Here is a 55,222-nt window from a genome sequence, read left to right on the forward strand (position 1 = left end):
GAGATACGGAGCGCGGCGGAAACGCCTCACCAAGTCCCGCTGGCTGCCGTAATCCCTCCGCAGTCCCGCCTCACGAATCCCCGCAGCGTCCAGACTCCGTTTCCACGCGCTCATGAGCTGATCGTAGGCGTGCCGGTGCGCAGCGCATGAAATTGACTGGGCACACGAGGAACCGGTGGACGTAGCATGAACGGCATGGCACGAGGTATCTGGTCGCAGAAGGTTCGATCCGCCCGCTGACGGCGGCGCCTTCTCCCTGCTGAATCCGCGCTCGCCGTCCCGGTTCCCGCCGGGCGGCCTCTTCTTGCTGCCCGGCTCCACTGCGAGCTGCGGAGCATCCGTTGAACCTCACTCCGACTCCCGGAGCCATGTCCCTGCCCGTCGAGGCGGGCGGTAGTGCACACGTCCGTGCCGAGGGCCTCACTGTCACCCGAGGGTCCCGGCGTGTCCTGAACGACGTCTCGGTCACCGTTTCCGCCCGGTCGCGGGTCGGCGTCGTCGGCGAGAACGGCCGCGGCAAGACGACGCTGCTGCACGTCCTCGCCGGACTGATCACGCCAGACGACGGCACCGTCCACCGGGCAGGCACGATCGGCCTGGCCCGCCAGGAACTGTCCGCGCGGGACGGTGAGACCGTCGGCACCCTGACGTCCGAGGCGCTGGCCGCGTCCCTCGCGTCCCTCGCCGCGCTGGACGAGGCCACCCTCGCCATGACCGAGGGCGACCCCGCCGCCGACGACCGCTACGCCACCGCGCTCGACTCCGCCACCCGACTCGACGCGTGGGACGCCGAACGCCGCGTCGACGTCGCCCTCGAAGCCCTCGGCGCCTGCACCGACCGCGACCGTCCGTTGTCGACGCTGTCGGTCGGGCAGCGCTACCGGGTTCGGTTGGCCTGCCTGCTCGGCGCGCGGCACGACGTCCTGCTGCTCGACGAGCCGACCAACCACCTCGACGCCGACGGACTGGACTTCCTGACCCGCAGGCTGCGCGAGCACGACGGCGGCCTCGCCGTCGTCAGCCACGACCGGGCACTGCTGAGCGACGTCGCCGACCGATTCCTCGACCTCGACCCGACCCGCGACGACAAGCCCCGCCTGTACGCCGGTGGCTACGACGCCTGGCAGGACGCCCGGCGGCGTGAGCGTGAGCGCTGGGAACAGGACCACGAGGAGCAGCAGGCCGAGCACCGGCGGCTGCAGGACGCGGTGTCGAAGGCCCGCGACCGGCTCTCCACCGGCTGGCGGCCGGACAAGGGGACCGGCAAGCACCAGCGCCAGTCCCGCGCACCGGGCGTCGTACAGGCCCTGAAGCGGCAGCAGGACGCTCTGGAGGCGCACCGGATCGACGTACCGGAGCCGCCGCCCGCGTTGCGATGGCCGGACCTGGGTGTCCGGCCGGGTGCGCCGCAGCTGCGGGTACACGGCGTCGCCGTCGACGGGAGGCTGGCGGGCCCGGTCGACCTCACCCTCGACGGCGGCGACCGGCTGCTCGTCACCGGACCGAACGGTGCCGGGAAGTCCACGCTGCTCGCGGTGCTGGCGGGCGCGCTCGAGCCCACGGAGGGGTACGTCCGGACGGTGCGGGGAGCGCGGATCGTCCGGGTCACCCAGGAGACCGCCGAACAGGACCCCGGACTCACCGCCCGCGAGGCGCACGCCCGCCACGTGGGACGGCTGGTGGCCCGTGGCGCACTCCGCGACGCCGACGCCGTCCCCCTCGGGGCGCTCGGTCTGCTGGACTCCGACGCGATGCGCACGCCGGTCGGGCGGATGTCGCAGGGGCAGCAACGGCGCCTCGATCTGGCCCTCGCACTGTCCGCGCGGCCCGCGCTGATCCTGCTCGACGAGCCGACCAACCATCTGTCATCGACCCTTGCCGACGAACTGACCGACGCGATCCGCCACACGAGCGCCACGATCGTCGTCGCGACGCACGACCGACAACTGCTGCGAGACCTCATGGACTGGTCGCGCCTGGAGCTGGGCGAACCCCCGGCACCGGATGCCCCGTCCGGCCCGCCCCGTAAGTAGCCGACCCAGTCAGTCGGTCCTTTCGACGTACGACGCCAGGTTGGCCAGTGAGGAGGCGATGCCGGCCTCGTGTGCCGCTTGGTCGATGCCGGGGGGCACGTCCGTGGCGGTGACGGTCACCTCCGTCCCGTCACGGGCGGCGGCGAGGTGCCAGGTCATGGTCATGGTGCCCGCGTACGAGGGATCGTCGGCCTCGAACACCGCCCGCTGCACCACGCGCTCCGTCGGCACCAGGTCGGCGAACCCGACCTCGACAACGTCCGTCGCATCGGACGTCTTACCGGGGCCGCCGGTGGCGTCGAGATAGGTGAGGACCATCCGGAACCCGCCACCGGGCCGGGGATCCCACCGCTCGATCCACCCTCGCATGCCGTCCGGCGGCAACCAGGCCTCGAGGGACTCCCGGTCGAGGAGGGCACCGTAGACAGCCGCCGGTGGCGCGGCGATCACCCGGCTGACGCGATCGGTCCTGTCCATGGCCCGACCCTAAGGCTTATTCGCGGCTGATTCGACGGCAACCTGACGGTGCGCGGCGGCAACCACTTACCGCACCGGCTTCGCGTACTGCGTACTCGCAGGCGTTCGCAAGCACTGGCAAGGAGAGCCGCACACTTCGCACCCGCAGGGAGAGCCGTATGAGCCGTACGAAGCACACTCACCGCAGGGCATCGGACAGGAAGCCCGCCGGCCTCGGCCGCAAGGCCGTCATGACACTGTCGGCGGCCGCTCTGCTGGCGCTGGTCCCGTCCACAGCGTCGGCCTACCCCAACCCCGGCACGGTCACCGGCGCCACGGTGGTCCACGACCCCACGATGATCCGCACATCGGCGGGCAAGTACCTGCTGTACGCCACCGGCGGCGGCCTGGCCGAACGGTCCTCCACCAACCGGATCGCGTTCACCGCCGGCCGCGACGCGTTCACCACCAAGCCGAGCTGGTGGTCGTCGTACGCGACGGAGGCGTGGGCGCCCGACATCTCGTACCACGGTGGCAAGTACCTGATGTACTACGCGGTTTCGACGTTCGGCTCCAACAAGTCCGCTATCGGCCTGGCCGGTTCGACGACGGGCGAGCCGGGCTCCTGGTCCGACTACGGCATCGTGTACACCTCCACCACCTCCAGCGACTACAACGCCATCGACCCGAACCTCTTCGTGGACGACGACGGCACATGGTGGCTGTCCTTCGGCAGTTGGTGGACCGGGATCAAGGTGATCCAGATCAACCCGTCGACAGGCAAACAGCTGTCCACCAACACCACGCGGTACTCGCTCGCCGCCCGGCCCACCGGCACCAAGGCCGTCGAAGCGCCGTACATCGTGAAACGAGGCGGCTTCTACTACCTCTTCGCCTCGTACGACACCTGCTGCGCCGGCACCAGTTCCACCTACAAGGTCAAGGTCGGCCGGGCGACCAGTGTCACCGGTCCGTACTACGACAAGAGCGGCGTCGCCATGACCAACAACGGCGGCACGCCCGTGCTGGAGTCGCACGGCAGCGTCATCGGACCCGGAGGACAGTCCATCATGAACGACTCGGACGGGGACCTGATCGTCTACCACTACTACGACGGCAACGCGGGCGGCACCCCCAAACTGGGCATCAACCTCCTGAATTGGAGCACCGGATGGCCTGTTGCCTACTGACCTGCGCCCGCCGCGGATGTTCTCGGTGATGCCTCGTCAGGGTTCGGCCGTATGACCGACCGCGTTCTGGAGCTGCTGCGCGTCCGCCCCGATCTGGCCGCACTGGCCGCGTTTGGGTTCGGCTTCGATGTGAGCCGGGGCGTACCACGGGGAGGACGTGCATCTGGCGTCCGGTGCGTCTGTGGAGCCGATCGCCGGGGACGACACCGGCGGTACGCACTTCCTGTGCGGGGGAACGGCCGTGCTCCACGCGTCCTCCGAGGGCGACGCGGTGCTGATCGCGGACAGCGTGGGCGAGGCGCTCCAGATACTCGTCCGGCGGCCGGAGCGGTGCGGACAGGGCTACGCCGAACTGGACGCGCGGCGGGCGGCGTTGCTCAGCGGTCTGGGGCTGCCGGAAGACCGGCCGCCGGCCGAACTGGTCGCCCTGTCGGAGTCGGCCGCCCGTCGCACGGAGCCGGACCACCTCCTGCTCAACTCCCGCGACCTGCGCGCGTACCGGCTGGACGAGTCCTTCCGGCGGCCCTTGCGCGACGTCGTCCTCGGCCCGGGACGCGAGGCGCTGGAGCGGATGCGCTCCGGCGATCGCGGCGCGTGGGGGGAAACGGCTGCCGACCCGGTCCTGCGGGCGGGCGTGTTGCGGGCGGCGCAGTACGACCGCCGGGACGAGGACCTGCCACTGCTGCGTTTCCTGCTGGAGCACGAGAACACCGTGCGGCCCGAGTGGTTCGAGGAACGGCGGCCGACCGCGGTGCTGGTGGCGTCGTACGGCCGGCAGGCGGACGTTCCGCTGCTGCGGTCGGCCACCACCGGGCAGGTCACCGACCGCGCCGGAGCCGTGGAGTGGGCCCGCGCCGAGGAGGCGAAGCGATACGGGCGGGACGTGGCCGCGGAGAGCGAGTTCACCTGGATCGAGCTGGCGCACCGGCAGGGTCGTGTCGAGCATGCCCCGGTCGCGCTCATCCGCCTGCTGGACGACACGGGCCCGGACGCCGACCGGCTCCGGGAGCTGAGCCGCGCGCTGGAGCGCATCGGCGACCACGCACAGGCGGCCCGCGCCCAGTCCGCCCTCCTCTCCCTTCAGGACACGGCATGGGACCGGGCCGCGGAGTCGTACGTCCTCGCCCGCCTGGAACGCCGAAAAGGCGACCTTGCGGCAGCCGGGCGCGCGCTGGAGCGGGCCCGGGCAGCGGTCGGCGCCGACGGCACCACCAGGCCGGACGCCGGCCCGGACGACGTGGTTCGCGAGTGGCACCGCCGAGGGCTCGGCCGCCTGATCACGGAGCAGCACCTGGAGTTGACCCTCGCAGCGGTCGAGGCGGGCGATACCGAACTCGCGCGTACGACGATGGCGTACAGCAAGCGCCTGCTGGGCGTGATCGGCAAGGAGTCGGCGAAGGCACTCAGCGGGCTGTGCACCCGGGCGAAATGGGCGGTGGCCGGCCTCCGCCGGAGGGACGCCTCCTGACGCCTCGGGACCGGTCCCGTGAGTCGGATCGCATGCTTCGGCCATGGCCCCCTCTCCTCGCCATGTCGCCCTGACCATCGGCGCACTTGCCGCGCTCGTGGGATGCTCCACGTCCTCGGGTTCGGAAGATCCGTCCGTCCCACCGTCCCGGACCGGCGAGTCGACGGCGGTGTCCCCGCCGAGTCCACGACCTCCCACGGTTTCGCCCACACCATCGCCGCCCTCCTCTCCCGTCTCTCCGACCCCTTCTGCCTCCCCGGCCGACGGAACACGGCTGTCGGCATGCGCCGACGGGCAGTGCGAGGTCAGTGTGCGGGCGGGCGACGAGGTCCCGGTTCCGGAGGACCCTTTCGGCGCTCCCGTCATGAACGTGACGAAGATCGAGAACGGCGAGGTGACCCTTGAATGGCGGCGTGACGACGGGTCGCGCACCAGCATCACGCTGCTGTCGCCGGACGGCGGGCTGCAACTCGATGGGTACGACCTGACCGTCACCGCGCAGGGGAAGCGGGCGGTGCTCCGGATCACCAAGTCGGACACAGCCGCACGGTGACTCACGCCAGTTTCGAAGCCGAACACCCTTACAACAACGCACCCTTACAACAGCACACCCTTACAGGGAGGAAACCCATGCCAGGCACTCGTACCTGCGTGCTGGCGGGCATCACCGCGGCCGTTTCGACGGCCGCGCTGACGCTGCCCGCCCAAGCCGCCACCTCGGCCCCGCACGAGCGGGCGGCCGCCCGGTGCGCGTACCCGTCCGAGGTCCTGGACCTGTCCAACTGGAAGCTGACCCTGCCCACGGGCGAGGACGAGGACCCCACCGAGATCCGACAGCCGAAGCTGGCGACCTTCTCCGCCGATCCCTGGTTCAAGGTCAACGCCGCCTGTGACGCGGTCCGGTTCCGGGCCGCAGTCAACGGCGTGACGACGGGAGGTTCCAGCTACCCGCGGGCCGAGCTGCGGGAGATGACCGAGGACGGCAGTGACGAAGCCGCCTGGTCCACGACGGACGGCAAGCACACCCTCGTCGTCACCGAGGCGTTCACGGCACTGCCCAAGAAGAAGCCGCAGGTGGTCGGCGCGCAGGTGCACGGCGGGGACGACGACGTCACGGTCTTCCGCCTCGACGGCAGCAAGCTCTACATCACCGACGGCGACGACAGCCGCCACCACCTCGTCACCGACGACTACGAACTGGGCACCGAGTTCGAGGCCAGGTTCGTCGCGGAGGACGGCGAGATCGACGTGTACTACAACGGGGATCTGCAGACCACGATCTCCCACGACGGCGACACCAACTACTTCAAGGCGGGGGCCTACACACAGGCCAACTGCGACAACTCCGATCCGTGCAGCGCCAAGAACTACGGCGAGGTCCGCATCTCCGGTATCAAGGTCACCCACTCCTGACGACAAGGCCGTGCTCCCCACCGAGAGCGGTGGGGAGCACGGCCCGCATTACGGCACTTCTCGGCGGCTACCGGGGCGCGGCCGCCTCCTCCTTGGTGCCGTTACGGCGGATCCGCTCCCGGACCAACGAGATCGCGATCACCACCGCGGCGACGAGCACCGAGAGCAGCACCTGACTCCGGCCGCCGCCCTCCTTGCCGTCGGTGAGCATGTAGACGAGCACGAAGGAGATCATCGCGATCGTCGCCCATGTCAGATACGGGAACAGCCACATGCGTACGACGAGCTTCTCGGGGCTCTCGCGCAGGATGATCCCCCGCATCTTCAGCTGCGAGAAGCAGATGACCAGCCACACGAAGAGCGCGACCGCGCCCGAGGAGTTCAGCAGGAACTGGAAGACCGTGTCCGGCCACAGGTAGTTGAAGGCGACCGCGACGAAGCCGAAGACCACGGAGGCCAGGATCGCGGTCTGTGGGACACCCCGGCTGTTCGTCCGGACGAAGGACTGCGGGGCGTCGCCGCGCTGGCCGAGCGAGAAGGCCATGCGGGAGGCGGTGTAGAGGCCGGAGTTGAGACAGGACAGTACGGCGGTCAGCACGATGAAGTTCATGATCTGGCCGGCGTGCGGGATGCCGATCGAGTCGAGGGCGGCGACGTAGGAGCCTTTCTCCTCGACCGAGGGGTCGTTCCACGGCAGCAGGGCGACCACGACGAGGATCGAGCCGACGTAGAAGACACCGACCCGCCAGATCACGCTCCGGGTGGCCTTGGCGACCGCGCGCTGCGCGTCCGGGGACTCACCGGCGGCGAGGGTGACGATCTCGCTGCCCATGAAGGAGAAGACGACCAGCAGGATGCCGGTGAGGATCGCGCCGGGCCCGTTCGGCAGGAAACCGCCGTGTTCGGTGAGATTGGTGAAGCCCGTCGCGGCGTTGTCGGAGCCGGGCAGTACACCGAAGATGGCCAGGCCGCCGACGAGGATGAAGCCACTGATGGCGACGACCTTGATGCCGGCGAACCAGAACTCGAACTCGCCGAAGGAGCCGACCGAGGCCAGGTTGGTGGCGGTGAGGACCACCATCACGATCAGCGCCCAGGCCCACTGCGGTACGGCCGGCACCCAGCTCTCCAGGATGACGGCACCCGCGGTCGCCTCCACGGCCAGCACGACGACCCAGAAGAACCAGTACAGCCAGCCGATCGAGAAGCCGGCCCAGCGACCGAGCGCCCGGTCGGCGTAGGCGGAGAAGGAGCCGGAACTCGGATTCGCCGCCGCCATCTCGCCCAGCATGCGCATGACGAAGACGACCAGGGCGCCGACCAGCACGTACGACACCAGGATGCCGGGGCCGGCGGCGGCGATACCGGAGGCGGAGCCCACGAAGAGACCGGCGCCGATCACCCCGCCGATGGCGATCATCGACAGATGGCGGTTCTTGAGACCGGCCCGCAGACCTGCCTGCTGCTCCGGAGGCCGACCACCCGTGGGAGGAGCGGTGTCGGGGGCCAGAGAATCAGGGGGACGTGTAGTCATGTCGACATCCATTGCGTGGTTGGGAGGGCCATGCTTCGGTGGGGGACGAGCCAGCCGGGTGTGAGCGGGGCAGGGGAGGGCACGGTCCTGACGATTCCCGAAATCGATCACGGTCTCGATCACGGCCTGGAGCGGTGTCCGGATGCCGTGACGTGGTCGTCACCGCATGTCCGCGCTTCGCTCGTCTCCTTGTGGGAGGTGGACCGCATCCCGGGCTGCATCACCTGCGGAAATGGATTTGCGCAAGCGTATGGGGCGTCAGGGGGCAGGGTGTTTGTTCCCGAGGACAAAGTCGCGCCCGATGGCTGTCCGATCGGCCAATGCGGTGCCGGGTTCGGACGGGGCTCAGACGGTCGGCGGCAGCCGCAGCTGGAGCATGGCCAGCAGACGCTGGTCGGGGCGGCTCAGATCGAGACCGGTCAGCTCCTCGGCCCGGCGGATGCGGTAGCGCAGGGTGTTGGGATGCACGTGCAGCTGGGCGGCGGCCGCCCGGACGTCACCGAAGGAATTCAGGTACGCCAGCAGGGACTCGGCGAGTCGGCCCTGGTGCCGGTCATCGTGCGCGACAAGGGCGGTCAGCCGGTGATCCCGTATCTCGGGATGGGCGGAAAGCAGGGTCAGCACTTCGCTGACCACCACCTCCGCCTGGATGTCCTCCAGCGCGGCGACCGCGACGGACACATCGGCTCCGACCATGGCGTCGAGGATGCGGTCGGCCTCCCGGCGCGACTCGGGGGCGTCCCCGAGCCCGGGCACCACGCAGCCGATCGAGCCGCGCAGCGGCAGGCCGAGGTGGCGGCGCGCGGCGTCGGTGACCTCCTGGCCCCAGCCCCGCAGTATGTCCGTGTCGATGCTGCGGGGCAGCTGGGGCAGGAGTACGTAGATACGGGGATCGAGCTGGGTGACCAGCGCGCTGCGGTGCCGGGCGGCGATGTGCACGGAGATCAGGTTGGTGACCTCGGTGTGGGTCAGCTCTGGTGCGGCACCGGCGGGGCTCGTCTCCGGCGCGGCGACGACCTGTGCGGTCCCGTACGAGAAGCCCAGGACGGCGGCCGGGCAGGTGGCGTCGAATCCCAGGTGGGTGGCCAGCGGCTGTGGCCCGGTGCTTCCCTCCAGAAGTCCGGCCAGCAGGGTCCGGGTGAGCGTCAGGTCCTCGGAGAGCTCCCGGCGGCGGCGTACCAGGTGGTGCGCGGCCACCCGGGCGGCGCCGAGCAGTGCCTGCTCGGAGTGTTCGGACAATGGCGTCGAACCCTCCTGCACCCAGATCGTTCCCAGCTGCCGCTCCCCGGACCGGATGGCCACCGCGAGCCGGCGGCGGATCCCCAGCTCCGGGTGGCTGTCGATGCCGATCACCTGGTCGCTGGAGTGCAGATGCTGGAACACACCCCACTCGCGCAGCTTCGCCAGATACGCCTCCGGCCCCTGCCAGCCGAGGATGGAGCGCCGCCGCAGGTCGTCGATCTCGTCGGAGTCGGTGGAGCGGGAGTAGGCCAGCACCCGGTTCGCGGCGTCCTCGATGCTGACGATGCCACTGGTCAGGACTGCGGTGGTCTGGGCGAGCGAGAACAGATCGCCCTCCTGGTCACCTTCGCCGGGAGGGCCCGCAGGCGCGTCGTCGAGGGCGGCGCGGGCCAGCGCGTTCACCTGTTCCCAACGCGCCTCACCGCGCAACGACAGCAGAGCCACCCCGGCCTCGGCGGCGGTCTCGCTGAGCGCCGCGGCCTGCCCTGGACCGTCCAGCTTGACCACGACGGCGGCCGCTCCGTCACGCGCGGCGGCCCGCAGCGCGGGAAAGGCCGCCCGGCCACGGGCACCGATGACGAGGACCAACTCGCCCGGCTCGGCCGTCGGCGGGTCCTCGGGATCCAGCAGGGCGACGCCTCGGATCTCGACGTCCAGCCCGGCGGGAGCGGCCTGCACCTCCACCAGCGAGTCACCCAGCGCCATCAGCAACTGGCGCAGGCTGATGCCCGCTGTGGCCGGAGACACCGCGGCCGGATCCATGAACGCCGCCTCTGCTGGGAACCACGCCGGACCCTGATGCTAACCGTCCGGGCGACGGCGGTCGTACCGGGCAGAGCGCCCGATCCATAAACGGTCACGTCACAGGCGGATGACGACCAGGGCCGTGTCGTCGGCGTTGCCGGTGGGCGGAAGGAGGTCCGCCAGGAGGGCGTCGGCCAGGACCTCCGGGTCGGCGTGCCGGTGGCGGGTGAGGGAGTCGGTGAGGCGGGCCAGGCCGGTGTCGATGTCCTCGGTACGGCGTTCGATCAGGCCGTCGGTGTACATGACCAGGGTGGCGCCCTCGGTGAAGGGCGTCTGGGCCTGAGGGCGGGGGAGATGTTCGGGGCGGGCGGACAGCGGCGGGTCGGTGGCCTGGTCGAGGAAGGTCACGGTGCCGTCGGGGTGCACGAGCACGGGCGGCGGGTGCCCGGCGCAGCTGTAGGTGATGGTGTGGTCGTCCCAGTCGATGAACGTGGTCACGACGGTGGTCGATTCGGCGCCCTCGACGGAGCGGGCGTACAGGCCGAGGGCCTCCAGGGCCTCGGCGGGGCCGTCGGTGACGCGGCAGGCCGCGCTCAGCGCGCTGCGCAGCTGTCCCATGGCGCAGGCCGCGGCGAGACCGTGGCCGACGACGTCCCCGACGGCGACCGCCAGGCTCTCGCCGGGCAGGTCGACCAGGTCGTACCAGTCGCCGCACACGTTCAGGGCGCCGACGGCGGGGCGGTAGCGCACGGCGGCCCCGTGCCGCCCGGTCGGGCCGGGTGAGGGCAGCATCGCCGCCTGCAGGGCCAGGGCGACCTCGCGTTCCCGCGCGTGTGCCTTGCGCAGGCGGTCGTTGACCTCCTGCAGTTCGCGGGCGCGCGTGTAGAGCTCGGCCTCCAGCACGCGGGCCCGGTCGGTGTCACCGCCCGGGCCGCCGCGGGCGCGCATGAGTTCGGTGATCTCTTCCACCCTGTGCACGATGAGTACCACGCGGCCCTCGGCGTCGAGGACGGGCGCGTTGACCGGGCTCCAGTAGTGCTCCTCCCAGCGGCCGGGCCGCTCGGGATCCTCGATGTCGTAGCGGAGCAGCGCCATGGTGTCCCGCTCGCCGGTGGCCACGACCCGCAGCATCGACGCCTGCGTCTCGCGCCTGCCGGCCGCGGCCGGGTCGTTCGGGTTCTCGGGGAAGACGTCGAAGATGTAGCGGCCCACGAGCTGCTCGCGGGTGCGGCCGGCCAGGCGCTGGAAGTCCTCGTTGGCATCCGCGTACACCAGGTCGGGGGTCAGGAGTGCCACCATGCCGGGCAGGGCCTGGAAGACCGCCGCATAGTCGATCCGCGGTTCCCTCATGTACTGCCTGCCTCGACACGGGTAGCCATTGCGTGATCTTTCACCATAGACAGTGATCACGCCACGAGGCCGGAGAGCTGCTCCCTATGGGTCAATCTCCGGATCAATGTGCGACCCGACACGATTCGAAACATTTGGCATATTCGGTGCATGAGGACCACTCACGGCCGCTTGCGGCTCCTGTTGAGGAGTTGGAAGCCCGAGATGATCTGGTAGATGCCGTAGAGCATCGGCCCCCAGGTCACGAAGTACGCGCCCGCGCCGCGGACTTGCTCGTGTGTGGTGACGGCGACGAGCAGGCCCCCGATGAGCCAGGCCACACCGAACTCGATGGAGCGTTTGCCCCTCGTCTCCCAGCGGGCCTGTTGCTCGGGGGAGGCGCCGTTGTACGGCGTGGTCGAACTCCCGTACGGGCGTACGTCATTGTCAGCCAACTTGGTCCCTGAGTCGATGAAGATGTCCTGGCCCAGCCGTCCCTGGCAGGCTGGTCGGACGATCCCCTCGCGCCGCCCGACCCGGCCTTCGGCTGTACGGCGGGGAGGCTATCGACCGATGGCCGGCGCGGTCTTGGACGAATTTGCTCTCGCCGGGAGAGCCAGTGCCCCTTCCACGCGGCGGGCGGCCACCATCTGTCCGGGGGTGGTACCGGCGATGGCCCGGAACTCCCGGTTGAGGTGCGCCTGGTCGTAGAAGCCGCAGGCCGTCGAGATCTCGGTCAGGCTCGCGGCCCCGCGGTTGAGCAGCGCCACGGCGTGGCGGAAACGCAGGATCCGGGCCGCCCCCTTGGGCGTCAGCCCGATCTGCTGGGTGAACCGCCGGATCAAGTACCCCTGGCTCCACCCCACCTCGGCGGCGATACAGGAGATCGGGATCGCCCCCGCGCTGCCGGAGAGCAGCCGCCAGGCATGGCCGACCTCGGGCGCGGGCTCCGGGCCGCGCCCGAGCCGGGCGAGCAACGCCGCGTCCAGCAGGTCGAACCTGGCCGCCCAGTCCGGGCTGGACGCCAGCCGCTCCACCAGCGTCCCGGCTTCGGGGCCCAGAACGTCCTGGATCCCGACGGCCAGATTCGTCAACTCGCTCATCGGCATGCCGAACAGCCGGTAGGCGCCCAGCGGCGTGAACTCGACGCGGATCGCCTCCTGGCCGCCGGGATGCACACAGGTCGCCGGCCGGTCCTCCAGCCCCACCACCAGCGACCCGATGTTCCCGCTGACGCCGTCCGGTACGCCCAGCCGCCGGACCTCGGAGAACGGCTCCGCGAGGTTGATCAACAGGGTCGCACGCCCGGACGGCACCACCCGCGCCTCGTACGGTGAGGTCACCGCTTCCCCGTAACCGGCGTAGCTGCGCAGGAACGGCCGCAGCCCCGGATGCCAGGGCCGGGTGACCCGCCACAGACCACCGAGCCGCGCGAACTCGACCGCACCGACGCCCGTCATGCCACCGTGTGCACCAGAAAGCATGGCAACAGATCGTTCCGCATGCTTCACCGTATCCAAGGCGCCACGCCCAACTCACCGACATGGAAGTGAAGTCGAGACACAGGTGAACGCGGAATGCGGAATCGATGAAGGGAAGGGACGTCGCTCAGGCCGAGGGCGGGCAGAACTCGGCCGAGACGACGTTCTTGCCGCCGCCGACCCAGTCGCCGTTGAAGTTCAGCGTGATCATGTGGCGGCCGTCCTTGGTACCGAAGGCCTGGGTGGAGGAGCCGTGGATACCGCCGGAGTGCCCCCAGACCTTGACCCCGCAGGTCGTCTCGTACTCGATGAGGCCCAGGCCGTAGCGCTGGCGCGGCAGATTGCCCTCGGTCGAGACCGTGCTCGTCATCTGCTGGAGTTGGGCGGGGCGCAGCAGCCTGCCGCCGAAGAGGGCGGCGTAGAAGCGGTTGAGGTCGGAGGAGTTGGTGACCATCTCGCCCGCCGCCCAGGCCCAGGACGGGTTGAGCTCGGTCACGTCGTAGGTCTTGCCCGGGTCCTCCGTGAAGGTGGAGTAGTGCCGGGTGGGCGCGGGCACGTGCGGATCGGTGCCGGGGAAGTACGTGGCGCGCATCCCGAGCGGCCCGGTGACGCGCCGCTCGATCTCCTCGGCGTAGGGCCTGCCGGTCAGCCTCTCGATGATCAGCCCGAGCAGGAGGTAGTTGGTGTTGGAGTACTTCCAGGAGGTGCCGGGCTCGAACTGGGGAGGGTTCTGCAGGGCGAGCGCGATGACCTGCTGCGGAGTCCAGTCGTCGTAGCGGGAGTTGAGGAACTCGATGCCCAGCACCTTCTTCGCGAACGTGGCGTCCTCGGTGAAGTTGAAGACGCCACTGGTGTGGTTCATCAGCTGACGCACCGTGATCTTCGTGCCGTCGTGGCCGTTGCCCCGTACGAGTCCGGGCAGGTAGCGGTCGACCGTGGCGTCGAGGTCGGCTCTGCCCTCCGCCTGGAGTTGGAGCATGACGGTCGCCACCAGCGACTTGGTGACGCTTCCCGAGCGGAACCGGTCACCGTACCCGCGCGGCTGTTCCGTGGTGAGGTCGGCGACGCCCGAAGTGCCCTTCCACACGCCGTGGGTGTCGCGTACTTCGGCCACGACTCCCGGCACGCCCGCGGCGACGGCCGCGTCCATGGTGGCCTGGGTGGCGTCATGCCCCACCTGCCGGGTCTCGGCGGCGGCCACCGCGCCGCCGGCCGCGGCCGCGGGCGTGGTCAGCAGAGCCGTACCTGCCGCCGCGATCGCTGTCACGCCCACCAGCGTCGTCCGTATCAGGCGTGTCGACATGTGCACCAACCTCTCTCGGCATGCGGGACACGCATCGTGCCGACCACCCCTAACAGGCCCCTAACAGGCCGATAACAGCGATGATGTGATGCTCTTTGATCACCGCCCGGTGCTGAGCGAGGATGGCCCGGTGAGGTTCGCGGTACTGGGGTCATTGACGGCAGCCGACGACGACGGTGTGGCCGTTGTCGTCGGAGGGGTGAAGCCCCGTACGCTGCTCGCCGTCCTGCTGCTCGATCCGAACCGCACGGTTCCTCTGGACACGGTGATGGCGATGTTGTGGGGAGAGGATCCGCCGCCGACGGCCACCGCCTCGCTGCACAACCACGTCGCCCGGCTGCGGCGCAGCCTCGGCGACGCCGACGGCACACGGCTGCGCACCATGAACCACGGTCTCGAACTCCGTGTCGAAGAGGGGGAGTTGGACCACCCCGTGTTCGAGGGGCAGGTGCGTCGGGCGCAGGAGGCCCGCAGCCGGGGGGACTGGGAGGCGGCTGAGCACGACGCACGTACCGCGTTGGCGCTGTGGCGCGGCGCACCGTTCGCCGACGTGCCCGCCCTCGCCGGCCACCCCGTCCTGACGTTCCTCCAGGAGCAGCGGCTGCAGGCGCTCGAATGCCGCTACGAGGCCCTCCTGCACCTCGACCGCCTCGACGGGCTCGCCGCCGAACTGGGCGTCCTGGTCAAGGAGCATCCGTTCCGGGAGACGCTGCACCGCCAGCTGATCCTCGTCCTCGGCCGCACGGACCGCCAGGCCGAAGCACTGGCCGTCTTCGGGACCCTCCGCCGGACCCTGATCGAGGAACTCGGCGTGGATCCCGGCCCGGCCGTCCAGGACGCCCACCGGGAGGTGCTCCGCGGCACAGCCGTCCGGCACGGCCAACCGCCCGCACACGCCGCCCCGTCCACGGGGTTTCCCCTGCGGCTGGCGCAACTTCCCGCATCGCCCGGCGAGTTCGTCGGCCGCGCCGAGCACATCGCCGAGATCCGCTCCGCCCTGGAGTCCGACCGAAGCCGCACCGCGCTCGCCGTGATCAGCGGAATGCCGGGCGTGGGCAAGACGGGCCTCGCCCTGCACATCGCGGAACAGCTCTCCCACGCGTTCCCGGACGGACAGCTCTACCTCAACCTGCACGGAGCCACACCGGGCGTAGCCCCCCTCGCACCCGCCGACGCCCTCGCCGCCCTCCTGCACGGCCTGGGGGTCGACGCCCGGCGGATCCCGTGCGACGTGGCGGCCGGCTCCGCCCTGCTGCGCTCCGCGCTCGCCCCCACCCGCACGCTGCTCGTCCTCGACGACGCGGCCTCGGTGACCCAGGTACGTCCCCTGCTGCCGGCTGGCGCCGGCTGCGCCGTACTGCTGACCAGCAGAAAGCCGCTGGCCACCTTGGGAGCCTCCACGCACATCCGACTGGACCCGCTCCCACCGCGGGACAGCGCCCTTCTGCTGGAGCGGGCCTCGGGCCGGTCCTGGGCCGAGGCCGACGCCGGACCGGTCGCCGATCTGGCGGCCCTGTGCGGCCACTTGCCCCTGGCGCTGCGAGTGTGCGCCGCCCGCCTGAGGAGCCGCAGGACGCTCCCCGTCCGGAAACTGGCGGAACGCCTCGCCCGGCAGGAGGACCGCCTAAACCACCTCGAACTGGAGGACCTCAGCGTCCGCCGCTCCCTGACGGCGGCCCACGAGGCGCTCCTCGGCTCGGCCGACCCGCGCGACGGGGACGCTGCCACGGCCCTCGTCCTCATCGGCGCCCTGGACCTGCCCGAGTACGGCGCACCACTCATGGCCACCGCCATGGACTCCACCGAGTGGGGCGCCGAACAGGCCCTCGACCGCCTGGTGGAGGTGGCACTGCTCCAGGAGGCGGGCTGGGGCCGCTACGTTCCGCACGACCTGGTCCGCGACTTCGCCCGCGAGCCAGGGCGCGCGCAGAACGGGAACGTCGACGCCGTCGAACGGTCCCTGCGCTGGTACGAGCAGCTGCTCGCGCAGTGCGCCGCGGCCCTACGACCAGGCCGTGGGCGAGCGCCCGAGCAGCCCGGGGGCGATACGGCCTTCGCCGGCGCCGCGGCGGCACTCGCCTGGGGCGACGTGGAAGCGGCGAACCTGCTCTTCCTGGCCGGCTCCGGTGCGCACGGGCGCCTGGGTCCGACCCGCACCGTGGACCTGATCCACGCCCTGTTCCCCTATCTGCACGACCGTGGCCGCGCGCAGGACCTCGAACGTCTGACGCGTCGTGCCATCACCCTCGCCAGGGCCGGCGGCGACGGCGCCGCCGAGGCACGGGCGCTGGGCCAACTCGCCTCCGCGCACTACTCCGTCGGACACGTCCGACAGGCGCTGCTCCTGCTGGACGAGGCCGTGGAGCTCAGCGAGCACCTCCGCGACGACGCGGCCCAAATGCGTCACCTGGGCAACCGGGCCGCGCTGCTGAGGGAACTCGGCCGGGACACCGAGGCCCGGACGACACTGGCACGGTGTCTCGCACTGCGCCCCGCCGCCCTCACTCCCGCTGACGAAGCGGTGCTCCTCGGACACCAGGGCTACGTGGCCGAACCCACCGACCCGCGTGCGGCCCTGTCGTTCCACCGGCGCAGCAGAGAACTCGCCCGCGAGGCCGGCAGCACCGTGATCGAGCAGGTCGCCCTGTGCAACGCGGGCCGCGCCCACCTGTCCCTCGGCGAGCCCGCCCAGGCCCTGCGACGTTTCGACGAGGCGCTGCGTGTCATGGGCTCCGGCGCGGCCCACTGGAACGCGGAGCGGGAGACCCGCCTGGGCCGAGCCCAGTCCCTGCGCGCGCTGGGCCGCCTCGAACCGGCCCGGGAGGCATGCGAGGCGCTGCTCGAGGAAGCCACCGCCCGCGGCGACTCGTACGGCCGAGGCCTCGCCGAGCACGAGCTGGGCCACGTCCTGAGGGCACTCGGCGACGAACAGGCGGCCCAGCCCCGCTGGCACAGCGCGCTGTCCGCCCTGGAAGGCACGGACGCGCACGCACTCGCCGAACTGCGCACCCTGACGGCGTCCGCGCCAAGCATTGTCGACAACTGACGCGGGGCCACCACCGGCCGAGCCAGGCCGAATGGGGAACCGAACACGAGGCGGTGGTCCTGCACGGCCGTCGACCCGGTGCCCGGCTCGGCGGCGTAGAAGGGGGAGCCGAGGAAGCCGTAGCGGGGGAGTCGCGGCCTCGGCCCGGTCGGCCGCTGTCGCTCGGCTGGGCGGAGCCGATGTCAGGAGTACGCCATCCAGGGCAGATCCCGTGGCGGTCGATGTGTTGACCGCCGTACGTCAGGACTCCTGTATGTCCGGCATGCCCCGCATCCACGCCCGGGTTCCGAACGAGGCACATGCCTGCGAGGCCACCGCGGCGGCACCGCGCAGGGCCTCGATGAAGCCCTGCGACGTCAAGTCGCCCTGAAGCGCGAGGTGATGGGCGAGGGCCCCGTGCAGGACGTCACCCGCGCCCAGTGTGTCCGCCACCCGTACGGCAGGCACGTCCACCGTGCCCCCGCTGTCGGGGCCCGCCCACACGATCGGTCGCCCTCCGCGGCTGACCGCCGACCAGCCGACCCCGTGGTCCCGCAGAAACCGCAGGGTGTCCGTCGCAGTGGTCGTGCCGGGCGGGTGGAAGTCGTCCGAGCAGACGGCCACGTCGATCGACGTCAGCAGCTTCTCCGTGCCGGTCTTCCAACTGCCCCCGTCGAGAACGGTCCGCCGGCCGATGGCACGCGCGGCGCGGGCCGCGGCCACGGCCAACTCCATGTGGTGACCGTCGAATTCGACGATGTCGCAGGCCGCCACCCACGCGTCGAGGTCGTCGGGCGGGGCGAGCCGGTACCGCGTCGCATTGGTCGAGGCGACGGCACGGTCACCGCTGGACGCGGTCACCAGGACGGACGACACAGCGGGCGGCTCGACCGAGTCGGCCGCCAGATCTGCCACGATCACGCCCAGCCCGTCCAGATCCGCCGCGACAGCGACTCCCAGGGGATGGGAGCCGATCGCGGTGAGCAGCGTGGCCGCGCCGCCAAGGTGGGCGAAGGTGGCGGCCGCGTTCGCGGCCGGACCGCCTGCGGCCACGACCTGCTCACGCGCCGTCAGTTTCTCGTCGGGGCCCGGCACACGGTCGACGAGCTGGATGACGTCCAGTGTGCACAAACCGACGAACAGGCCCGCAGGACCCCCCGTCGCCGCCCCCACCGGCTCCCGTACCGACTCGGTCAAGGTTCCCCGCCCTCCTGTCGCCTGATCGACGCGGAGGTTACCCATAGTGGGGTTCGAAATGCCGCAGCAGGTCATGCCCCGGCTGGATGACGCCATAACTGTTCTCGGGCACCTCGTTCCAGACGCCGGGCAGGTCGCCCAGCGGCTCCGACACGACCAGGCGGGTCTCGTCGGAGACGTCCCGCAGAAACGCGATGTCCGGGTGGAGGGCGCGCAGGTCCTCCACCCTGCTGCTGTAGTACAGCGACCGTGAAGTGTTCGCGCTGGAGTAGCGGAAGGCCCAGACTCGTTCGCCGTCGGTCACCGCGACCGTCATCTGCAGGGGGTCTGCCACTCCGTACTCGTGCCCCACGCGCTCGACCAGGCCCGCCATACGGGCCACGGCTCCGGGCGGATCGTCGTCGAGTCCGTAGGTGAGAGCCAGATGGAACATCAGCTCGGAGTCCGTGGTGCCCTCGATCGCGGGGAACCGGGCGGGGTCGACGGAGAGGGTGAGGTCTCGGCGGAGTCTGGTGAACTCGGCGATCGAGCCGTTGTGCATCCACATCCAGTTGTCGTGGCGGAAGGGGTGGCAGTTGGTCTGCTGCACGGCCGTTCCGGTGGAGGCCCGCACGTGGGCGAAGAACAGCGGTGAGCGGACATGGTCGGCGATCTCCCGGAGATTGCGATTGCTCCAGGCCGGGCCGATGTCGCGGAAGACGGCCGGGGTGCGGTCCTGCCGTGTGTACCAACCCACACCGAAGCCGTCGCCGTTGGTCGTCTCGACGCCCATCCGTGCGTGGAGGCTCTGGTCGATCAGCGAATGCTTCGGACGGTAGAGGACCTCGTCGAGCAGCACGGGCGTGCCCGAGTAGACGAGCCAGCGGCACATGGTCGGTATCCCTGTCTGTCGAAGCGATGGGTGGCCGTGTGTACCCGGCCAACGCCGGTTCGTGCGGCAGCCACATCGCCCCCCTGCGGGTGATTTTGTCCGATTGTGTGCCTGGTTCGAAGCCGTGTACAAGACGGAGAAGGCCGTACGGTGACGGACCGCGAGCCCGGCCACGGCTCGTGACGCACGGTGAGCGCGCGCGGGTGGGCGGAGGCTGAGATGCTGAGCGAGGGAAGACCTGCCCATTGGCTGAACGGACAGTGGTCGTGAGGCGCCATGGCCGTGACCGATGATCGCGATCAGGAACCGGTGATGCCGGGAGCGGCCGATCCCGTCGGCGACCTGTTTCTGCGAGCCGGTTTCGCCCTGCCGACGAGACCCGACACATTCCTGAACGACTGGGCCGCGGGCCTGGAGCTCTCGGTCGCCTGGCTCACCGCCGAGGCGGCCGACCACGCTCCCGGACTCTTCCGGGCGTCCGTGTGGGAGGCGCTGCGCGTAGTCGGCGTGCCGGTGCCCCATGAGGTGGACTACCCGGCGGAGGCGAGCCGCGTGGACCGCAGGATGCCGGCCCGCCTCGCCGTTGAACTCGAGGGTCGTGACCGTCCCGTCGTCCTCGTATCCGGTGTGGACGAGGAGGAGAGCAGCGAGGCCGGCGGGCTGCCCTTCACGGCCCGGAACCTGGGCTCCGCGCTGGGCATCACCCTCATCGGATCGTTGCTCATCGCTGCCCTGGCCCATGCTTTCACCCCACAGGTGGAGGGTGACCGGCGGTTGCCGGAGGGAGCCCGCAGGCAGACGGGCGTGGCCCCCGAAGCCGGGATCACCTTCGTCCCCACCGGCCAGGTGCGCTCGGCCGCGGAGCGCGCCGGGCTGAAGGCGGCGATCCTCGCCACCGGTGGGATCACACCGGCCGGATTCCTGGTCGCCCCACATCTGCCGTCCGGACGGGGCGGCGGGACGCAGCCCCTTGGCTCCGCCGCACCGAGCGACGCTCCGGGCGCGACGCGCTGAGCCCGCAGGGAGGCCGCGATGAACCGGACCGACCGGGGCATGCCCCAGCCGCATGGTGCCGAACACCGGGCCCGAGCCCACTACACCGGCGGCGTCTACGGCTCCATGCTCGCCGCCTCCGTGATCGTCGGCGCCGGCGACCTGGGCTCGTCCCCGCGCACCGAGCTGGTGCTGCTGCTGTTGCTCACCGGCATGGTGTTCTGGGCCGCGCACGTGCATGCCCAGCTGTTCGGCGCGCGCCTGGCACAGCGGGACCTGGACCGCCGGACCGTGCTGCACGTGTTCCGCGACGAGTGGCCGATCGCCAACGCCGCCGTCCCGCCGGCAGTGGCCGTCGCCGCCAGTCCGCTGCTGGGCCTCGGTGTGGAGGGTTCCCTCTGGCTCGCGCTCGCCGTGGCCGTGGCCGGGCAGGTCGGCTGGTCGGTCGCGGCGGCACGGCGTGCGGGCGCCTCCCGGCGTGTAATGGCCGTCACCGGCTCGGTGAACCTGCTGCTCGGTCTGCTGATCATCCTGTTCAAGCTCGTCCTGACGCACTGACACGGTCGATCAGCCGCGCCTGCTCGCTGTCGTCCTCGAGTTCGACCGATGGTGCGTAGCCGTTCGATCTGATCGCCCAGGTGGCGCCCTCCGGCGCCTCCTTGACCCACCGGTCACGGCCGCTGGTCGCGGCGACACCGGCCAACGAGTAGTCCCCGGCCGACACCTCGAGCACGCCGAGCTTGCCGACCGGGTCACCATAGATGTCCACGGGAAGCCGCCAGATCAGCGGCCCTTGTGCTTGGCGAGCCGGCCCGGCACGACGGTGAGCATGGCCGGTGCACCGGCGAGGCGGTCTCCGTTGGGGTCTGTCACTATCGTTGCTGCCGTGACTGGCTCTGTGCGGCGTCCGCTGCTGTTTCTCGATGTCGACGGACCCCTGATCCCTTTCGGCGCGGAGCCGCAGCGGTATCCGACCTATGAGACAGGTCTCGAGCCGCTTGAAGCCGAGGCGAATCCGCTGTTGAATAGGATCAATCCCGAGCACGGGCTCCGGCTGACGGCGCTCCCGTGCGAGCTGGTCTGGGCCGCGACGTGGATGGCCGACGCGAACGAGTGCATCTCGCCCCGCATCGGTCTGCCTCAGCTGGCCGTGGTGATCTGGCCAGAACCGTCCGAGACCGATGACCAGGACGAACGCGACGGACTGCACTGGAAGACCCGCTCCCTCGTCGCATGGGCGGCAGGGCGACCGTTCGCCTGGGTCGACGACGAGGTCACCGACACCGATCGGACCTGGGCCGCCGCACACCACCCGGGACACGCCCTGCTCCATCGCGTCGATCCCCGCCTCGGTCTCACCGATGGCGACTATGCGGCTCTCGACTTGTGGCTGCGACAGCCGTTCTGACACTCGGCGGCAAGAAGGAATGTCGGGCCGCGAGAAGGGCCCGACCGCAGTCCGTGGACGTCACCACTGGTCTTGCTCTCCGCGAATGAGCTCGGTGACCGCGATGCCGCCGGTGACGATCGCGCCGGCACGGTTGAAGTCGCTCATGAAGCCGTCCTCGTTGCATGCGACGGAGGGCCGGCGGGGATCCGGGGGTCGACATGGATCTTGGGCCCGGGGCCGGCCCCGGGTGGGAGTTCACCGGCGAGTACGGGGCCGACCTCGTCGAGGCCTACGGTGGCGGCGACGAGCGGCCTCGGGTCGACCGATCCGTCGGCGTACGCCCGGATGGCGGCGTCGAGGCCGGGGGAGGCGGACAGGACTCCTACGGCGGTCACGTCCTTCAGCACGAGCGTGCGGGTGTCGATCCCGCTGGGTGCGCCGGCCAGCCCGATGTACACGAGACGGCCGCCCGGCTCGACCAACTCCAGTGCCGTGGCGGGCAGATGGGCGGCGTTCGTTGCGTCCACGACCGAGTCGAAGGCCAGCTCGGGGACGGAGTCCTGCGTCCACACGTGCTCGAAGCCCAGCTGGCGGGCGAAGGCGAGGGAGGAATCGGTCGCGCCCATCAGGTGCACCTCGGCACCAGCGGCCCGCAGGAACATCGCGGCCAGCAGTCCGATGGTTCCCGGGCCCAGGACCAGGGCGCGGTCCCCGGGCCGTGGCGCGGCGGCCCGCGCGGCGCGCAGGGCGTTCCCGCCCGGTTCCACGAGCGCGCCGAGCACGGGGTCGACGGAGTCGGGAAGAGCGTGCAACGAGGAGGCCGGTACGGCGAGTTGCTCGGCGAGGGCGCCGGGCTGCGCGCCCCGGATGCCGACCTCGCGCCGTGTCTCGCACACGTGCCGGCGGCCTCGCAGACAGCGGCGGCAGGAGCCGCAGCCGAGCATGGTGTCGCCCATGACCCGGCGGCCCACCCACACGGGGTCGACGCCCTCACCGACCGCCGTCACCAGCCCGGACCACTCGTGGCCCGGAAGTATCGGATAGGCGGAGTGGCCTTGGTGGAGGTAGGCCATCTCGCCGGTGAAGAACTCCATGTCCGTGCCGCACACGCCGACCCGCTCGACGTCGACGACGACCTCGCCGGGGCCGGCCACCGGTGCGGGGAGGTCCTGGACCTCGTACGCGCCGGGGCCGGTCAGGACGAACGCGCGCATGAGGCCACCGCTCACCGGGGCGCCAGAACGTGCTGGCGCTGCGTGCCGAGCTGCCCGATGCCGAGTTCCATCACGTCACCGGGCTGGAGATAGGTCGGCGGGGTGAGGCCCATGCCGACGCCGGGCGGGGTGCCGGTGTTGATCAGGTCGCCGGGCTCCAGGACGAGGAACTGGCTGAGGTAGTGCACGATGAAGTACGGGTCGAAGATCATCGTTTTGGTGTTGCCGGTCTGCCGGCGCACCCCGTTGACGTCCAGCCACATGTCCAGGGCACGGACGTCGTCGATCTCGTCGGTGGTGGCGAGCCAGGGTCCCGCGGGGTTGAAGGTCTCGGCGGACTTGCCCTTGGCCCACTGCCCGCCGCGTTCCAGTTGGAAGGAGCGCTCGCTGACGTCGTTGACGACGACGTAACCGGCGATGGTGTCGCGGGCCTCCTCCACCGAGTCGAGGTAGCTGGTTCGACGGCCGATGACGATGCCGAGTTCGACCTCCCAGTCGGTCTTGGTGGATCCGCGCGGGATGCGTACGTCGTCGTGCGGGCCGATCAGGGTGTTGGGCGACTTGGTGAAGAGAATCGGTTCCTCGGGGACGGGCATGCCGCTCTCGGCCGCGTGGTCACGGTAGTTGAGCCCGATGCACAGGATCTGGTGCGGACGCGCGATGGGCGCGCCGACACGCTCCCCGGCGAAGCGGGACACCTGTCCCGCCGCCACCCGCTCGGCGACGACGGGGCGGACGCGGTCGATGCCGCCCGTGCCGAAGAACGCCTCGTCGAAGTCGGTGACGACGTCGGAGAGGTCGACGTACGTTTCGTCGTCGATGCGGGCGACGGGCTGCTCGGCGCCGGGCGCGCCGATGCGCATGAGGTACACGGTCTTTCTCCAGGGGTGCGGGGCGCGGGACCGGTTTGTCCCGGCGGGGCTTTCAGGTGTGGGGCTCGCCGAGGGGGCCGAGGAGGGCGCGGATCTCGTCGAGCGTTTTGATGAGGGATGCGAGCGGGGTGCGGTAGGCGAGCGCGCTGACGCTCACGGCTCCCGACGGCGTGGTCGGCGAGGTGAGGTAGACCGGCAGGGCGAGGCAGTTGACCCCGTTCTCGGTCTCCTGGTCGTCGACGCCGTAGGCACGTTCACGGGTCGCCGTCAGTTCCCGGTGCAGGTCGACGGCGGTGCACAGCGTCCGGGGTGTCCGGCGCTCCAGCGGTGCGCCGCCGATCCACCTCTCGACCGCCTTCAGGGTGTCCAACCGCCGGGTGAGCAGCAGCTTGCCCACAGCCGTGGTGTGGGCGGGGTTGCGGCCGCCGATCGTCGAGGTGAGCCGGACGGCGCCGGTGGGCGGGTCGACCTTGGCGCGGTACACGACCTCACGTCCGTCGAGCACCGCGTAGTGCGCGGTCTCCCCGAACCGGCGTGCCAGCGCCTCGAGCACGGGACGGATACGGACGGCCTCGGGCCGGGCCTCGTGGTGCGCGAAGGCCATGCGCAGGAACTCGTCCCCGAGCACATAACGGCCGCGGTCGTCCTGGTCGGCCAGCCCGGCCCGGCGCAGGGCGCCGAGCCCTCGGTGCACGGTGGGCTTGGGGCTGCCCATCACCCGAGTGAGCTCCTCCAGGCCCACTCCGTCGGGATGCCGCGCGAGTTCCTTGAGGACCGCGAGCACCCGGTCCGAGCCCACGAGCCGCGTGTGGTCGGCGCCTGCCGTGCCGCCCTCGCCGGGGTCTGCCGCTCCGTGGTCCGCGTGCGTATGCTTCATGGCGTTCCGGACTCTAGACCGTCGTACCGATTGATGGAAGAGGTTCCATGGTGGAGCTCCGCAGCGATCAGTGGTACGCGGGTCAGGACCGCAACGCCTACATCCACCGGGCATGGATGCGGCGGGGCGTGCCGGGCGACGCCTTCACCGGCCGGCCGCAGATCGCCATCGCGAACACGGCCTCGGATCTGACTCCCTGCAACGCGCATCTGAACGAGGTGGCGGCCTCCGTGCGCAACGGCGTGTACGAGGCGGGCGGGATCCCGCTGGACCTGCCGGTGGTGTCGCTGGGCGAGACGAACGTGCGGCCCACGGCCATGCTCTGGCGGAACATGGCGGCGATGGCCACGGAGGAGATGCTGCGGGCCAACCCCATCGACGGCGTCGTCCTCCTCGGCGGCTGCGACAAGACCATCCCGTCGCTGCTGATGGCCGCCGCCTCGGTGGACCTCCCCGCGGTAGTCGTCCCCGGCGGCCCGATGCTCAACGGCACCTTCCGCGGCAGCCTGCTGGGCTGCGGCACCGGTGTGTGGCAACTGTCGGAGGAGGTGCGGGCAGGCACGCTCTCCCAGGAGCACTTCACCCGCTCCGAGTCGGCGATGATCCGCAGCCGCGGGCACTGCAACACCATGGGCACCGCCTCGACCATGGCGCTGGTGGCCGAGGCGCTGGGCACCATCGTCCCCGGGGTGGCCGGCACTCCGGCCCCCGACAGCCGTCTGCTGGAGGCCGCGCACCACACCGGCCGGCTCGCGGTGGACATGGTCGCTGCCGACCGACGGCCGACGACCTTCCTCACCGAAGCGTCCTTCCACAACGCGATCGTGGCCCTGGCAGCCATCGGCGGTTCGACCAACGCCGTCGTCCATCTCCTCGCCATCGCGGGCCGGTTGGGCATCGACCTGACGCTCGACGACTTCGACCGCATCGGCTCCCGCGTCCCGGTCCTGGTGGACCTCCAGCCGGCCGGCCGCTTCCTCATGGAGGACTTCCACCGCGCCGGGGGACTGCTCGCCGTCCTGCGCGAGGTCCGCGACCTGCTCGACCCCGACGCCCTGACGGTCACCGGCGAGCCACTGCTCGACGCGCTCGACGACGCCCCGATCTGGGACGGCGACGTCATCCGCACCCGCGCCGAGCCGCTGGTCGCCGAGGGCGGTATCGCCGTCCTGCGCGGCAACCTCGCACCCGACGGCGCCCTCGTCAAACCCGCGGCCGCCTCCCCCCACCTCCTGCGGCACCGGGGCCGGGCCGTCGTCTTCGACAGCATCGAGGACTTCCACGCCCGGATCGACGACCCGGACCTGGATGTCGACGCGGACTCGGTCCTCGTCCTGCGCGGCTGCGGGCCCAAGGGCTACCCGGGCATGCCCGAGGTGGCGAACATGCCGCTGCCGAAGAAGCTCCTCGAACAGGGCGTGCGCGACATGGTCCGTGTCTGCGACGGCCGGATGAGCGGCACCGCCTACGGCACCGCCGTCCTGCACGTCGCCCCGGAAGCGGCGGCCGGCGGCCCCCTCGCCCTCGTACGCACCGGCGACTTCATCACCCTCGACGTGCCGGCCCGCCGCATCGACGTCGACGTATCCGCCGGCGAACTCACCCGCAGAACCCCCACCGAGGCCACCGTCACCGGCTTCGCCAACCCCCGGCGCGGCTGGGAACGCCTCTACGTCGACCACGTCCTGCAGGCCGACACCGGCGCCGACCTGGACTTCCTCCTCGGCTCCAGCGGCTCGGGGGTCAGCCGTGAGTCGCACTGACCGTGACGGCGGGCTCCTCACCACGCGATGGGCGTGCGCACTCCAAGCACGGTCGGCCCAGGAACTCCACCCGGCCGCCCGCACCGTGAGGCGCAGTACCGAACCACGGGCCTCGACCCTCAGCGCCACGCGGCCCGTCGGGCGAGGCGGAGCCGATCTCCGGGTAGTCGTCGCTCGACACCCGAGGTCGACAGCCGCAGTGCACGAGGTGACGGCGCCCTTCCGGGTGGCCGGCAGCACCCGCAGCGCCTCGCGTTCGCCGCGGCGACATGGGTGAATCAGGTGCTCGGCGGTCAGCGACTCGCGACCGCCCGCGGCGGCCCGTCACGCACCTCACGGTGCACACACCCCACAGCAGCTGAGCTGAAGGCGGCGGCCCTCGATGCCCGGGCCGCCGCCTTCGCGTTGCGCTCATCGAGCACTCGCACACTGCCCTTCAGGACAGTGCCCCAAGAGACAATGTCACCCCGTTGCGCACGCCCGTAACTTCGTCGCGGCAGCAAGTACGGCCGCAGACCGCCGCAAGAACCACCGCCCGACAAGGGGACAACACCGTGCGCAACCGCATCACCGCCGCCGCCATCGCCACCGCCGCCTCTGTCGCCCTCATCGGCGGCACCGGCCAGGCCTTCGCCGACAGCCAGGCCGCCGCCAAGCCGGCCGCGCCCTCGAAGCTGACCGTGGACGCCTACAAGAAGTGGCTGAAGAAGACCCCGGGCGAGGAAGCCAAGGACACGCTCCAGGAGTTCAACAGGCTGCCCGCGGCCAAGCAGAAGAAGTTCGTCGGCTATTTGCAGGACCCGAAGGTGCTCAAGGCGTTCGTCGTCGGGCACGACGGGAAGATCCCCAGCCTTTCCTACGGGACGACCGTCACCTACAAGAAGGACATCACCTTCACCACCCGCACGTCCGCCGCGGCCCGCGGGACCAAGGACAGCAAGACCATCACCCTGTCCACCAGGTCGATCCAGCGCATCTTCAACATCCCGGTCACCGAGCTGTCGACCGTGCTGACCTACGAGACCAAGGGCAACAAGATCACCGGCAAGGGCTGGAAGACCAAGAACTACGGCAGCAACCACAACGCCGCCTTCGCCATCAAGCTCTCCAAGACCCGCACCGCGCTCAAGGCCAACGCGCTCACCGGTGTGACCAACTGGACCGCCACCCCCAAGTACAAGAGCGCCGGCACCACGGTCATCAAGAAGCACCAGGTCGTCACCGGCAAGGGCGCCCGCACCCACCACGCCCAGATCGGCAACGGCTCGCGCTGACGCCCGACACAGCTGAAGGCGGCGGCCCCATCCCCCGGGGCCACCGCCTTCCTGCCGCCCTCCTCCGAAGAGACCCGACCGCCCGACAAGGGGACAACGCCGCGCGAGAGGTTCCGAACCACGGAAAGTCCCGCGTGTTTGGTGCCGCCCCGCCGCCCGCCACAGGAGAGGCGGACCGGTTCGACTTCTTGCTTCATGCCTACCACCGGGATGCTGGCAGAGAGAGGGACTGGTGATCCCTCTGCGGCAGACGGGCGTTTGCCGGAGGAAGTTCAACACTGCTGCGTACCGCCGACATCCCTAGCGCATCCATTCGCGTGAAGGGCCGTGAGCAGCGGCGCGTCCCTGGGCGAGCGGCTGCGCCGCCTGCAGCTCCTTCGAGGCGTACGGCGCCGACCTGCCCGCCGACACCGCAGCCGGGCACGCGACTCGTTCGGCACGGCGCCGCGGCAGTAGGGGTTGGCGTCGACGAAGAACGGCACCATGTCGACCACCACGAGGGCGGTACGGGCGGGTTGGAGGCTGGTGCAGCCGAACCGGCGTCCGCTGCGCTGCTCTTGGCGCTGGTACTCCCGGTCCTCGATGTGCCAGGCGTGCGTGAGCGTCTCGTTGGGCACGGCGGGCTCCTGTCAGTCGTGGTCCGGGCGGAGTTTGCGGTTGGTGCCGGACCTGCCGATGTCCAGGCGCAGGAACGAGGTCAGCGTGGTGCCGCTCTTCCAGAAGCCGAGCAGGTTGACGTCGATGAGTACCAGTTGATGCTTGGCGGCGAAGTGGCGGGCCGGTTTGGTGAAGACGCACGAGGCCACGAAGACGGGAATGTCGGCGCCGTGTTCGGCGCGAGCGGTGCCATTGAACGTCTGGATGTCTCGGCTGCCGACCGTGCGGTGCTTGGCGTAGCGCTTGCACTGGATGACGAACCGGCGGCCGTCGGGCAGGAGACCGGTGACGTCGGCCCCGAGGTCGCCGGCGCCGCCGACTCGTTTCACGTCGGTGCAGCCGTCCCGGCGGCACAGGTCGGCGACGTACTCCTCGAACTGGCGGTCGTCCATTGACCAGACTGCATCCAGGGATCGGCGGGCCTGGCGGCGCGCGCCCTCGGCCAGCCGGGCCTTCTCCGCTTGCGCCTCGCGTCGTCCGGCACGCACCAGCTTGGCGACGATGATCCCGATGGCGGCGACGGCTAACGCGACAAGCAGCATTGTTCCCATGGAGTCGTCCCCATTCTGTGGTCTGCTGACTTGTTGCTCCCCAACCGTCGGGCCGCCCATCCAGCGGGACCAGATGACTGCTGGCTGTAGCTGCGTTGTCGTCTGTCGGTTCGCCCTTGGGCATGGCGCCCTCCCCCCCGGACATGCCCGGCACTGAGTGGGCAGACTTCCAGGCATGACCGAGACCGCTCCGCCGGCTGACACAGCTGCAGACCAACAGGAGTGGCTCACGCCGGGTGTGAAGGCCATCGGCGCCGCCGGCTTCCTCGCCGACGTCGGCCATGAGATCCCTACCGCCCTCTTGGCGTCGCTCGAACTCGTCGTCGACCTGGGTGGCGGTTCACGACATCGTCATCGACACGGCAAGCCCGCTCTCGGTGAAGGACCGCCCGGACCTGCTCGGCGCCCCTCCAGGTATGCGACGGTCACACCGACTCCGGTGGCGACCCGCCCGCCCGGCGCACCCGCCGGTTCCGCTGCGCCTGCTGTCCGCCCTGGAGCCACGAGTTGTACTGCGCGGGACACCTCACCAGGCGGCGGTGGCCCACCACCGGGCCACCGGCCGAGCCGAACTCCTCGACGTGGCAAGCCGCTTCGCCGACCACAATCGACTCCGTCTTCGGTCCCTCCGGCAGCGGTCGGCCCATCGGCGGCGTCGACGGCCACCTCGGCGGGTACTTTTCCGGCTGGTCGGTGTGCAGTTCCGGACAGCAAACGATCATGTGGTTGCTGCGTGGCGCGCTGCTTCGAGGGGCGTCAGCAAGTGCGTCGGTAGGGTAGTACGTCGCGGATGAGGGTTTTGCAGTCGGCTGGTGCGTGTCTTCCACCTCCGCTCGCACCGGCAGCCCATCAACTGGAAGCCGTAAGAAACGCCTGCCCAGAGATCACCGCGCCTGCGACTTCGCACGGGAGTTCACGGCCATGGTCCGCCAGCGCCAGGGCCATCTGCTCCGTGACTGGATCCAAAAGGCCGAGCTGAGCGGCCCCGCAGCCATCGGCATCTTCGCCGACTTCGTCCGCCAGGACCTCGACGCCGTCACCGCCGGCCTCTACCTGCCCTACAGCTCCGGCGTCGCCGAAGGCCACGTCAACAGAATCAAAACGATCAAGCGCCAGATGTACGGCCGAGCCTCCTTCACCCTGCTCAGGGCCCGCATCCTCCTCCAGCCGCAGATATCACGGAAGCGCGGTCAGAACCTCCTACTTGGCGGAATTCGCCAAGTAGGACGCTCAGTGACTCGTGGGATGAGGCCGTCATGGCGCACGGCATCGAGTGGTTCAGAGCCGGGGAAGCAGCTCTCCCAGAGCCGCGCGGGTCTCGGCTGTGCCTTCCTTCCAGGCGGCGCTGCGCAGGGTAGCCACGTCCCATGAGGCCACGGGCTGGGCGCCGCTCACGCAGGAGCCGTAGCCGGCCCGGGCTGTGGCCCCGGCCATCCGCGCACAGGCGGCGCAGGACCCAGCACGGGTGGAGCCGAAGCCGGCAGTGGTTGCGGTCAGAGGCCGATGTCGGTCAGCCACTGGCCGGTGGTGCGGGGGGTGACGCCGAGCAGCTTCTGGGCGGAGTTCCCAGGTGCGATCGAGCGGTCCGGGAGCGCGCTCATGGCCGAGTAAGCCCCGGCGACATCGGAGGCGGGGCCCTCGCCGATCAGGGGTGCGACGGAGGTGCGGAACTGCTCGGGGGTGATCTGCTCGAAGACCACGTTCGTGCCGAAGTGGATGCCGAACGCTTCGGCCAGGTCCGGTCCGGTGATCGCCGGATACTGGCCGACGGAGACCACGCCGGTGATGTCCGGGCGGTCGAACAGGGCGACGACGGCGTCGGCGATGTCCAGGTGCGACGCCCAGGAGACGGGGAAGTCGGCGCGGATCGGGTAGATCAGCGCGCCCCGTTCGCGGACTGTGTCGATGACGTACGGCATGAGCAGGTTCTCCAGGTACAGCGTGGGCTCGATCACCGCGTGGGACACCCCCATGTTTGCCAGGCCGCTGACCAGCATTGCGGCCGCGCCGCCGGTGTCGGGGTCGATCGGGGCACCGCTGGTGGAGAACACGACGCGGGCGGGGCGGGCCTCGCGGACGGCGGCGACGATGTTGCGCGCGTAGGTCTGGCGGTCTTCTTCGGAGACCACCGGCAGGTGGACGAACACCCCGTCGGCGCCGCGGTATGTCTCGGTCAGTTCCTCCGTGGAGGAGTAGCCGGCGGCCACCACGCGCGCGCCGTTCACGACGGTGTCCGGGTTGCGGGTCAGAGCGGTCACGGACTTGCCCGCGGCGGCGAGAGCGGCGACGACGGGGGCACCCTGGGCGCCGGTGGCGCCGTGGATCACGTAGGTCATGGCGTCATTAGTGCACAGACTGCACCAGTTACATCAACTGCACTAATGGAGTACAGTCAAAAATGTGACTGATCCCTGTCTGCCCGAGTGCGGTGTCGCCCGGTTCCTCACCCTGCTCAACGGGCCGTGGGCCACCCTCATCGTGCGCGAACTGCTGCATGGCCCCCACCGCTTCACCGAGCTGCGCGAGGCCCTGCCCGGCATCAGCCCGCACACCTTGACCAGCCGGCTGCGCCAGTTCGAGAAGCGCGGCATCGTGACCCGCACGACCTATGCGGAGATCCCGCCGCGCGTCGAGTACGCGCTCACCCCTCTCGGCGAGCGGCTGCGCGACGTCCTGGAGGCCATGGGGACATGGGCCATGGCGGTGCCGGATCCCGGGGCCGACGTCACCGCATGACCTAGCCCCGGCCCGGCGGCGGGACGGGGTCACGCCGAGGACGCCAGGTGATGCTGCGGGGCGTCGTTGTCGCCATGGTGGACTGCCTCGTCGAAGCACAACCGACGGCCGTGCTTGGCCGGCAGGCCCGCCACGATCACATCGAGCTGCTCGCGATACTCCTTCCTCCGCGCCTGAACGTACGCCTCGCGGACCTCTTCGGGTTCGTCGGCGAGGATCTGGTCCGGGTGCCAGGGCGCCTCGGTCTTCGAGTTCTCGCCGCGAGGGGCCCTGCACCCTTCACCCGCCGAATCATGAAAAATTTACCCAAATGCTATTGACTTGGGATATATCTTGTGCAGAGTGATTACTAGACCACAACACCGAAAGAGCCACAAAGTCGGTGAGGACGTCTAGTCGGCGGAGTGACTTGCACAGGATGTGGTTTAGGCCCCCGGCAAGCCGGCGCGACACCGAGGCAACAGTGACGACTGAAGCTTCAGGACACGCGCAGCACTACCGGGGACTGTTTTGCCCTCGGAGCCTTCGCGTGGGCCTGACTGCCACGTGAAGGCCTTGCCGCACCTACGCTCCGCTGAACCGAAGAGCGCCAAGGCCTGTCCCCTGCGGCCGGATCTGTCACTCTGCATCGATGTCGGGCTGGATCTCCACGGTAAGGGCCGCGTCCTCGGGGCCATCGCCTTCCTCGTCCTTCCAGACGATCACGCGCACGTGCCTCCGCCCGGTGCCGCGCACCTCCCACTCGGTCACCAGGTCGGCGACTACGAGGGCAGCGACGTACTCGGCGGCCTCTTTGGGATCGTCGTTGATGATGATCCCCCGCCACCGCTCGGGATGGCCACGATAGGGGCGCCAGCCCTGCGAGCCGTGCGGCTCGTCGACCCGGTACACCCAGCCCTTCTCGGTGCCCATGGCATCGATCCTTCCGCTCAAGGGGCACCACGCGCCGCATTTGGATCGACGCCCGCCGAGCGCGGGTCGACTGGACTGAAGGAAGCGAAGCTGAGCCAGCCGTCCGGGCCGGGCAAGGGCGCCGGCCCGCTGATCGCGCTCACCCAGGCCGCGTCGGAGCACTACGGCCTGCCGGTGACGCTCGGGAGGAGTGGCCGGCTGGGCGCCTACCCCGAGGGTCACAAGGTCATCAAGTGGCTCGCCCGCGCGGACTGGAAGCCGACCAAGCGCGGCTTCGGGCCGTGGGCGCGAATCTACCGCCTTGCGCAGGCTCGGAACGCAGCCGCATGCAGCTGTGCATCCCGTCGTGGCACGCGCTCGACACCCGCCACTGGGCTGATGTCGGTCAGCTCCCGCCGGTCGAACTCGCCCAGCCGCTCGGCACGTACGCGTCCGAGGTGATGGCGCCACGCGGGTCGACGGCCGTGACCGGCCTGGGGCTGATGACCGCCTTCCATCCGCCGACCCACGCGTCCGAGCCGGACACCGGCGGCAAGCGGCACAGCGAGCGCGTCAGTCGGCTCGGGGTGCGATCGACCGTGCCCGTGACGGCGCCACGACCGCGGAGCTCACCGAAACCGGAGAACTGGCACTGGTCGCCGGGTGCAGTCCGCCCACTGAGGCCCTCGAGCCGGCCCTCGAGCAGGACGGGGAAGAGGACGATCCAACCGGCAAGTTTCGCCGAGCGGGCCCGCTCACCACGCCCTCGTCCACGACCTCCTCGGCCAGCGCATGGGCATCCGGCACATCGCCCGGCATCTGGGGATCTGGGCTGTTCGGCGGCCTCAACCTCCCAGGCTTTCACGGTCTCGGTGAAGACGCGCACCACGGGATTGTTTCCGGCAGGGGGAAAGCGGCTCTTCTGCAGAAGGTGCGCGACCCTCGTAGCAGGGCGGGAAGCGTGGTGGCTGCAGGCGCGCAGCTGTGTCAGTGCTTCTGCGCCACTGCCCCCAACTGGGGTACGACCATGGGCTCGTCGCCAGGGACGGGGCGCCACAGGGAGCACGAGACGAGTCCCGGTGCCAAGAGCGTGAGGCCGTTGAAGTACTGGCCGATCTCCTTGCTGCTGCGTGCGGTGACCGGCGGTTTGGCGTTGGTGTTCCAGAACTCCATTGCCTCCAGCTGGAGGTCGCCGCCGAGTTCGGGCTCGGTGGTGGGGTGGGTCAGCACGAGGAAGCTGCCGGGGGCGAGGGGCTCCAGAAGCCGGCGTGCGACGGTCCGGGCTTCCGCGTCGTCGAGGATGAAGTTGAGGATGCCGAGCAGCATCAGCGCGACGGGTTTGGTGAAGTCGAGTGTCTCGCCGGCGTGCGCAGGATGGTGTCCGGGTCGTACGCGTCGGCGTCTATGTAGGCCGTGGCGCCCTCCTTGGCGCTGGTCAGCCGGGTGCGGGCGTGCGCGAGAACGACAGGGTCGTTGTCGACGTACACGATCCTCGAAGCGGGCGCGATGCGCTGGGCGATCTCGTGGGTGTTCTCCAGAGCGGGCAGGCCGGTGCCGATGTCGAGGAACTGGCGTATACCCCGCTCCTCGGCCAGGTGGCGCACGGCGCGAATGAGGAACTTCCGGTCGGCGAAAGCGATGTCGCGGATGACGGGAATCATGCCGGCGACGTGATCACCGACCTGGCGGTCGACCTCGTAGTTGTCCTTGCCGCCCTGCCAGTAGTTCCAGACGCGGGCGTTGTGCGCCGTGCTGGTGTCGGGTCGCTCCTGTGGGGTGCCGGCGGCCTGGTTCTCGCTCACGTCTCCCTCTCCTCGCACGCCCAAGGATCCGATGGCGGCGGGCAGTCGGGGCCCGCAGCGGCGTGACGTCGCGCCATTGTGCCGCTGCCATCCCCGTCGCGGCCACCGCTCCCGCCCGAAGCACCGATGCCATCAGAGCAGCGCTGCCACGGACCAGAAGAAGGCCCCCATGACGGCGAAGGCCGCACCGCAGACGTAGTACTCCATCGGTGCGGCGCGAAGACGCCGGGGATCCTGTGGATCGTAGTGGACGGTGAATGCGCAACCCACGGGACGTTCGGTGATGGGATTGCTCTTCGTGGCCACCTCCCTCCCGTTCCGGGTGGTGAACCGGACTCGCGCACGACATACAGCCACCGGGAGGTTCCCGCCGCCGATAACGGCTCCCGCGTAACTCAAGGACTCGACAACCGCGTTTGCCGGCACCGTATGGCGGGCCAGCCACCTGCCACGAACGATGAAGCCGAGGGCCAGGATCAGGAAGGGGGATCCTCAGAACAGCCACGCTGAGGCGGCGGCGGACACCGCACCGGCGAACTGCGCGCACTGGCTGGGCATGGTGCTCAGGCATCTGCCGCACACGCTGGAACACGCTGTCGAACGCCGCGAGTTGATGCTGCGCCGAGCCCGCGCGCTGGGCGCCTGCGGCCGACAGCGGGAGAGCCGTGACCTGTTGCATCAGCTGATCGCCCGGCCCGACCGGGCCGAGAGGGGAACAGTCTCGCGGGCGTCCGCCGTCGTGTTGTGCGCCGTCATGGAGCATCCCCTCGGGCGCTACTCGGAGGCGGTGACCCTGCTCCGCCGCGAACTGCACCGTGCCGACCCGCCGCCCTCGCCCGCCGACCAGGTCGCGCTGGGTGTGCAACTGGGCAACTCCGCCCCGCACGACGCGTCGTACCCGCAAGGTGCGCGCCGACGTGGCGCGGCCCCTGGCCGTGTCCGGCTCCCTCGGGGGCGAGGCGAGCGTCGCCGCGCACTGCCCGTCGCCGCGCCGGGGGAGGCGTACGGACTCGCCGAGCTCACCGCCCGGGAGTGGGAGATCGCCGGTCTCGTCGCCGAGGGCCTCACCAGCCCGGCCATCGCCGAGCGCCTGTTCCTCAGCCGCCGCACCGCCGAGACCCACATATCCCGCGTCACCGCACCGGCGTTTCCTCCCGGGCCGCCCTGGCGGCGCTGATGGCCCCGCGACCACCGGTGTGGGCCTGTTCACAGGGTGAAGCAGGCGGGCGGCTCCGGACGCTGAGCCCGCGCGAAGGGCCGTGGGTGCCGGCGTACCGACACCCGATCACACGCCGGCGGTGCGATGCGTCGCTGCGGCGGGCAGGCCATTGTAGCGGAGGGACTCCGTTCATGCTGACTCCGGCGAAGGCCCGGCCCGGATCCGCGTCAGGCGTCGAGGTGTTCGGCGTATGCCTCGGTCGGAGGGTACGGGGCGGGACTCGTCATGCCCACCGACCAGAATCCCGTGGCGCCGGGAACGGACGTCACGTCGTTGAGGTACGGCGCCGGCGCCGTACCGGCCGGGCCCCGGACGACGGTCCAGGTGCCGCCGCCGTCCCGGCGCAGGTACGTACTGCGGCTCTGGTCCTGGAAGTTCCAGCCCGATATCCATGCGGCACGACCCTGCGCATCGCCCGCGATTCCGGTCAACGATCCGATGGTGAAGCCCGCTTCCACCCGGGTCCAGGCCGTGCCGTCCCAGTGGCTCAGGGCAGGGTTGCCGGGGCGTCCCGGTGGCCCGCCCACGCCGGCCTCGGTGCCCACCGCCCACACGTCGTCCGGGCCGGCCGAGTGGAGATCGGCGATGCCCAGACGCAGGCCCGCGATCGAGGGGAGGACCGTCCACGCTCCGTCCCAGCGAGCCACGAGCCCGGACCAGCCTCCGCCGTTCGACTGGTCTCCGCTCACCCAGACCTCGCCCGGCGAGCGCACCACGACCCGGTAGAGATTGGCGCTCGCGACGGGCAGCGGGTCCAGCCATCGCCATCGTCGCCCGTTCCCCTGCAGCAGACGGACGGCGCCGCCTCGGCTGCCGCAGATCCACACCCGCCGGTCGGGGCCGACGGCCACCGAGGTGAGTCGAACATCCGTCTCGCCCATGCCGGGGAACGTGGCTTCGCGCCAGTTCGTTCCGTCCCAGTGCAGCAGAGGGCTGCCGTTTCCGGCAGGCTGGCCCACACTCCACGCCGAGGTCGAGCAGACACCGGCGACGTCGCTCAACCGCGTGTGATCGAGATGCGACACATCGGTCTTCGTCCAGACGCTGCCGTTCCACACCATGGCCAGGGCCCCTTGCTGGGACTGCCCCCCGAGGTTCTCCTCGCCTACGGCCCAGGCCAGCCGGGGCCCGGCGGCCGCGATGCGGCGCAGTTGCGCGGCGGGAGTGCTGCCGGGCGCCGGCACGACCTGCCAGCCTTGCGTACGGGGCACCGGCACATCGGCCCAGGACGGAACCGGGCCCAGCGCGATCCCGGCGAGCGTGCCGATCGTCCCTGCCACAAATCGCCTTCGTCTCACTGCGGGATCCCTCCAGGCGGGTCGGGCGGATGGAAGGGACCACGGTGAGTCAACGAACCTCAAAATTCTAGCTATTTACATGACAAAGCGCGTACTCCGCCGTGCCTTCGCCCCGTTGGCCGCACACCGATACCTACCTGCCCCAAGCGCGCTCCGGCTCGCTGCGGCACACCTCGATCCGCACGGTCCGCCGCGCGGTGGCTCCGAGCGCGCCACGAGGTCCTGGTCGAAGCCGACGAGCACAGTGAGTTCGGCGGTGATCTCGGCGGTCAGCTCCATCGAGCGCAGGCGCGGCACGGTCCGGGCCGGTCCGCCGCAGCGCGAGTCCGGGCAGCCGCTTGTCGAAGACCTTCTCGAACGGGGCGCGTGCGATGCGGGCCGGGGCTTCGGCGTCATATGCGCGACGCGGGGCGTCATGGACTGAGTCGGCCGGTGGCACGCGGCCGGGATGCGACGGCATCCGGCCGGGACCACCCCGGATTGACGGATTCACCTCCACCCCTACCGGGCAGCGAGCAGATAGTGTCATGAGCACGACTACCCTTCCCCCACAAGGAGGTCGATCATGCACATCCGTACGCTGACCGGCGGCCTGGCCGCTGCCCTGGTGATGTCCTTGTCCCTGACGGGCGGCCAGGCCGTGGCCGCCCCTTCCGACGCTGCTGATGTCCCCCTGGCCGCCCGTGTCCTCACTTATGACGCCGCCGGCTCCGCGGAGTTCAGGAGCGCGGTCGACCGGGGCGCGGCGATCTGGAACGAGAGCGTAGATGCCGTCGAGCTGCGGCCGGCCGCCGCCGGCCAACGCGCGAACATACGGGTCCTCGCGGACAACGGCTGGCCGCGCGCCCTGCCCACAACCCTGGGCAACGGAACCGTCTACATCGGGCGCCAGGCCGTCGACCAGGGCTACGACACGATTCGCATCTCCGCCCACGAACTCGGGCACATCCTGGGCCTGCCCGACCGCAAGCCCGGACCGTGCTCGAGCCTGATGTCCGGCTCCAGCGCGGGCACCGCGTGCACGAACCCGTACCCGAACGCGGCGGAGAAGGCGGAGGTCGAGGGGAACTTCGGCGGCATGCGCGTCGGGCGGGCCCGGTCGGCGCATGCCGGGGTGATCGTGGACTGACGCGTGTCGCACCACATGTGAGGAAGGTCTACGCCCGGCGCCCTGCTCACACGGGGCAGGCCAAAGCCAGGCGGACCCACAGCCGAACGCCCGCCTGCGTCCCTGAGGCGGGCGTTCGCGCGTCGGACCTCCTCCTGCGGAAGTGTTCCCGAAGGCCATCCAACGCGGATGACCATCATGCTGGGGTGGCACCGCGATACCGCGTCGGCGTCAGCCTCACGCGCGTACCTGCCTGGGCCGATCCGGACCGCAGATTCGCTGCCTGTTGACAGGCAGGCAGAAGCACCGCCGTACAGCCGTTCTTCGGCCGCACACCGGCAGTGGTCAGTGTGTGAGGCCGGCCTGGATGAGCGTGTTCGGGCAGTCGTCGAGGACCTGCACCGCTTGCGCGACGGCGTCTGCACCGGGGGCGTCCCTGGGCTAGGGCCAGGCCGCTGTGCGACATCGAGGGTCGGCACGGCCGGACCCACGAGAACGCGTCGACTTTCGCCGGGACGCATGCGGATCTACGGATTTCTGCCCCAACAGCCCCTGCGGCAGCCTATGTTCACGGCGGTATCCGCTGTCGTACCCGCCTTGCAGGAGGCCCCGAATGCGCCGCACGCTCCGTACCGCCCTAGCCGGGGTCGTGACCGCCGCCGCCCTTGTGATGGGCGGCACCGCCCATGCCACGCCCGCGGGACCGGGGGTCACGGGCCGTGTGATCAGCCAGACCACCGCGAACGGCACCGACTACATTCTGCGGGAGGTCACGATCCCGCCCGGCCAGGCCACCGGCTGGCACTACCACGACGGGCCGCTGTACGGCTTCGTCAAGCAGGGCACCCTCAGCCACTACGACTCCACGTGCGAGACCGACGGCGTCTACCGCACCGGCGACACCATCCAGGAACCGGCCGGCCCCGACCACGTCCACATCGGCCGCAACCTGGGCGACACCCCGCTCGTCCTGGTCGTCCTCTATGTCCTGCCCCACGGCTCCCCGTTCTCCGAGGACGCCCCGAACCCGGGCTGCTCTTTCGAGTGATCACCCGTCGGATGGCCCGGAGCGCGTATGCCGTCGGACGCGTCGTGCTCATACCGTCCCGGGTCAGTGTCGGCGGCCGATGGCGATGTAGGTGTTGCCGAAGAAGCGGAGGCCGGTCATGGCCTGTTCGACTTGTTTGAACGCCTCGTCCCAGCGGGCGAGGTCGTCCCGGGTGACGAGGCCTTCGGCGAGCAGGGCGTCGCGGGCGGCCCAGGCGGGGCCGCGCATGCCGGGCGGGGGCGTCATGACGTTGATGTGGCCCTCGTAGGCGGTGACTTCGAGGCCGGCGGTGGTGAGGAGTTCGTCGAGCCGGAGGCCGATGCCGAGGTCGTTGCCCCGGCGTCGATGCAGTTCCCGGTAGCGCTCGTCCATCTCGTCGTACGCGGCGGGGGCGCCCCGCAGCCGGAAGCCGGTCGCGTCGACGTCGACGAGGTACACCGTGCCACCGCCGGGTCTGGCCGAGGTGGTCCACGATCGCCTGCTCCCGGCCGCCGTTGTGAGCGAGGACGTGCCGGAGCATCACCACGTCGAACGTGCCCTCGGCCAGCCCGGTGGCGTCCGCGGAGCCGGTGCCGGTGTGCACGGGCGCGCCGGAGCGTTCGGCGAGCATCGAGGCGACGGCCAGCGCGTCCTTGTCGCGGTCCACCGCCCATACGGCACCGTCGGGGGCGACGATGTCCGCCAGCCGCACCGAGAGAGCGCCCGGTCCGCACCCCACGTCCGCGATCCGCGCCCCGGGCACCACCCCGGCGTCCTTCCACAACTCGCGTTCACGCCGCTCGGCGATGTCGGCCATGAGCCGGTAGCGCGCGATCTCCGAGTCGTCGAGGGTCAGTGAGTAGTCGGCCACTGGCGGTTCCTCCCGTGGTTCGTCGGTGACTCATTGTGGGCGGCGGGATGCCGTCGCAGACCATGACGCACACGGCGTTTCGCCGGTTGACGGCCGCGAGGCGCTGACATGTGGCATGAGCTCGGCTCGGCCCCGGGCAGCACGGGCCTGTCCGGGGCCGCCGCAGCGGAGCAGCCGGGCGCCCAGCGCAGGCTGACCTGACGGACGAGGCAGACGAGCCGCATCAGCGAACTCCATACTGACCGCCTGCGCCTTGTCGGGTGGGACGTTCACCAGGTGGGATACGCCGTTGATCCACTCGTCGTCCGCCGCGTAGGTTCCCCCACATGACAAACGTACGGATCGGTGTGATGCACGACCGCGACTGGGCCCCGGAGGGGTTGCCCGAGTTCGCGAGGCGGGCCGAGGCGCTCGGCGTGGACGACCTGTGGGTGGTGGAGGACCTCGGCTGGAACGGTGGCGTGTCGGCGGCGGCCGTGGCCCTGGGCGCGACAAACCGCCTGCGGGTGGGCATCGGCATCACCCCGGCCCCACTGCGCAGCCCGGCGCTGCTGGCGATGGAACTGGCCACGCTGGCCCGGGTGTTCCCCGGCCGGCTGGTGGCCGGCATCGGGCACGGCGTGCGGGAGTGGATGGCCCAGGTCGGTGTCGCTCCCCGCTCCCCGCTGGCTCTGCTGGAGGAGACGATCACTTCCGTGCGCGCGCTGCTGCGCGGTGAGCGCGTCGAAGTGACGGGGCGTGAAGTACGGCTGTACGGAGTCAAGTTGGTGCATCCGCCGACCGAGGTCCCGCCGGTCGTCGCGGGCGTGGTGCGCCCCCGCTCCCTCGAACTGTCCGGCCGGGTCGCCGAGGGCACGCTGATCGCCGAGGGCCACGGTCCGCGCGATCTGGAACACATCCGTGAGCTGATCGCCAAGGGTGGCGCCACTGCCGACCACACCCTGACCGCCTTCGCCTTCGCGTGCGTAGGCGACGACCCCGACGAAGTGGCCCGCACCCTCCACCCCCACACCGAGGGCCACGGTGCCTGGCTGGGCCGCCCCCAGGAGGAGGTCTTCACCGTGTCCGGCGACGCCACCCGGGCCGCCGACGGCATCCGCGAACTCGCGGCGGCCGGCGCGCACACGGTCGTCCTGCGCTTCGTGGGCGTCGATCCCCTGGGGCAGTTGGAGGCCGTGCTCGGAGCCTGGCAAGCCCCCTCGGCCTGAGGCGCTTCGCTCGAACGATCCTCCCCGCCCCCTTTGCCGTGACTGACGCAGATCACGTATTGCCGTCACGGGGCGGCTGCACAAGCCCGGGAGTCTGACGGGGCTTTGTGGAGTTGAGGCGCGAGCGCCACACTGGCGCGGCTCACCGACACCGATCTGCTCACCGAGGCGCTGACCCCACAGGCCGCTTCCTGGTCGATCCGGACGCACGACCCCGAAGTACGTCCGGATCCACTCCGTCGTTCCGCCGCACGTGCGGGATACGGTCCTCCGACAGCACCTCGTCCCGGTGACCTACCGGCAGCCGGCTGGACCGAGGGCCGCCCCGGCCCGGGGCAGTACGGCGTCGCTGATCGGGGCCATCGGCCCGGCCGTGCTGGCCAACCTCCTCCCTGAACAGCGCCGCCGGCGTCTGAAGGCCCGCTGCCGCAAGGCATCCAGCAAGTACTGTGGCGAAGCCGACGACGGCATGGCCGGACACCGGCCCGGCCAGCCGGCGCACCACGGTCGTCTTACCGGCCCCGGGGCGGCCCTCCAACGGGATCTTTGTTCCTGAACTCGCCTGCTCACGACGGCGTGCCCGGGTCGGAGTAGCGGAGCAGGGCGCCCACGCCGTCTTGAAGTGGCACCACGTGCTGCGGTACGACAACCAGCTCGGCACCGGTGCCCACAAGGGCACGCATCAGGGCCTCGTCGCCGCGGTCCTCGTGGGGAGCCTTCACCCCGAAAGAGCTCAGCTCGTCCTCGGTCAGGGCGAGCTGGGTCGGCTGGGGGCCGGTCCACAGCCGCAGCGAGGACTCCGGGGGGTGGTTGAGCAGCAGCGCCTCGACCTGGCCGCGCTGCAGGGCGGCGATGGTGGCGGGCAAACCCGTGGACGCCGCTCCGTGCCGCGATCGCCGGGCGATGAACTTCTCCACGAGCGCCTCGTCGTGCGCGGCCATGCGGCCGCGGAAGACGCGGTCGAGCTGCGGCTCCAGCAGTGCGCGGCCGGTGTCTGCGGGGGCTCGTCCCCCGACGCGTACGACCCGGCGCCTCAGGCCGACCGGCAGGCGGCGGAGCAGCACATTGCACGCCCACTGGTCACCGCCCAGGAGTACGGCGTCGGCCCGGCGGTGTCGCGCCCAGTCGTCGAGTTCGTGGCCGAGCCGGACGGCGGCACCGTGCCACCCAGCCACCGGGATCCGTCGGTGCAGCCGCTCTCCCGGTGCCACCACGGAGGCCGGCCAGACGCCTGCCTCGGCGTCCACCGTCACCGTGCCGTGGGCCTCCGCCGTAGGCAGTCCGCGGTAGTGCACGACCACGGCCAGGTAGGGGATCTCCGGCACGTGCTGGACCACGAGCGGCATGGCGTCCGGCAGCGTGCTGTAGCGGGCGGAGTCGTGGGCGGGAGGCTGCGGCAGTTCTCCGTCCAGCACCAGCGCCCCGTGCGCGGTGAAGACCGCCTGTCCGTGAAGCCCGGGCACGTCCGTGTCACAGCCGACGACTCGCTCCAGGGTGGTGAGTGTCGGCCCGTCCGCACCCTGGCGGGCCAAGGCGTCCCGAAGCCGCCGCCAGCGCAACGCGATCGTACGCTCCGGATGCTCGACATCACGGGATGTGTCGAGGTACACGGAGGCGAACGGCCCCTGCTGCGCGTAGAGGGGCTCCAGAAACGACAGTCGCATCACCATCACCCCACCTTCGATGATGACGCCCCCGGAGCCGGATCCGGAAACAGCTCAGATGCGGAACAGGACGACCCCCGCGGCGACGGATCCCGCCACGGCACCGCCGTAGCAGAAGAGGCTGATCACGAGGCTCAGATTCTTGAGCCGCAGGCCGTCGTACAGGGTGTATCGGAAGCGGTGCGCCCAGTGGAAGAGGCACAGCAGGCACAGCCCGAAGAGGATCACCTTGGTGGCGGGGTGGCGCAGCACCGACAGCAGGTGGGTGTGGTCGGGGGCCGACAACCAGCCCAGCGGAAAGGCGATGCCGAACAGGAACAGCAGGACGGGGACCAGGAGAGCTGCGGCCATGCCGCCCGCGCTGAAGAGCAGCCACAGCAGCGGTTCCGGTGATCTCCTGGCCATCTCGTCACCCCTTGAGAATCAGCCACGCCACAGCCGCCGTCAGAAGCGCCCACAGCAGGTAGTGCGTTGCCACGATGGGGCCCGGCCGGACGCGTCGGCCGCGCAGCCGTACCGCCATGGCCCGCGGGGCCAGGCCGAACCAGGTGAGAGTGTGCAGCAGGACGAAGAGCAGGGCGATCACGTTCAGCAGGACGACCGACCACTGCCCGCTCCAGTCCCGGAACTGCTCGTACGCGTCGCTGCCCTCGGCGATCGCACCAGCCATGAGCAGCAGGAACACGACGAACCAGGCGATGAAGACGCCGCTCAGCTCCCGCAGCACGAAGACGAGGTAGGCGCGGCGCCGGAGCCACCAGAAGATGGGGACAGGCTTCCGGTACGGTGTCGGCCCGGACCCGCCAGCCGGCCCCGGCCGCCGCGACGCGGGTGTCCGGCTCATCGCTGTCCCCACGGCCAGAGGAGGTCCTTGAGCGACCGCGTGGCCGCCGTGAGCTTGTAGCGCTGGATGGCGCCGGCCGGGTCGACACCTTTGGGGCAGGCCGTGGTGCACTCGCCGACCAGGGTGCAGGCCCACACGCCGGCGGCGGAGCTCAGCACATCCCGCCGGTCGGCGGATCCCTCGTCCCGTGAGTCGAGGTTGTAGCGCTGGGCCAGGGCGATGGCCGCGGGTCCCACGAAGTCCGGATCGAGCGCGTACACGGGACAGGCCGCGTAGCAGAGCATGCAGTTGATGCACATGCTGTACTGCTTGTACGCGTCCATCTCTTCCGGCGTCTGCGGAAACTCACCCTCGTCGAGGGGCTTGTCCTCGGCACGGATGATCCAGGGTTTGACCTCGGTCAGCTTGTTCATGAAATCGTCGATCTCGACGACGAGATCGCGGACCACGGGAAAGTTGGCGAGGGGTTCGACCCGCACCGGACCCGGCGCGAAATCCGTCAGGAAGGCCGAGCAGGTCAGCTGCGGCTCGCCGTTGACGGTCATGCCGCAGCTGCCGCAGATTCCCATCCGGCAGGACCAGCGGTAGGAGAGCGTGCCGTCGAGGTGGTCCTTGACGTGGTTGAGCCCGTCGAGGACCGTCCACTCCTTGCGCAACGGCACCTCGTAGGACTGCCAGGTCGGTTCCATCTCCTGCTCTGGCCGGTAGCGTGCGACCCGCAGGGTGATCCGGTCGTTCTCCGGCATGGCTACTGCCTCCCGTACACGCGTTCCCCGGGGGCCCAGCGGGTGATGGTCACCGGTAGGTACTCCACCCGTCCGGTGCCGTCGGGCTCGTGGTGGATGAGCGAATGGGCGAGGTACCGCTCGTCGTCGCGCGCGGGGAAGTCGGTGCGCTGATGCGCCCCTCGCGACTCCCCGCGGCTCAGCGCGGAGTGGACGATGCTCGTCGACACGTCCAGCATGCAGCCCAGTTCCAGCAGGGCGATCAGATCGGTGTTGAAGGTCCGGCTGTGATCGCCGACGGCCGCCCGGCCGTAGCGCTCCCGCAAGTGCAGCAGCGTCTCGGCCGCCTTGGCCAGGGATTCCCTGTCGCGGTAGATCCCCGCGCCGCTCTCCATGGTGTCCTGCATCGCCGTACGGATGTCCGCGATGCGTTCGCGGCCTTCCGCGTGGTGTGCGACCAGGCGCTCCAGGCGGCGCTGCTCGTCGCGGGCCTGCGCCACCACCGCGGCGCCGGGGCCGGTGCCCGCGGTGGCAGCGGCGTACTCGGCGGCCGCCCGGCCGGCCCGGGCGCCGAAGACCAGCAGCTCCGGAAGGGAGTTGGAGCCCAGCCGGTTGGCTCCGTTGATGCTGACGCACGCCACCTCACCCGCGGCGTACAGGCCGTCGAGCCCGGTGGCGCCGTGGATGTCGGTATGGATGCCGCCCATCATGTAGTGCACCACCGGGCGCACCGGGATCAGTTCGGTGACGGGATCGAGGTTCTGGTATTTCAGGCACAGCTCGCGCACGAACGGCAGCTTGGAGTCGATGAGTTCCGCGCCGAGGTGGCGCAGGTCCAGGTGGACGACAGGCCCGTGCGGCGTCGGGGTGGTCCTGCCCTTGTCGAGCTCGTGCACGAATGCCTGCGACAGCCGGTCCCGCGGCCCCAACTCCATGCTGCGCGCCACCGGCACCGGTTCGGGCTTGCCGAGGTCGTAGTCCTGGAGGTACCGGTAGCCGTCCTTGTTGAGCAGTCGGCCGCCTTCGGCACGGGCGGCCTCCGTGATCAGAATGCCGGTGAAGGGCAGACCGGTGGGGTGGTACTGCACGAACTCCATGTCCTTCAGCGGAGCGCCGGCCCGATAGGCCAGGGCCATGCCGTCACCGGTCTTGATGCTGGCGTTGGTGGTGAACGGATAGACCCGGCCGCAGCCGCCCGTGCTCATGACGACGGCGTTGGCGGTGATGGTCTCGACCCGGCCGCTGGCCAGCTCGATCGCCACCACGCCGCGTACCTTCCCGTCGTCGACGAGCAGCGTGCTGACGAACCACTCGTCGTACCTGACGATGTCCCGGTACGACAACGCGGTCTGGAACAGCGTGTGCAGGAGGTGGAACCCGGTTTTGTCGGCGGCGAACCAGGTGCGCATCTTCTTCATGCCGCCGAAGGCCCGTACCGCGATGCGCCCGTCCGCCTGCCGGCTCCACGGACAGCCCCAGTGCTCCAGACGGAGCAGTTCGCGTGGCGCCTCCTGTACGAAGGCCTCGACGGCGTCCTGATCGCACAGCCAGTCCCCGCCGGAGACGGTGTCGTACGTGTGTTCGTCGAGGCTGTCGTCCGCGCCGGCGACGGCGGCGGCTCCGCCCTCGGCGGAGACCGTGTGGCTCCGCATGGGATAGACCTTCGAGATGATCGCCACATTCAGCCGCGGATCGGTCTCGGCGATGGCGATGGCCGCACGCAGCCCCGCGCCTCCGCCGCCGATCACCACGACATCATGAGAAGCGGGCATGTCACCACCTCGGTGTCCGCGGCCGGTCAGGCCTCGTGTTCAGCGCTGTGCTCGTCCTGGAGGACTGTGCCGTCGTGGCGTACCACCTTGACGCGCACGCTGCCGTCGTGGAACTCACGACGAATCCGACGGCAGCCGCATGCGTACGCCACCCTGTCGACGAACAGCCCCGCGTCGTCGTCCTCCTGGTAGCGCATCCCGTCGACGAATCGGCCGCACGGAGCCCGCTCTTCGGTGAAGTCGATGGTGTTGCCGACCATCACACCCACTTCCCAGCGCTCAACGTGAGCGTACCGCCGGCTGAACGCCCCCGCAGGTGGGAGACAGCCGTGTGGGTCGGAGTTCCGCGACTTTGTGTAACCCCTTCGAGCAATCAGGAACCGCCAGACCTGCCCGGCCAACGGCGCGCTGGGCTGACCCGGGGCCATCGGCTTCGCCGAGCCACCCTTTCCGCTCGGCCTCGGCAGTCCGGTCGAGGCGGTTGTCGGGGATCTTCACCAGCTGCCCCCGTTGGGCCGGATCGGGCCGGAGCAATGAGCAACGGACACAGGCTGTCAGGGGGTGGGCGGGGCCGATGTCATGGCCCGTCGGATCACTCTGGTCAGGGCGCGTCCGGATGTCCGTACGAGGGTCTCCTCCACAAGCGGCAGGGAGGGCAACCCGAGTGGTTCGCGCGCCCAACGGGGCAGGGCGGATACCGCGTTCGCGGCCAGGACCGCGTACGGGGCCCGGGCGATCCAGGGCAGGGGCGGATGGAGCAGGAGGAAGCGCGTGGCCTCGCGGGCCTCCCGGGTGGCGCGCAGCTCCTGCCGGTACGCCGCCAGCCGGTCGGCCAGCTCGGCGCGGGTGCGGGGAGGGTCGATGACACCGAGAGCGGCCGCCACACGGGCGGTGTCGGCGATGTACGCGTCGTAGCCGTCGGCGTCCAGCGGGTGGGCTCCGTAGCGCTGGTGAGCGGTCAGGAAGCTGTCCACCTCGGCGACGTGCACCCAGGCGAGCAGATGCGGATCGGCGGCATGGTAGGTCTCTCCCGAAGCGGTGACTCCTCGCACGCGCTCATGGACCGCTCGCACGTGGTCCACCGCCCGTTGCGCGTCGTCCGCCGTGCCGAATGTGGTCACCGCGAGGAACGTGCTGGTGCGCTGGAGGCGCCCCCACGGGTCGCCCCGGTAGCCGGAGTGAGCCGCCACGGCTGCCATGGCGCGTGGGTGCAGGGACTGGAGCAGCAGGGCTCTCAATCCTCCGATGAACATGGACGCGTCGCCGTGGACGGCACGTATCGGGCTGTCCGGCCCGAACCAGCGAGGTCCCGGCGTCCCGTGGATACGGGCACGGTTCCTTGGCCCGGCGGGGCCGGCGACGCGGAGGAACAGCCTGCGGCCGAGCCGCCCCCATGGATCGATGAGCCCGTGCACGGACGCGTTCATACGACAAGTATCCGCCGGACGCCCTGCGTGTCACCGAGTCCGCCGGACCGCGTCCCGCGACCGAGACACGTCTGGGCGGTGATCGCCGGTCACTGGAGCGCGTGCACGGCCGCGGCGAACACCTGCGGCATACGGCAGGCCGCCGGCACGATCAGACGGGAGGCCTCCCGTCGGCAGCTGACCCGGACCAGCGCCTCGGTCAGCAACCGGTGCCGAAAGGAGAGCCGCCGCCAGGCCCTCTCGTAGGCCTGCGGTCGCCCCGCCCGCAGGCAGCGGACCGCCGCCTCGGCCGACGCCACGGCCAGGGCGATGCCCTCACCGGTGAGCGCGTCGACGTAGCCGGCCGCGTCGCCGACGAGCAGGACCCGGCCGGCCACTCTGGTGCGCACCCGCTGGCGCAGCGGTCCGGCGCCGCGTACGCCGTTCACGATCGTCCCGTGCCGGAGCCGGCGGGCCAGCTCCGGGAACCGGTCCAGGTATGTGTCGTAGGGGCGTCTCGCGGTGCTCAGTACGGCCACCCCGACCAGGTCGTCGGAGACCGGTGTCACATACGCCTCGCCGTCCCGGGACCAGTGCACTTCGACGAAGTGCGACCACGGAGCCAGGCGGTAGTGCTGCCGCAGGCCGTAGCGCCGGGGCCCGCGGTGGGGCAGGTCCAGGCCCAGTCCGCGGCGGACGGGAGAGTGCAGGCCGTCCGCCGCGACGAGCCACCGGGCCCGGAGCCCCGCGGCGGTCACCGCGTCCGGGCCCTGCCGTACCTCGTCCACCTTCCCCGGCAGGATCCGCACCCCGATCTCGCCGGCCCGCCGGGCCAGCGCGGCGCTCAGCACGGTACGGCGTACGCCCAGGCCGGTGCCGTCACGGAAGGCGGCCTGCGCGCGGTGGACGTCGTCCACATACCGGATGCCGCGCAACTCGTGGCCGGCCGGGTCGACGCCGAGCGCGCTCAGGGCCCGAACGCCACCCGGCATCACGCCCTCGCCACACGCCTTGTCCACCGGGCTCGGGCGCGGTTCGATCACGACGGTTTCCATCCCGCTCAGCGTGGCGTGGATCGCCGTTGCCAGCCCGGCCGGCCCGCCGCCCACCACGAGCAGGTCGATCACCGGGGCCCGGCCCCGGCGCCGGTCGCGGCCGTACCGTGGGCCGGCACGGGGGACGGCGCCGTGGGCACCGCCCAGGCCAGCGCCGTATCCTCACAGCGCACCCGTACGGCGAGCAGCGCGGCGTTGAACAGCGTGAAGAGCGCAGTCGTCAGCCAGGCCCCGTGGACCAGCGGCAGAGCGATGCCCTCGGCCACCACCGCCACGTAGTTAGGGTGGCGCAGCCACCGGTACGGCCCGCCGGACACCAGGGCGAGGCCGGGCACCACGAGCACGCGGGTGTTCCAACGCGGCCCCAGAGTGCCCACGCACCACCACCGCAGCGCCTGGGCCGCGACGACCACGGCCAGCATGGTCCAGCCGAGCCAGGGCAAGAACGGCCGCCGCATCGCCCACACCTCGACCAGACAGCCGACGAGAAGTCCCGCGTGGAGTACCACCATCACGGGGTAGTGCCGTCGGCCGAACTCCACGGCGCCGCGGGCCAGACTCCAGCGTGCGTGACGACGGGCGACCACGAGTTCGGCGACGCGCTCCGCGCCGATCGCCATCACCAGCCAGACGTACCAGATCACGTTTCTCCGTTCTTCCTCGTCTTCCTCCCCGGTCTCGCCCGTCGTCCTCCCCGGCTTCTTGCTACCAGCGCAGCAGGACCAGTTCAGTGCAGAAACCGGGCCCCATGGCGAGCATCAGCCCGATGGCTCCCGGGAGCGGTCTGCGCTCCGAGGCCAGGGTGTCGCGCAGGATGTGCAGCACGGAGGCCGAGGACAGATTTCCGACCCGCGCGAGCGAGCGCCGGCTGACGTCGAGAGCACCGTCCGGCAGGTCGAGCGCCTCCATGACCGCGTCGAGGACCTTCGGGCCACCCGCATGGCTCACCCACGCCGTCACATCCCGCCGGGTGAGGCCGTGGTCGGAAAGGAACCTGTCGACGTCACGGGCGAGGTTCTTGCGCACCACGTCCGGGACGGCCGGATCGAGGACTACGCGGAAGCCGGAACAGGTGATGTCCCAGCCCAGCAAGTGCTCGGTGTCCGGATAGAGATGGCTGCGGCTCGCCACCACCGTCGGCCCGGATGCCGCTGCTGCCGTCGCCCTTCGCGCACCGCAGGCGACTACAGCGGCGGCTCCGTCGCCGAAGAGCGCGGTCGCGATCAGGTTGGCCGGTGATGTGTCGGCGCGCTGGAAAGTCAGGGAGCACAGTTCGACGGAGAGCAGTACGGCGACGTGCTCCGGCCACCCCCGCAGATGGTCGTGCACACGGGCGATGCCCGCCGCGCCGGCGACACACCCCAGCCCGAACAGAGGCAGCCGTCTGACGTCCGGCCGCAACCCGAGCCGCCCGACGAGCCGGGCGTCCACGGACGGGGCGGCAATACCCGTCACGGAGGTGAACAGCAACAAGTCCACGTCCCGTGGGGACAGACCCGCCTCGCTCAGTGCCCCCGCGACCGCCTCGGCACCGAGGTCCACGGCACCGGCGATGAAGGCGTCGTTGACCGCGCCGAAGCCGTCCAGTTGGCCATACCGGTCGAGTGGCAGTGCTGTATGGCGTGAGCGCACCCCCGCGCCGCGGTGCAGCCGGTCCAGAACCCGCCGGTCGGCGCCGGCGGGCAGACAGAGACGGGCAACCATGTCGGTGATCTCGTGCTGGGTGTGCCGGTACGGTGCCAGAACTCCGTGTACAGCGGCGATTCGAGTCATCAGAGCTCCATGTCGGTGCCCGGGGCGAGCAACGTGACCCATGTGTGCCCTCGTGCCGCGTGGTCGTACCAGATGATCGCCCGCCTGCGCCTACGATCGCCGCGTGAACGCCACGGATCAGGCCACCACCAGGACACGGGACGCCGACACGGCGGCCACTGCCGCGGACGGCGGTGTACGTCACCTGCGGCTCCTGCTCGGTCTCCTGATGGCCTGTCACCCCGGTCCCACCGCAGCCGTGACTTCGTTGATGACGGCGCTGGCGGCGTCGGCCGGCCACGACGGCCACAGGTGTCTGCAGGTCGCCGCGGCGGTACTGACGGGCCAACTGTCGGTGGGATGGTGCAACGACGCCGTCGACGCCCGGCGCGACCGCGAGGCCGGCCGGTACGGCAAACCGGTGGTGTCCGGCGCGGTCCGCGCCTCGACCGTAGGGGCGGCGAGTCTCGTGGCACTGGCGCTCAGCGTGCCGCTGTCGCTGGTCTGTGGTGTGCTCGCCGGAGGCGTCCATCTCGTCGGCATCGGCGCCGCGTGGGCGTACAACCTGGGAGTGAAGGCGACGAGGCTGTCCTGGCTGCCGTATGCGGTCGGCTTCGCCGCACTGCCCGCTTTCGTGGTGCTGGGACTGCCGGGCAGCCCGCGACCGGCCTGGTGGCTCGTCCTTGCCGGGGCGCTGCTCGGTGTCGGGGCGCATCTGGGCAATGTGCTTCCGGACATCGGCTCCGATCTGGCGAGGGGTGTGCGCGGCTGGCCGCAGCGGCTCGGCCCGGCCAGGGTGCGGCTGTTGATGCCGGTCCCGCTGGTCGTCGCGTCCGCGGTGATCGTCCTCGGCCCGCCCGGGCCCTTCGGTGCCGTCGGCCTGGTGGCGCTGGCGGTGGCCGTAGGGACGGCTGTGAGCAGCGCGGCCGTGGGGCGCCGCCGCGTCCGGGTGCCGTTCATCGCTGCGATCGTCGTGGCGATGACCGACGTGGCGATGCTGGTGTGGCGAGGCGAAGCCCTCACCTGACCGCTGCGACCGGGGTGCGGCGACCGCCGCGGGCGGGACTACGGTCGGCGTCTCTCCCGGGCGAGCCCGATCACCTTGGCGACCGGGGCCTTCAACGGGCAGAGCACATGGTCAGGCGGAGTCCACCGACACGTCCGGTAAATGGCCAGGTGCTTCACAGGATCGTGCTTCTTTTATTGACAGCGGAAAAGAAGTGCCCGTACGTTCCCGGCCATGCGCTCGACCCCGTCCTCAGAGGCGTTCCCGGCCCATACGCCGGCCGCCGCCCAGATCTTCACCATCGTGCTCTCCCATGGCCCACTCGCCCGGGCGGAGATCGCACAGCGGGCCGCGCTGTCTCCTGCGGCGGTGACCAAGGCCGTCCGGCCTTTGATCGAGACGGGATACCTGGTGGAAGACGTCGACGGGAGGTCCCGGCCGGGGCTCGGCCGCCCCGCCAACCTCGTGCGGGTCGACGGCGGTCGCGCGCTGTTCCTCGGGGTCAAGGTGACCGGCGACGAGATCATCGCCGTACTGACCGATCTTCGCTGCCGGATCAGGATCGCCCGGCGCACCCCGCTGGCCGACCGGCGACCCGCGGGCGTACTCGCCACCCTGAGCGACCTGGTCCTCGAACTGCTCACCGAGGCCGAAGGGTTCGGAGCGGCGGTCAAGGGCGTGGGGATCGCCGTCTCCGGCGATGTGGACCGCGCCGAGGGTCTGGTGCGGTACTCCCCGTTCCTGGAGTGGCGGGACGTCCCGCTCGCGGACCTCGCCGCCATGACCGTCGGCCTGCCGGTCACCGTCGACAACGACGTCCGCGCGCTCACCGTCGCCGAGCAGTGGTTCGGCGCGGGTGCGGGCCTGTCCGACTTCGCGTTGGTGACGGTGGGCGCCGGCATCGGATGTGGTCTCGTCGTGCGCGGCCGGGTCGTCGCCGGCGCGCACGGTGTGGCCGGTGAGATCGGGCATCTCTCCCTCGACCCGGCGGGCCCGCGGTGCCACTGCGGCAACCGGGGCTGTGTGGAGGCCATCGCCTCCGAGTCGGCGATCGTGCGCGACGTACGGGCGGGGACCGGCGTCGACGTGGCGGACGCGGCCGAGGCCCTGGAACTCGCGCACCGAGGCGATCCCGGAGCCCGGAAGGTGTACGCGCGTGCGGGCTGGGCCATCGGACGGGCCATCGGGTCCGTGGTCAATCTGCTCGGACCCGAGCGAGTGATCATCTCCGGCGAAGGACTCGCCGCCTACGACCTGTTCGCCGAGCAGATCAGAGACGCCTTCGCCGCCTCCGCCTTCGGCGCTGCCGCCCGATGCGACGTCAGGACGCATCCGCTGCCCTTCGAGGAATGGGCACGCGGGGCGGCGGCCACCGCCATCCAGTCCTTCATCGCATCAGACCCGCCCAAGGAACCCAAGGATCACAAGGAGTAGGGATGACGCCGCGGAGCCGCATCACGCCGAGGGAGGCTGGTTTGTCATGAACTCGCCATGACTGTCTCGTGTGGCGCGATCCCGCACGTCCGCAACCGGACCTGACATCCCCAACGCCCCTGTCCCCGCACGCCCTTCCATGACACGGAGGTCGCCAGCCATGAGGTTGTCCCCCCACCGCACCGGCAGAGCCTTGCTCGCCGAGCCGAGCCGGCCGGACGTGCAGCGCCTGGAGCGCGTAGCCGGACGCGTCTTCGGCACCGGCTGCGTGGTCTCCGACCACTACGCCCCCGACCGTGACCGACCAGCGAGCCGGGACCAGCAGGCCGGCCTGTGCCTGGTCGACGCCTACGAACCGGGGGACCCGGCCGCCTGGCTGGTCAACGAGCGGGTCACCCGCCGCCAATGCGCGGCCTGCGCCAGTCGCATCACCGACCTGCCCGAGCACCACGTCCCGCCCCAGTGGACACCGCGCCAGGCCTGGGCGACCAAAGGCCGCAGCCAGGTCCCCGTCGACCAGGGCCCGACTGCGACCCGCGCGCGGGGGCCGCACGCCGGTGACCTCCGGGAGCGCCACAGCGGGTCTCCAGCTGCCGAGTAGCGCCGTGGGCGGCTGAACACCAGTCTGTCTGACGGGGCTTACTCACTGGTGGCCGGCGCATCCGCCCTGTAGCGTCATCCGCAGCTGTCGTGGTTCGCAGTTCCTGCCCGCGCCGAGGTGCGGGCATTTTGCTGTGCAGTGCCCGAGGACCAGGACGACTACCTCCGGGTACGCGCGGTGCGGACCCGTCATCAGATGAAAGGCATCGGCATGGCCAGTGGAACCGTCAAGTGGTTCAACGCCGAGAAGGGCTTCGGTTTCATCGCGCAGGACGGCGGCGGCCCCGACGTCTTCGCGCACTACTCCAACATCAACGCCAGCGGCTTCCGCGAGCTCCAGGAAGGCCAGGCTGTGACCTTCGACATCACCCAAGGCCAGAAGGGCCCGCAGGCGGAGAACATCACTCCCGCCTGACCTTGCACCAAGGCCGACACGGTGCCCGAGGTGGCGCTCCCGCCCGGGTGCCGTGCCGGCAGCCTGCAGCGGAGCCTTCGCGTCCTGCCCGGCAGAATCGGGTGATCGACACGCCCTTGGGGTAGCTATGCAGGAACTCCGCTTCGACGACATCCGGTTCACCGTGGAGGTCAGCAGCGATCAGACGTGGCTGCGGCGCGCGTTGGGCGGTCACGAGCTGTGCGTTCAGCTCGCCATCGGGGTGTCGCCGTTCGCCGAGGCAGGAAAGATCCTCGCCCTGGAGGCGGATCTGTTCGGCTTCGGCACGGTGCCGGGGCAGCGCTCCCGGCTCGGCCGGGCCACCGTGAACCTGGCCTACCCCCGGTAGTGATGGTCCACCGGGTGAGTCCGTCGTTCCCGCTGACGTCGCTGCAGGTCTACGCGGTCGAGGAGGCCCGTGCCGGCGACGTGCGGTTCGAGATCGATCTGAACGCGACCCTGTCGCAGGCGGCCGGGTATCCGGGGTGTGCCCAGGACACGGCGCGGATCAGCATCGCGAAAGGCGGTGGGAAGAGCAGATTGCCCAGCTGGGGCCGTCCGCGGCGTTCGAGATGGCCGTGCCGTATCCGCTCGGCGATCCGCAGTGGGCCGAGGTCGGCCAGACTCTGCGGGACGCGCAGCGCCTGCTGACCGCCGGGGAGATCCGGGCGTCGATCCTGGAAGTCAGGCGGGCGCTGGAGTGGATCCAGGAGAACGTGGACTGGGACAAGCCCGGGCGAAGAAGCTCGGCAACCAGTGCAACCAGACCGAGCGGTGGTGGCGGATCCAGGACGCCCTGTACGGCCAGGCGTGCGGCGCCCTGCACAACGATGCGGTCACCAAGGACTTCAACTACGACCGGACCGAGGCGGAGGCACTCCTGGCGATGACCGCCGCACTGCTGCGGAATGTGCATGGCGCCGGTGCATGACGTAGCGGCTCGGTGTCGAGCACCAACCGCTCGACACCCAGACGGCGGTCGGCCTGCTCGCCCGCTCCGCGTGACCCATTAAGACTGGCTGACACCCGAGCGGCTGCAGTGCTCCCCAGGCGCGCGGCGTCGCCTCCTTCCTGCGCACCTGGAAACCCTGATCCCGAACCGGGATCGCCTCATGCCACGCCGCGTTGGTGAGCCGGGGGGAGAGAATGGTGGCATCTGGGTGTACCCGGACGGGTTGAGCATAGGCTCCGTCTGGTGGAGACGTTCTGGATCACTGCGGCGGCGGTCCTGTGGGGTGCCGGCGTGGGCCTGCTGATACCGCGCGCCGCGTACCGGCTTTGCGTGCCGCCCGATGAGCCGTGGCGGGCAGCGTGTCCTGAACGGCCCCGGTTCGAATGGAGACTCGGGAGTGCCCCGAGTTGGGTGGAGCCGAGTCATGGCACCCCCCTCCTCCTACCCGCCTGAGCTGCGCAAGCGCGTGCAGGTAGCCCAGCAGCGTGGGGTGCAGCGTGCGATACACGGTCTTGAAGTCCGCCCCGCTGCCGCGGCGCGCG

The 55,222-nt window shown here is 70.6% G+C and carries 55 protein-coding genes and 5 pseudogenes; 27 read left to right on the plus strand and 33 right to left on the minus strand.

Annotation, left to right across the window (positions count from 1 at the left end; genetic code table 11):
- The first annotated feature begins 368 nt into the window (after window positions 1-368).
- Window positions 369-2,033: an ABC-F family ATP-binding cassette domain-containing protein gene (locus tag F3T56_RS33825; RefSeq protein ID WP_246204162.1), complete on the plus strand. Its 1,665-nt coding sequence runs from the start codon at window positions 369-371 to the stop codon at window positions 2,031-2,033.
- 9 nt (window positions 2,034-2,042) lie between these two features.
- Here F3T56_RS33825 and F3T56_RS33830 read toward each other — a convergent pair whose 3' ends face one another.
- Window positions 2,043-2,510 carry an SRPBCC family protein gene (locus tag F3T56_RS33830; protein ID WP_149829170.1) on the minus strand — a complete coding sequence of 156 codons (468 nt, stop codon included), beginning with the start codon at window positions 2,508-2,510 and terminating at the stop codon, window positions 2,043-2,045.
- Window positions 2,511-2,740: 230 nt separating this feature from the next.
- On the opposite strand from F3T56_RS33830, the gene F3T56_RS33835 reads away from it, so the two are divergent.
- The 4 genes from F3T56_RS33835 to F3T56_RS33850 all read left to right on the plus strand — a co-directional run bounded on the left by F3T56_RS33835 (window position 2,741) and on the right by F3T56_RS33850 (window position 6,560).
- Window positions 2,741-3,679, plus strand: coding sequence for an arabinan endo-1,5-alpha-L-arabinosidase (locus F3T56_RS33835; RefSeq protein ID WP_172639272.1), 939 nt, complete (start codon window positions 2,741-2,743; stop codon window positions 3,677-3,679).
- 157 nt (window positions 3,680-3,836) lie between these two features.
- Window positions 3,837-5,147 carry a tetratricopeptide repeat protein gene (locus F3T56_RS33840; RefSeq protein WP_149829172.1) on the plus strand — a complete coding sequence of 437 codons (1,311 nt, stop codon included), beginning with the start codon at window positions 3,837-3,839 and terminating at the stop codon, window positions 5,145-5,147.
- A 364-nt stretch (window positions 5,148-5,511) separates the two neighbouring features.
- Window positions 5,512-5,700: a hypothetical protein gene (locus F3T56_RS33845; protein WP_149829173.1), complete on the plus strand. Its 189-nt coding sequence runs from the start codon at window positions 5,512-5,514 to the stop codon at window positions 5,698-5,700.
- 77 nt (window positions 5,701-5,777) lie between these two features.
- On the plus strand, window positions 5,778-6,560 hold the full coding sequence (locus F3T56_RS33850; protein WP_149829174.1) for a polysaccharide lyase family 7 protein: 783 nt from the start codon (window positions 5,778-5,780) through the stop codon (window positions 6,558-6,560).
- A gap of 67 nt (window positions 6,561-6,627) precedes the next feature.
- Here the strand turns inward: F3T56_RS33850 and F3T56_RS33855 are convergent, their stop codons facing one another.
- From F3T56_RS33855 to F3T56_RS33880, 6 genes are all read right to left on the minus strand, one after another.
- Window positions 6,628-8,094: an amino acid permease gene (locus F3T56_RS33855; RefSeq protein ID WP_149829175.1), complete on the minus strand. Its 1,467-nt coding sequence runs from the start codon at window positions 8,092-8,094 to the stop codon at window positions 6,628-6,630.
- Between the two features lie 345 nt (window positions 8,095-8,439).
- On the minus strand, window positions 8,440-10,098 hold the full coding sequence (locus F3T56_RS33860; RefSeq protein ID WP_246204164.1) for a PucR family transcriptional regulator: 1,659 nt from the start codon (window positions 10,096-10,098) through the stop codon (window positions 8,440-8,442).
- 99 nt (window positions 10,099-10,197) lie between these two features.
- Complete coding sequence (locus F3T56_RS33865) at window positions 10,198-11,430, minus strand: PP2C family protein-serine/threonine phosphatase (protein ID WP_149829176.1); 1,233 nt, start codon at window positions 11,428-11,430, stop codon at window positions 10,198-10,200.
- 161 nt (window positions 11,431-11,591) lie between these two features.
- On the minus strand, window positions 11,592-11,864 hold the full coding sequence (locus F3T56_RS33870; RefSeq protein WP_149829177.1) for a hypothetical protein: 273 nt from the start codon (window positions 11,862-11,864) through the stop codon (window positions 11,592-11,594).
- 108 nt (window positions 11,865-11,972) lie between these two features.
- Window positions 11,973-12,893, minus strand: a complete 921-nt coding sequence (locus F3T56_RS33875; RefSeq protein WP_149829178.1) for a helix-turn-helix domain-containing protein — start codon at window positions 12,891-12,893, stop codon at window positions 11,973-11,975.
- A 124-nt stretch (window positions 12,894-13,017) separates the two neighbouring features.
- Window positions 13,018-14,193 (minus strand): serine hydrolase domain-containing protein, encoded by a 1,176-nt coding sequence (locus tag F3T56_RS33880; RefSeq protein ID WP_149829179.1) that lies wholly within the window; start codon window positions 14,191-14,193, stop codon window positions 13,018-13,020.
- A 130-nt stretch (window positions 14,194-14,323) separates the two neighbouring features.
- On the opposite strand from F3T56_RS33880, the gene F3T56_RS33885 reads away from it, so the two are divergent.
- Window positions 14,324-17,239: an AfsR/SARP family transcriptional regulator gene (locus F3T56_RS33885; protein ID WP_246204167.1), complete on the plus strand. Its 2,916-nt coding sequence runs from the start codon at window positions 14,324-14,326 to the stop codon at window positions 17,237-17,239.
- 240 nt (window positions 17,240-17,479) lie between these two features.
- Here F3T56_RS33885 and F3T56_RS33890 read toward each other — a convergent pair whose 3' ends face one another.
- Window positions 17,480-18,415 (minus strand): PfkB family carbohydrate kinase, encoded by a 936-nt coding sequence (locus F3T56_RS33890; RefSeq protein WP_246204169.1) that lies wholly within the window; start codon window positions 18,413-18,415, stop codon window positions 17,480-17,482.
- A gap of 37 nt (window positions 18,416-18,452) precedes the next feature.
- Window positions 18,453-19,286 carry a class II glutamine amidotransferase gene (locus tag F3T56_RS33895; protein WP_149829181.1) on the minus strand — a complete coding sequence of 278 codons (834 nt, stop codon included), beginning with the start codon at window positions 19,284-19,286 and terminating at the stop codon, window positions 18,453-18,455.
- Between the two features lie 282 nt (window positions 19,287-19,568).
- On the opposite strand from F3T56_RS33895, the gene F3T56_RS50260 reads away from it, so the two are divergent.
- The gene (locus F3T56_RS50260; RefSeq protein ID WP_425473695.1) at window positions 19,569-20,300 is read left to right on the plus strand and encodes a hypothetical protein; all 732 of its coding nucleotides are present in this window, start codon (window positions 19,569-19,571) and stop codon (window positions 20,298-20,300) included.
- Window positions 20,301-20,318: 18 nt separating this feature from the next.
- On the plus strand, window positions 20,319-20,837 hold the full coding sequence (locus F3T56_RS33905) for a hypothetical protein (RefSeq protein WP_149829182.1): 519 nt from the start codon (window positions 20,319-20,321) through the stop codon (window positions 20,835-20,837).
- Here the strand turns inward: F3T56_RS33905 and F3T56_RS33910 are convergent.
- Complete coding sequence (locus F3T56_RS33910; RefSeq protein ID WP_149829183.1) at window positions 20,815-21,048, minus strand: hypothetical protein; 234 nt, start codon at window positions 21,046-21,048, stop codon at window positions 20,815-20,817. The genes F3T56_RS33905 and F3T56_RS33910 overlap by 23 nt on opposite strands.
- Window positions 21,049-21,165: 117 nt before the next feature.
- On the opposite strand from F3T56_RS33910, the gene F3T56_RS33915 reads away from it, so the two are divergent.
- A complete protein-coding gene (locus F3T56_RS33915; RefSeq protein WP_149829184.1) occupies window positions 21,166-21,687 on the plus strand; it encodes an HAD domain-containing protein in 522 nt (173 codons plus the stop codon).
- Between the two features lie 143 nt (window positions 21,688-21,830).
- Here the strand turns inward: F3T56_RS33915 and F3T56_RS33920 are convergent, their stop codons facing one another.
- The 3 genes from F3T56_RS33920 to F3T56_RS33930 are packed head-to-tail and all read right to left on the minus strand — an operon-like array spanning window position 21,831 to window position 24,632.
- On the minus strand, window positions 21,831-22,883 hold the full coding sequence (locus F3T56_RS33920; RefSeq protein WP_149829185.1) for a zinc-dependent alcohol dehydrogenase: 1,053 nt from the start codon (window positions 22,881-22,883) through the stop codon (window positions 21,831-21,833).
- An 11-nt stretch (window positions 22,884-22,894) separates the two neighbouring features.
- Window positions 22,895-23,755 carry a fumarylacetoacetate hydrolase family protein gene (locus F3T56_RS33925; RefSeq protein ID WP_149829186.1) on the minus strand — a complete coding sequence of 287 codons (861 nt, stop codon included), beginning with the start codon at window positions 23,753-23,755 and terminating at the stop codon, window positions 22,895-22,897.
- Between the two features lie 52 nt (window positions 23,756-23,807).
- Window positions 23,808-24,632, minus strand: a complete 825-nt coding sequence (locus F3T56_RS33930; RefSeq protein WP_149829187.1) for an IclR family transcriptional regulator — start codon at window positions 24,630-24,632, stop codon at window positions 23,808-23,810.
- A 47-nt stretch (window positions 24,633-24,679) separates the two neighbouring features.
- On the opposite strand from F3T56_RS33930, the gene F3T56_RS33935 reads away from it, so the two are divergent.
- Both F3T56_RS33935 and F3T56_RS33940 read left to right on the plus strand, forming a co-directional pair.
- Window positions 24,680-26,395, plus strand: coding sequence for an IlvD/Edd family dehydratase (locus F3T56_RS33935; RefSeq protein ID WP_216373034.1), 1,716 nt, complete (start codon window positions 24,680-24,682; stop codon window positions 26,393-26,395).
- Window positions 26,396-26,949: 554 nt separating this feature from the next.
- Window positions 26,950-27,669, plus strand: a complete 720-nt coding sequence (locus F3T56_RS33940) for a hypothetical protein (RefSeq protein ID WP_149829188.1) — start codon at window positions 26,950-26,952, stop codon at window positions 27,667-27,669.
- Between the two features lie 272 nt (window positions 27,670-27,941).
- Here the strand turns inward: F3T56_RS33940 and F3T56_RS48475 are convergent, their stop codons facing one another.
- Together F3T56_RS48475 and F3T56_RS33950 are read right to left on the minus strand one after the other, a co-directional pair.
- Window positions 27,942-28,286: a hypothetical protein gene (locus F3T56_RS48475; protein ID WP_246204171.1), complete on the minus strand. Its 345-nt coding sequence runs from the start codon at window positions 28,284-28,286 to the stop codon at window positions 27,942-27,944.
- A 12-nt stretch (window positions 28,287-28,298) separates the two neighbouring features.
- A complete protein-coding gene (locus tag F3T56_RS33950) occupies window positions 28,299-28,877 on the minus strand; it encodes a restriction endonuclease (RefSeq protein ID WP_149829189.1) in 579 nt (192 codons plus the stop codon).
- A 495-nt stretch (window positions 28,878-29,372) separates the two neighbouring features.
- On the opposite strand from F3T56_RS33950, the pseudogene F3T56_RS50265 reads away from it, so the two are divergent.
- Window positions 29,373-29,543, plus strand: a pseudogene (locus tag F3T56_RS50265) (beta-L-arabinofuranosidase domain-containing protein); the annotation flags it as partial.
- A 255-nt stretch (window positions 29,544-29,798) separates the two neighbouring features.
- Window positions 29,799-29,975 (plus strand): annotated as a pseudogene (locus F3T56_RS48480) (ISL3 family transposase); the annotation flags it as partial.
- Window positions 29,976-30,155: 180 nt separating this feature from the next.
- Here F3T56_RS48480 and F3T56_RS48485 read toward each other — a convergent pair.
- Both F3T56_RS48485 and F3T56_RS33965 read right to left on the minus strand, forming a co-directional pair.
- A complete protein-coding gene (locus F3T56_RS48485) occupies window positions 30,156-30,311 on the minus strand; it encodes a hypothetical protein (protein WP_172639265.1) in 156 nt (51 codons plus the stop codon).
- A gap of 59 nt (window positions 30,312-30,370) precedes the next feature.
- A complete protein-coding gene (locus F3T56_RS33965) occupies window positions 30,371-31,213 on the minus strand; it encodes an SDR family oxidoreductase (protein WP_149829190.1) in 843 nt (280 codons plus the stop codon).
- Window positions 31,214-31,277: 64 nt separating this feature from the next.
- Here F3T56_RS33965 and F3T56_RS33970 point away from each other — a divergent pair, with 64 nt between their 5' ends.
- Both F3T56_RS33970 and F3T56_RS46550 read left to right on the plus strand, forming a co-directional pair.
- A complete protein-coding gene (locus F3T56_RS33970; RefSeq protein ID WP_149829191.1) occupies window positions 31,278-31,613 on the plus strand; it encodes a winged helix-turn-helix transcriptional regulator in 336 nt (111 codons plus the stop codon).
- 50 nt (window positions 31,614-31,663) lie between these two features.
- Window positions 31,664-31,933 (plus strand): hypothetical protein, encoded by a 270-nt coding sequence (locus F3T56_RS46550; protein WP_172639267.1) that lies wholly within the window; start codon window positions 31,664-31,666, stop codon window positions 31,931-31,933.
- 298 nt (window positions 31,934-32,231) lie between these two features.
- Here F3T56_RS46550 and F3T56_RS33980 read toward each other — a convergent pair whose 3' ends face one another.
- Complete coding sequence (locus F3T56_RS33980) at window positions 32,232-32,525, minus strand: hypothetical protein (RefSeq protein ID WP_149829192.1); 294 nt, start codon at window positions 32,523-32,525, stop codon at window positions 32,232-32,234.
- Between the two features lie 59 nt (window positions 32,526-32,584).
- Between F3T56_RS33980 and F3T56_RS48490 the strand changes: the two are divergent.
- A pseudogene (locus F3T56_RS48490) lies at window positions 32,585-33,073 on the plus strand (telomere-associated protein Tap); the annotation flags it as partial.
- Window positions 33,074-33,491: 418 nt separating this feature from the next.
- Here F3T56_RS48490 and F3T56_RS33990 read toward each other — a convergent pair.
- Window positions 33,492-34,306, minus strand: a pseudogene (locus F3T56_RS33990) (SAM-dependent methyltransferase).
- A gap of 132 nt (window positions 34,307-34,438) precedes the next feature.
- On the minus strand, window positions 34,439-34,612 hold the full coding sequence (locus tag F3T56_RS50270; protein WP_172639269.1) for a hypothetical protein: 174 nt from the start codon (window positions 34,610-34,612) through the stop codon (window positions 34,439-34,441).
- Window positions 34,613-34,862: 250 nt separating this feature from the next.
- Here F3T56_RS50270 and F3T56_RS49470 point away from each other — a divergent pair, with 250 nt between their 5' ends.
- Window positions 34,863-35,483: a LuxR C-terminal-related transcriptional regulator gene (locus tag F3T56_RS49470; RefSeq protein WP_172639270.1), complete on the plus strand. Its 621-nt coding sequence runs from the start codon at window positions 34,863-34,865 to the stop codon at window positions 35,481-35,483.
- Window positions 35,484-35,692: 209 nt separating this feature from the next.
- Here F3T56_RS49470 and F3T56_RS34000 read toward each other — a convergent pair whose 3' ends face one another.
- Complete coding sequence (locus F3T56_RS34000; protein WP_149829194.1) at window positions 35,693-36,805, minus strand: ligand-binding sensor domain-containing protein; 1,113 nt, start codon at window positions 36,803-36,805, stop codon at window positions 35,693-35,695.
- Window positions 36,806-37,388: 583 nt separating this feature from the next.
- Here F3T56_RS34000 and F3T56_RS34010 point away from each other — a divergent pair.
- Together F3T56_RS34010 and F3T56_RS34015 are read left to right on the plus strand one after the other, a co-directional pair.
- On the plus strand, window positions 37,389-37,952 hold the full coding sequence (locus F3T56_RS34010; RefSeq protein ID WP_149829195.1) for a snapalysin family zinc-dependent metalloprotease: 564 nt from the start codon (window positions 37,389-37,391) through the stop codon (window positions 37,950-37,952).
- Between the two features lie 592 nt (window positions 37,953-38,544).
- Entirely contained in the window at window positions 38,545-38,979 is a 435-nt protein-coding gene (locus F3T56_RS34015) for a cupin domain-containing protein (RefSeq protein ID WP_149829196.1), read from the plus strand.
- A 63-nt stretch (window positions 38,980-39,042) separates the two neighbouring features.
- Here the strand turns inward: F3T56_RS34015 and F3T56_RS48505 are convergent, their stop codons facing one another.
- Window positions 39,043-39,417: a hypothetical protein gene (locus F3T56_RS48505; RefSeq protein WP_246204173.1), complete on the minus strand. Its 375-nt coding sequence runs from the start codon at window positions 39,415-39,417 to the stop codon at window positions 39,043-39,045.
- Window positions 39,418-39,529: 112 nt separating this feature from the next.
- A pseudogene (locus F3T56_RS48510) lies at window positions 39,530-39,775 on the minus strand (methyltransferase domain-containing protein); the annotation flags it as partial.
- Window positions 39,776-40,155: 380 nt separating this feature from the next.
- Between F3T56_RS48510 and F3T56_RS34025 the strand changes: the two are divergent.
- On the plus strand, window positions 40,156-41,037 hold the full coding sequence (locus F3T56_RS34025) for an LLM class flavin-dependent oxidoreductase (RefSeq protein WP_149829197.1): 882 nt from the start codon (window positions 40,156-40,158) through the stop codon (window positions 41,035-41,037).
- A 566-nt stretch (window positions 41,038-41,603) separates the two neighbouring features.
- Here F3T56_RS34025 and F3T56_RS34030 read toward each other — a convergent pair.
- From F3T56_RS34030 to F3T56_RS34075, 10 genes are all read right to left on the minus strand, one after another.
- Window positions 41,604-42,707: a baeRF2 domain-containing protein gene (locus F3T56_RS34030; RefSeq protein WP_246204174.1), complete on the minus strand. Its 1,104-nt coding sequence runs from the start codon at window positions 42,705-42,707 to the stop codon at window positions 41,604-41,606.
- 48 nt (window positions 42,708-42,755) lie between these two features.
- A complete protein-coding gene (gene frdD, locus F3T56_RS34035; protein ID WP_149829198.1) occupies window positions 42,756-43,106 on the minus strand; it encodes a fumarate reductase subunit FrdD in 351 nt (116 codons plus the stop codon).
- Window positions 43,107-43,110: 4 nt separating this feature from the next.
- A complete protein-coding gene (locus F3T56_RS34040; RefSeq protein ID WP_149829199.1) occupies window positions 43,111-43,545 on the minus strand; it encodes a fumarate reductase subunit C in 435 nt (144 codons plus the stop codon).
- Complete coding sequence (locus F3T56_RS34045; protein ID WP_149829200.1) at window positions 43,542-44,291, minus strand: succinate dehydrogenase/fumarate reductase iron-sulfur subunit; 750 nt, start codon at window positions 44,289-44,291, stop codon at window positions 43,542-43,544. Before F3T56_RS34045 ends, F3T56_RS34040 begins: the two co-directional genes overlap by 4 nt.
- Window positions 44,292-44,293: 2 nt before the next feature.
- Window positions 44,294-46,042: a fumarate reductase (quinol) flavoprotein subunit gene (frdA, locus tag F3T56_RS34050; RefSeq protein WP_149829201.1), complete on the minus strand. Its 1,749-nt coding sequence runs from the start codon at window positions 46,040-46,042 to the stop codon at window positions 44,294-44,296.
- A 26-nt stretch (window positions 46,043-46,068) separates the two neighbouring features.
- Window positions 46,069-46,302, minus strand: a complete 234-nt coding sequence (locus F3T56_RS34055; protein WP_149829202.1) for a hypothetical protein — start codon at window positions 46,300-46,302, stop codon at window positions 46,069-46,071.
- Between the two features lie 294 nt (window positions 46,303-46,596).
- Window positions 46,597-47,469 carry an oxygenase MpaB family protein gene (locus F3T56_RS34060; protein WP_149829203.1) on the minus strand — a complete coding sequence of 291 codons (873 nt, stop codon included), beginning with the start codon at window positions 47,467-47,469 and terminating at the stop codon, window positions 46,597-46,599.
- An 89-nt stretch (window positions 47,470-47,558) separates the two neighbouring features.
- Complete coding sequence (locus F3T56_RS34065; RefSeq protein ID WP_149829204.1) at window positions 47,559-48,575, minus strand: NAD(P)/FAD-dependent oxidoreductase; 1,017 nt, start codon at window positions 48,573-48,575, stop codon at window positions 47,559-47,561.
- Window positions 48,572-49,147 (minus strand): isoprenylcysteine carboxyl methyltransferase family protein, encoded by a 576-nt coding sequence (locus F3T56_RS34070; RefSeq protein ID WP_149829205.1) that lies wholly within the window; start codon window positions 49,145-49,147, stop codon window positions 48,572-48,574. Before F3T56_RS34070 ends, F3T56_RS34065 begins: the two co-directional genes overlap by 4 nt.
- A gap of 61 nt (window positions 49,148-49,208) precedes the next feature.
- The gene (locus F3T56_RS34075; protein WP_149829206.1) at window positions 49,209-50,276 is read right to left on the minus strand and encodes a type III polyketide synthase; all 1,068 of its coding nucleotides are present in this window, start codon (window positions 50,274-50,276) and stop codon (window positions 49,209-49,211) included.
- 103 nt (window positions 50,277-50,379) lie between these two features.
- Here F3T56_RS34075 and F3T56_RS34080 point away from each other — a divergent pair, with 103 nt between their 5' ends.
- The 7 genes from F3T56_RS34080 to F3T56_RS34110 all read left to right on the plus strand — a co-directional run bounded on the left by F3T56_RS34080 (window position 50,380) and on the right by F3T56_RS34110 (window position 54,659).
- Window positions 50,380-51,282 (plus strand): UbiA family prenyltransferase, encoded by a 903-nt coding sequence (locus tag F3T56_RS34080; RefSeq protein ID WP_246204176.1) that lies wholly within the window; start codon window positions 50,380-50,382, stop codon window positions 51,280-51,282.
- A 213-nt stretch (window positions 51,283-51,495) separates the two neighbouring features.
- A complete protein-coding gene (locus F3T56_RS34085) occupies window positions 51,496-52,695 on the plus strand; it encodes an ROK family transcriptional regulator (RefSeq protein WP_149829207.1) in 1,200 nt (399 codons plus the stop codon).
- A 160-nt stretch (window positions 52,696-52,855) separates the two neighbouring features.
- Window positions 52,856-53,296 carry a hypothetical protein gene (locus F3T56_RS34090; protein WP_149829208.1) on the plus strand — a complete coding sequence of 147 codons (441 nt, stop codon included), beginning with the start codon at window positions 52,856-52,858 and terminating at the stop codon, window positions 53,294-53,296.
- A 210-nt stretch (window positions 53,297-53,506) separates the two neighbouring features.
- The gene (locus F3T56_RS34095) at window positions 53,507-53,710 is read left to right on the plus strand and encodes a cold-shock protein (protein ID WP_037751662.1); all 204 of its coding nucleotides are present in this window, start codon (window positions 53,507-53,509) and stop codon (window positions 53,708-53,710) included.
- A gap of 127 nt (window positions 53,711-53,837) precedes the next feature.
- On the plus strand, window positions 53,838-54,077 hold the full coding sequence (locus tag F3T56_RS34100; protein WP_149829209.1) for a hypothetical protein: 240 nt from the start codon (window positions 53,838-53,840) through the stop codon (window positions 54,075-54,077).
- A gap of 14 nt (window positions 54,078-54,091) precedes the next feature.
- Complete coding sequence (locus tag F3T56_RS34105) at window positions 54,092-54,379, plus strand: hypothetical protein (RefSeq protein ID WP_149829210.1); 288 nt, start codon at window positions 54,092-54,094, stop codon at window positions 54,377-54,379.
- A 49-nt stretch (window positions 54,380-54,428) separates the two neighbouring features.
- On the plus strand, window positions 54,429-54,659 hold the full coding sequence (locus tag F3T56_RS34110) for a hypothetical protein (protein ID WP_149829211.1): 231 nt from the start codon (window positions 54,429-54,431) through the stop codon (window positions 54,657-54,659).
- The last annotated feature ends 563 nt before the right edge of the window (window positions 54,660-55,222 follow it).

The organism is Streptomyces tailanensis (genome assembly GCF_008386495.1).
Taxonomy (GTDB): Bacteria; Actinomycetota; Actinomycetes; order Streptomycetales; family Streptomycetaceae; genus Streptomyces; species Streptomyces tailanensis.

Excerpts from the sequence above, each read along its gene's own strand:
- F3T56_RS33980 (WP_149829192.1), bottom strand. The coding sequence starts at position 32,525 with ATGGGCACCGAGAAGGGCTGGGTGTACCGGGTCGACGAGCCGCACGGC.
- F3T56_RS33965 (WP_149829190.1), bottom strand. The coding sequence starts at position 31,213 with ATGACCTACGTGATCCACGGCGCCACCGGCGCCCAGGGTGCCCCCGTC.
- F3T56_RS34055 (WP_149829202.1), bottom strand. The coding sequence starts at position 46,302 with ATGGTCGGCAACACCATCGACTTCACCGAAGAGCGGGCTCCGTGCGGC.
- F3T56_RS33880 (WP_149829179.1), bottom strand. The coding sequence starts at position 14,193 with ATGTCGACACGCCTGATACGGACGACGCTGGTGGGCGTGACAGCGATC.
- F3T56_RS34095 (WP_037751662.1), top strand. The coding sequence starts at position 53,507 with ATGGCCAGTGGAACCGTCAAGTGGTTCAACGCCGAGAAGGGCTTCGGT.
- frdD (WP_149829198.1), bottom strand. The coding sequence starts at position 43,106 with ATGGCCAGGAGATCACCGGAACCGCTGCTGTGGCTGCTCTTCAGCGCG.
- F3T56_RS46550 (WP_172639267.1), top strand. The coding sequence starts at position 31,664 with ATGCTGCGGGGCGTCGTTGTCGCCATGGTGGACTGCCTCGTCGAAGCA.
- F3T56_RS33950 (WP_149829189.1), bottom strand. The coding sequence starts at position 28,877 with ATGGGAACAATGCTGCTTGTCGCGTTAGCCGTCGCCGCCATCGGGATC.
- F3T56_RS33875 (WP_149829178.1), bottom strand. The coding sequence starts at position 12,893 with ATGCTTTCTGGTGCACACGGTGGCATGACGGGCGTCGGTGCGGTCGAG.
- F3T56_RS34075 (WP_149829206.1), bottom strand. The coding sequence starts at position 50,276 with ATGACTCGAATCGCCGCTGTACACGGAGTTCTGGCACCGTACCGGCAC.
- F3T56_RS49470 (WP_172639270.1), top strand. The coding sequence starts at position 34,863 with ATGGTGCTCAGGCATCTGCCGCACACGCTGGAACACGCTGTCGAACGC.
- F3T56_RS33865 (WP_149829176.1), bottom strand. The coding sequence starts at position 11,430 with ATGAGGGAACCGCGGATCGACTATGCGGCGGTCTTCCAGGCCCTGCCC.
- F3T56_RS34025 (WP_149829197.1), top strand. The coding sequence starts at position 40,156 with ATGACAAACGTACGGATCGGTGTGATGCACGACCGCGACTGGGCCCCG.
- F3T56_RS34045 (WP_149829200.1), bottom strand. The coding sequence starts at position 44,291 with ATGCCGGAGAACGACCGGATCACCCTGCGGGTCGCACGCTACCGGCCA.
- F3T56_RS33920 (WP_149829185.1), bottom strand. The coding sequence starts at position 22,883 with ATGCGCGCGTTCGTCCTGACCGGCCCCGGCGCGTACGAGGTCCAGGAC.
- frdA (WP_149829201.1), bottom strand. The coding sequence starts at position 46,042 with ATGCCCGCTTCTCATGATGTCGTGGTGATCGGCGGCGGAGGCGCGGGG.
- F3T56_RS34040 (WP_149829199.1), bottom strand. The coding sequence starts at position 43,545 with ATGAGCCGGACACCCGCGTCGCGGCGGCCGGGGCCGGCTGGCGGGTCC.
- F3T56_RS33855 (WP_149829175.1), bottom strand. The coding sequence starts at position 8,094 with ATGACTACACGTCCCCCTGATTCTCTGGCCCCCGACACCGCTCCTCCC.
- F3T56_RS34030 (WP_246204174.1), bottom strand. The coding sequence starts at position 42,707 with ATGGTGATGCGACTGTCGTTTCTGGAGCCCCTCTACGCGCAGCAGGGG.
- F3T56_RS33825 (WP_246204162.1), top strand. The coding sequence starts at position 369 with ATGTCCCTGCCCGTCGAGGCGGGCGGTAGTGCACACGTCCGTGCCGAG.
- F3T56_RS34015 (WP_149829196.1), top strand. The coding sequence starts at position 38,545 with ATGCGCCGCACGCTCCGTACCGCCCTAGCCGGGGTCGTGACCGCCGCC.
- F3T56_RS33935 (WP_216373034.1), top strand. The coding sequence starts at position 24,680 with ATGGTGGAGCTCCGCAGCGATCAGTGGTACGCGGGTCAGGACCGCAAC.
- F3T56_RS33845 (WP_149829173.1), top strand. The coding sequence starts at position 5,512 with ATGAACGTGACGAAGATCGAGAACGGCGAGGTGACCCTTGAATGGCGG.
- F3T56_RS33860 (WP_246204164.1), bottom strand. The coding sequence starts at position 10,098 with ATGGATCCGGCCGCGGTGTCTCCGGCCACAGCGGGCATCAGCCTGCGC.
- F3T56_RS34090 (WP_149829208.1), top strand. The coding sequence starts at position 52,856 with ATGAGGTTGTCCCCCCACCGCACCGGCAGAGCCTTGCTCGCCGAGCCG.
- F3T56_RS34085 (WP_149829207.1), top strand. The coding sequence starts at position 51,496 with ATGCGCTCGACCCCGTCCTCAGAGGCGTTCCCGGCCCATACGCCGGCC.
- F3T56_RS33895 (WP_149829181.1), bottom strand. The coding sequence starts at position 19,286 with ATGTGCCGCTGGCTCGTCTACTCGGGCACGCCCGTGCTGCTCGACGAG.
- F3T56_RS33850 (WP_149829174.1), top strand. The coding sequence starts at position 5,778 with ATGCCAGGCACTCGTACCTGCGTGCTGGCGGGCATCACCGCGGCCGTT.
- F3T56_RS33835 (WP_172639272.1), top strand. The coding sequence starts at position 2,741 with ATGACACTGTCGGCGGCCGCTCTGCTGGCGCTGGTCCCGTCCACAGCG.
- F3T56_RS48485 (WP_172639265.1), bottom strand. The coding sequence starts at position 30,311 with ATGGCCGGGGCCACAGCCCGGGCCGGCTACGGCTCCTGCGTGAGCGGC.
- F3T56_RS34100 (WP_149829209.1), top strand. The coding sequence starts at position 53,838 with ATGCAGGAACTCCGCTTCGACGACATCCGGTTCACCGTGGAGGTCAGC.
- F3T56_RS33905 (WP_149829182.1), top strand. The coding sequence starts at position 20,319 with ATGAACCGGACCGACCGGGGCATGCCCCAGCCGCATGGTGCCGAACAC.
- F3T56_RS33930 (WP_149829187.1), bottom strand. The coding sequence starts at position 24,632 with ATGAAGCATACGCACGCGGACCACGGAGCGGCAGACCCCGGCGAGGGC.
- F3T56_RS34010 (WP_149829195.1), top strand. The coding sequence starts at position 37,389 with ATGCACATCCGTACGCTGACCGGCGGCCTGGCCGCTGCCCTGGTGATG.
- F3T56_RS33830 (WP_149829170.1), bottom strand. The coding sequence starts at position 2,510 with ATGGACAGGACCGATCGCGTCAGCCGGGTGATCGCCGCGCCACCGGCG.
- F3T56_RS34060 (WP_149829203.1), bottom strand. The coding sequence starts at position 47,469 with ATGAACGCGTCCGTGCACGGGCTCATCGATCCATGGGGGCGGCTCGGC.